Origin of the sequence: Rhizobium sp. AAP43 (assembly GCF_001296045.1) — a bacterium.
GTDB lineage: Bacteria > Pseudomonadota > Alphaproteobacteria > Rhizobiales > Rhizobiaceae > Allorhizobium.
In genome coordinates this window covers 56,125-111,917 of the sequence record NZ_LJHS01000004.1, presented here as the reverse complement: position 1 = coordinate 111,917, position 55,793 = coordinate 56,125, and the positions used below count along the sequence as shown (strand labels likewise).

55 protein-coding genes (1 of these 55 running past the window's edge) are annotated in these 55,793 nt (G+C 60.9%); 32 read left to right on the top strand and 23 right to left on the bottom strand.

Features of this window, described 5'->3' with window-relative positions; genetic code table 11:
* Nucleotides 1-194: the start of a homoserine kinase gene (locus IP76_RS02625; RefSeq protein WP_054156623.1), read on the bottom strand. It extends 772 nt beyond the left edge of the window; the window shows 194 of its 966 coding nt (coding positions 1-194); the start codon lies at nucleotides 192-194; its stop codon lies off the left edge, out of view.
* 283 nt (nucleotides 195-477) lie between these two features.
* Here IP76_RS02625 and IP76_RS02620 point away from each other — a divergent pair, with 283 nt between their 5' ends.
* Nucleotides 478-2,181 (top strand): bifunctional diguanylate cyclase/phosphodiesterase, encoded by a 1,704-nt coding sequence (locus IP76_RS02620; RefSeq protein WP_245281365.1) that lies wholly within the window; start codon nucleotides 478-480, stop codon nucleotides 2,179-2,181.
* 32 nt (nucleotides 2,182-2,213) lie between these two features.
* Here the strand turns inward: IP76_RS02620 and ispH are convergent, their stop codons facing one another.
* The 10 genes from ispH to coxB all read right to left on the bottom strand — a co-directional run bounded on the left by ispH (nucleotide 2,214) and on the right by coxB (nucleotide 10,232).
* Nucleotides 2,214-3,206: a 4-hydroxy-3-methylbut-2-enyl diphosphate reductase gene (ispH, locus tag IP76_RS02615; protein WP_054156622.1), complete on the bottom strand. Its 993-nt coding sequence runs from the start codon at nucleotides 3,204-3,206 to the stop codon at nucleotides 2,214-2,216.
* Between the two features lie 16 nt (nucleotides 3,207-3,222).
* Entirely contained in the window at nucleotides 3,223-3,588 is a 366-nt protein-coding gene (locus IP76_RS02610; protein ID WP_054156621.1) for a DUF1304 domain-containing protein, read from the bottom strand.
* 69 nt (nucleotides 3,589-3,657) lie between these two features.
* The gene (locus IP76_RS02605; RefSeq protein WP_054156805.1) at nucleotides 3,658-4,398 is read right to left on the bottom strand and encodes an SURF1 family protein; all 741 of its coding nucleotides are present in this window, start codon (nucleotides 4,396-4,398) and stop codon (nucleotides 3,658-3,660) included.
* A 4-nt stretch (nucleotides 4,399-4,402) separates the two neighbouring features.
* Nucleotides 4,403-4,789 carry a DUF983 domain-containing protein gene (locus tag IP76_RS02600; protein WP_054156620.1) on the bottom strand — a complete coding sequence of 129 codons (387 nt, stop codon included), beginning with the start codon at nucleotides 4,787-4,789 and terminating at the stop codon, nucleotides 4,403-4,405.
* Between the two features lie 138 nt (nucleotides 4,790-4,927).
* The gene (locus IP76_RS02595) at nucleotides 4,928-5,806 is read right to left on the bottom strand and encodes a cytochrome c oxidase subunit 3 (RefSeq protein ID WP_054156619.1); all 879 of its coding nucleotides are present in this window, start codon (nucleotides 5,804-5,806) and stop codon (nucleotides 4,928-4,930) included.
* A 55-nt stretch (nucleotides 5,807-5,861) separates the two neighbouring features.
* Nucleotides 5,862-6,467, bottom strand: coding sequence for a cytochrome c oxidase assembly protein (locus IP76_RS02590; protein WP_054156804.1), 606 nt, complete (start codon nucleotides 6,465-6,467; stop codon nucleotides 5,862-5,864).
* Nucleotides 6,468-6,485: 18 nt separating this feature from the next.
* Nucleotides 6,486-6,623, bottom strand: a complete 138-nt coding sequence (locus IP76_RS23040; RefSeq protein ID WP_197278302.1) for a hypothetical protein — start codon at nucleotides 6,621-6,623, stop codon at nucleotides 6,486-6,488.
* A complete protein-coding gene (locus IP76_RS02580) occupies nucleotides 6,620-7,576 on the bottom strand; it encodes a heme o synthase (protein ID WP_054156618.1) in 957 nt (318 codons plus the stop codon). The genes IP76_RS23040 and IP76_RS02580 overlap by 4 nt, the downstream gene beginning before the upstream one ends.
* Before the next feature lie 89 nt (nucleotides 7,577-7,665).
* Complete coding sequence (ctaD, locus tag IP76_RS02575) at nucleotides 7,666-9,333, bottom strand: cytochrome c oxidase subunit I (protein ID WP_054156617.1); 1,668 nt, start codon at nucleotides 9,331-9,333, stop codon at nucleotides 7,666-7,668.
* A 14-nt stretch (nucleotides 9,334-9,347) separates the two neighbouring features.
* A complete protein-coding gene (coxB, locus tag IP76_RS02570) occupies nucleotides 9,348-10,232 on the bottom strand; it encodes a cytochrome c oxidase subunit II (RefSeq protein ID WP_054156616.1) in 885 nt (294 codons plus the stop codon).
* A 326-nt stretch (nucleotides 10,233-10,558) separates the two neighbouring features.
* Here coxB and IP76_RS02565 point away from each other — a divergent pair, with 326 nt between their 5' ends.
* From IP76_RS02565 to IP76_RS02555, 3 genes are all read left to right on the top strand, one after another.
* Complete coding sequence (locus IP76_RS02565; protein ID WP_054156615.1) at nucleotides 10,559-11,089, top strand: invasion associated locus B family protein; 531 nt, start codon at nucleotides 10,559-10,561, stop codon at nucleotides 11,087-11,089.
* A 124-nt stretch (nucleotides 11,090-11,213) separates the two neighbouring features.
* Entirely contained in the window at nucleotides 11,214-12,629 is a 1,416-nt protein-coding gene (gene tldD / locus IP76_RS02560; protein WP_054156802.1) for a metalloprotease TldD, read from the top strand.
* Nucleotides 12,626-13,042 (top strand): VOC family protein, encoded by a 417-nt coding sequence (locus tag IP76_RS02555; RefSeq protein WP_054156614.1) that lies wholly within the window; start codon nucleotides 12,626-12,628, stop codon nucleotides 13,040-13,042. The genes tldD and IP76_RS02555 overlap by 4 nt, the downstream gene beginning before the upstream one ends.
* Before the next feature lie 54 nt (nucleotides 13,043-13,096).
* On the opposite strand, the gene IP76_RS02550 is transcribed toward IP76_RS02555, so the two are convergent.
* Nucleotides 13,097-14,383 carry a D-alanyl-D-alanine carboxypeptidase family protein gene (locus IP76_RS02550; RefSeq protein ID WP_054156613.1) on the bottom strand — a complete coding sequence of 429 codons (1,287 nt, stop codon included), beginning with the start codon at nucleotides 14,381-14,383 and terminating at the stop codon, nucleotides 13,097-13,099.
* Between the two features lie 635 nt (nucleotides 14,384-15,018).
* Between IP76_RS02550 and IP76_RS02545 the strand changes: the two genes are divergently transcribed.
* Nucleotides 15,019-16,068: a polysaccharide deacetylase family protein gene (locus tag IP76_RS02545; protein WP_197278296.1), complete on the top strand. Its 1,050-nt coding sequence runs from the start codon at nucleotides 15,019-15,021 to the stop codon at nucleotides 16,066-16,068.
* 46 nt (nucleotides 16,069-16,114) lie between these two features.
* On the opposite strand, the gene pdxH is transcribed toward IP76_RS02545, so the two are convergent.
* Nucleotides 16,115-16,729 (bottom strand): pyridoxamine 5'-phosphate oxidase, encoded by a 615-nt coding sequence (gene pdxH / locus IP76_RS02540; RefSeq protein ID WP_054156612.1) that lies wholly within the window; start codon nucleotides 16,727-16,729, stop codon nucleotides 16,115-16,117.
* 110 nt (nucleotides 16,730-16,839) lie between these two features.
* Between pdxH and IP76_RS02535 the strand changes: the two genes are divergently transcribed.
* The 4 genes from IP76_RS02535 (at nucleotide 16,840) to IP76_RS02520 (ending at nucleotide 20,541) form a co-directional block, all read left to right on the top strand.
* The gene (locus tag IP76_RS02535; RefSeq protein ID WP_156318450.1) at nucleotides 16,840-17,250 is read left to right on the top strand and encodes an RT0821/Lpp0805 family surface protein; all 411 of its coding nucleotides are present in this window, start codon (nucleotides 16,840-16,842) and stop codon (nucleotides 17,248-17,250) included.
* Nucleotides 17,251-17,495: 245 nt separating this feature from the next.
* Nucleotides 17,496-18,797, top strand: a complete 1,302-nt coding sequence (locus tag IP76_RS02530) for a DnaJ domain-containing protein (protein WP_054156611.1) — start codon at nucleotides 17,496-17,498, stop codon at nucleotides 18,795-18,797.
* 315 nt (nucleotides 18,798-19,112) lie between these two features.
* Nucleotides 19,113-19,931, top strand: a complete 819-nt coding sequence (gene fabI, locus IP76_RS02525) for an enoyl-ACP reductase FabI (RefSeq protein WP_054156610.1) — start codon at nucleotides 19,113-19,115, stop codon at nucleotides 19,929-19,931.
* A 19-nt stretch (nucleotides 19,932-19,950) separates the two neighbouring features.
* Nucleotides 19,951-20,541 (top strand): histidine phosphatase family protein, encoded by a 591-nt coding sequence (locus tag IP76_RS02520; RefSeq protein ID WP_054156609.1) that lies wholly within the window; start codon nucleotides 19,951-19,953, stop codon nucleotides 20,539-20,541.
* A 52-nt stretch (nucleotides 20,542-20,593) separates the two neighbouring features.
* On the opposite strand, the gene IP76_RS02515 is transcribed toward IP76_RS02520, so the two are convergent.
* Nucleotides 20,594-20,854, bottom strand: coding sequence for a DUF1344 domain-containing protein (locus IP76_RS02515; RefSeq protein WP_054156799.1), 261 nt, complete (start codon nucleotides 20,852-20,854; stop codon nucleotides 20,594-20,596).
* Nucleotides 20,855-21,160: 306 nt separating this feature from the next.
* Between IP76_RS02515 and IP76_RS02510 the strand changes: the two genes are divergently transcribed.
* The 4 genes from IP76_RS02510 to IP76_RS02495 all read left to right on the top strand — a co-directional run bounded on the left by IP76_RS02510 (nucleotide 21,161) and on the right by IP76_RS02495 (nucleotide 27,613).
* Nucleotides 21,161-24,193 (top strand): GGDEF and EAL domain-containing protein, encoded by a 3,033-nt coding sequence (locus IP76_RS02510; RefSeq protein WP_054156608.1) that lies wholly within the window; start codon nucleotides 21,161-21,163, stop codon nucleotides 24,191-24,193.
* 164 nt (nucleotides 24,194-24,357) lie between these two features.
* Complete coding sequence (aroC, locus tag IP76_RS02505; RefSeq protein WP_054156607.1) at nucleotides 24,358-25,452, top strand: chorismate synthase; 1,095 nt, start codon at nucleotides 24,358-24,360, stop codon at nucleotides 25,450-25,452.
* Nucleotides 25,453-25,462: 10 nt separating this feature from the next.
* A complete protein-coding gene (ribB, locus tag IP76_RS02500) occupies nucleotides 25,463-26,563 on the top strand; it encodes a 3,4-dihydroxy-2-butanone-4-phosphate synthase (RefSeq protein ID WP_054156606.1) in 1,101 nt (366 codons plus the stop codon).
* Between the two features lie 99 nt (nucleotides 26,564-26,662).
* Complete coding sequence (locus IP76_RS02495; protein WP_054156605.1) at nucleotides 26,663-27,613, top strand: flagellin; 951 nt, start codon at nucleotides 26,663-26,665, stop codon at nucleotides 27,611-27,613.
* Nucleotides 27,614-27,642: 29 nt separating this feature from the next.
* Here the strand turns inward: IP76_RS02495 and IP76_RS02490 are convergent, their stop codons facing one another.
* The 4 genes from IP76_RS02490 to IP76_RS02475 form a co-directional block, all read right to left on the bottom strand.
* Nucleotides 27,643-28,350, bottom strand: coding sequence for an RES family NAD+ phosphorylase (locus IP76_RS02490; RefSeq protein WP_054156604.1), 708 nt, complete (start codon nucleotides 28,348-28,350; stop codon nucleotides 27,643-27,645).
* Entirely contained in the window at nucleotides 28,351-28,782 is a 432-nt protein-coding gene (locus tag IP76_RS02485; RefSeq protein WP_054156603.1) for an antitoxin Xre-like helix-turn-helix domain-containing protein, read from the bottom strand.
* Nucleotides 28,783-28,862: 80 nt separating this feature from the next.
* Nucleotides 28,863-29,279: a GNAT family N-acetyltransferase gene (locus IP76_RS02480; RefSeq protein ID WP_054156602.1), complete on the bottom strand. Its 417-nt coding sequence runs from the start codon at nucleotides 29,277-29,279 to the stop codon at nucleotides 28,863-28,865.
* Nucleotides 29,280-29,312: 33 nt separating this feature from the next.
* Complete coding sequence (locus IP76_RS02475) at nucleotides 29,313-30,500, bottom strand: winged helix-turn-helix domain-containing protein (RefSeq protein WP_054156601.1); 1,188 nt, start codon at nucleotides 30,498-30,500, stop codon at nucleotides 29,313-29,315.
* Nucleotides 30,501-30,667: 167 nt separating this feature from the next.
* Here IP76_RS02475 and IP76_RS02470 point away from each other — a divergent pair, with 167 nt between their 5' ends.
* From IP76_RS02470 to IP76_RS02450, 5 genes are all read left to right on the top strand, one after another.
* Nucleotides 30,668-31,594: a manganese catalase family protein gene (locus tag IP76_RS02470; RefSeq protein WP_054156600.1), complete on the top strand. Its 927-nt coding sequence runs from the start codon at nucleotides 30,668-30,670 to the stop codon at nucleotides 31,592-31,594.
* Between the two features lie 147 nt (nucleotides 31,595-31,741).
* Nucleotides 31,742-32,422 carry an energy-coupling factor ABC transporter ATP-binding protein gene (locus IP76_RS02465; RefSeq protein WP_054156599.1) on the top strand — a complete coding sequence of 227 codons (681 nt, stop codon included), beginning with the start codon at nucleotides 31,742-31,744 and terminating at the stop codon, nucleotides 32,420-32,422.
* Nucleotides 32,416-33,021, top strand: coding sequence for an energy-coupling factor transporter transmembrane protein EcfT (locus IP76_RS02460; RefSeq protein WP_082352377.1), 606 nt, complete (start codon nucleotides 32,416-32,418; stop codon nucleotides 33,019-33,021). Before IP76_RS02465 ends, IP76_RS02460 begins: the two co-directional genes overlap by 7 nt.
* Nucleotides 33,022-33,049: 28 nt before the next feature.
* Nucleotides 33,050-33,616, top strand: a complete 567-nt coding sequence (locus IP76_RS02455; protein WP_054156598.1) for a biotin transporter BioY — start codon at nucleotides 33,050-33,052, stop codon at nucleotides 33,614-33,616.
* Between the two features lie 136 nt (nucleotides 33,617-33,752).
* Nucleotides 33,753-35,477: a PAS domain-containing methyl-accepting chemotaxis protein gene (locus IP76_RS02450; protein WP_054156597.1), complete on the top strand. Its 1,725-nt coding sequence runs from the start codon at nucleotides 33,753-33,755 to the stop codon at nucleotides 35,475-35,477.
* A 37-nt stretch (nucleotides 35,478-35,514) separates the two neighbouring features.
* On the opposite strand, the gene IP76_RS02445 is transcribed toward IP76_RS02450, so the two are convergent.
* Nucleotides 35,515-35,916 (bottom strand): thioesterase family protein, encoded by a 402-nt coding sequence (locus IP76_RS02445; RefSeq protein WP_054156797.1) that lies wholly within the window; start codon nucleotides 35,914-35,916, stop codon nucleotides 35,515-35,517.
* A 209-nt stretch (nucleotides 35,917-36,125) separates the two neighbouring features.
* Here IP76_RS02445 and IP76_RS02440 point away from each other — a divergent pair, with 209 nt between their 5' ends.
* The 9 genes from IP76_RS02440 (at nucleotide 36,126) to IP76_RS02400 (ending at nucleotide 47,578) form a co-directional block, all read left to right on the top strand.
* On the top strand, nucleotides 36,126-37,061 hold the full coding sequence (locus IP76_RS02440) for a histone deacetylase family protein (protein WP_054156596.1): 936 nt from the start codon (nucleotides 36,126-36,128) through the stop codon (nucleotides 37,059-37,061).
* Between the two features lie 2 nt (nucleotides 37,062-37,063).
* Nucleotides 37,064-37,318 (top strand): exodeoxyribonuclease VII small subunit, encoded by a 255-nt coding sequence (locus IP76_RS02435; protein WP_054156595.1) that lies wholly within the window; start codon nucleotides 37,064-37,066, stop codon nucleotides 37,316-37,318.
* Between the two features lie 93 nt (nucleotides 37,319-37,411).
* A complete protein-coding gene (locus IP76_RS02430) occupies nucleotides 37,412-38,374 on the top strand; it encodes a TAXI family TRAP transporter solute-binding subunit (RefSeq protein WP_054156594.1) in 963 nt (320 codons plus the stop codon).
* Nucleotides 38,375-38,556: 182 nt separating this feature from the next.
* Nucleotides 38,557-40,668, top strand: coding sequence for a TRAP transporter permease (locus tag IP76_RS02425; protein WP_054156593.1), 2,112 nt, complete (start codon nucleotides 38,557-38,559; stop codon nucleotides 40,666-40,668).
* 32 nt (nucleotides 40,669-40,700) lie between these two features.
* Nucleotides 40,701-41,063: a DUF1850 domain-containing protein gene (locus tag IP76_RS02420; RefSeq protein ID WP_306765457.1), complete on the top strand. Its 363-nt coding sequence runs from the start codon at nucleotides 40,701-40,703 to the stop codon at nucleotides 41,061-41,063.
* 272 nt (nucleotides 41,064-41,335) lie between these two features.
* Nucleotides 41,336-44,083 (top strand): autotransporter domain-containing protein, encoded by a 2,748-nt coding sequence (locus IP76_RS02415; protein ID WP_054156591.1) that lies wholly within the window; start codon nucleotides 41,336-41,338, stop codon nucleotides 44,081-44,083.
* A gap of 181 nt (nucleotides 44,084-44,264) precedes the next feature.
* The gene (locus IP76_RS02410) at nucleotides 44,265-45,191 is read left to right on the top strand and encodes a pirin family protein (protein WP_054156590.1); all 927 of its coding nucleotides are present in this window, start codon (nucleotides 44,265-44,267) and stop codon (nucleotides 45,189-45,191) included.
* 89 nt (nucleotides 45,192-45,280) lie between these two features.
* Complete coding sequence (gene dxs / locus IP76_RS02405; RefSeq protein WP_054156589.1) at nucleotides 45,281-47,200, top strand: 1-deoxy-D-xylulose-5-phosphate synthase; 1,920 nt, start codon at nucleotides 45,281-45,283, stop codon at nucleotides 47,198-47,200.
* A 66-nt stretch (nucleotides 47,201-47,266) separates the two neighbouring features.
* Nucleotides 47,267-47,578: a helix-turn-helix domain-containing protein gene (locus IP76_RS02400; RefSeq protein WP_054156588.1), complete on the top strand. Its 312-nt coding sequence runs from the start codon at nucleotides 47,267-47,269 to the stop codon at nucleotides 47,576-47,578.
* Here IP76_RS02400 and IP76_RS02395 read toward each other — a convergent pair.
* On the bottom strand, nucleotides 47,575-47,916 hold the full coding sequence (locus tag IP76_RS02395; protein ID WP_054156587.1) for a type II toxin-antitoxin system RelE/ParE family toxin: 342 nt from the start codon (nucleotides 47,914-47,916) through the stop codon (nucleotides 47,575-47,577). The two genes, IP76_RS02400 and IP76_RS02395, sit on opposite strands and share 4 nt — an antisense overlap.
* A gap of 155 nt (nucleotides 47,917-48,071) precedes the next feature.
* On the opposite strand from IP76_RS02395, the gene IP76_RS02390 reads away from it, so the two are divergent.
* Nucleotides 48,072-49,256: an MFS transporter gene (locus tag IP76_RS02390; RefSeq protein ID WP_054156586.1), complete on the top strand. Its 1,185-nt coding sequence runs from the start codon at nucleotides 48,072-48,074 to the stop codon at nucleotides 49,254-49,256.
* Nucleotides 49,257-49,261: 5 nt separating this feature from the next.
* Nucleotides 49,262-49,603: a YkgJ family cysteine cluster protein gene (locus tag IP76_RS02385; RefSeq protein ID WP_054156585.1), complete on the top strand. Its 342-nt coding sequence runs from the start codon at nucleotides 49,262-49,264 to the stop codon at nucleotides 49,601-49,603.
* 11 nt (nucleotides 49,604-49,614) lie between these two features.
* Here the strand turns inward: IP76_RS02385 and IP76_RS02380 are convergent, their stop codons facing one another.
* Complete coding sequence (locus IP76_RS02380; protein WP_054156584.1) at nucleotides 49,615-49,950, bottom strand: hypothetical protein; 336 nt, start codon at nucleotides 49,948-49,950, stop codon at nucleotides 49,615-49,617.
* Between the two features lie 195 nt (nucleotides 49,951-50,145).
* Between IP76_RS02380 and IP76_RS02375 the strand changes: the two genes are divergently transcribed.
* The 3 genes from IP76_RS02375 (at nucleotide 50,146) to IP76_RS02365 (ending at nucleotide 51,578) form a co-directional block, all read left to right on the top strand.
* Nucleotides 50,146-50,748, top strand: a complete 603-nt coding sequence (locus IP76_RS02375; protein ID WP_054156583.1) for a superoxide dismutase — start codon at nucleotides 50,146-50,148, stop codon at nucleotides 50,746-50,748.
* Between the two features lie 160 nt (nucleotides 50,749-50,908).
* Nucleotides 50,909-51,313: a hypothetical protein gene (locus tag IP76_RS02370; RefSeq protein ID WP_054156582.1), complete on the top strand. Its 405-nt coding sequence runs from the start codon at nucleotides 50,909-50,911 to the stop codon at nucleotides 51,311-51,313.
* A 7-nt stretch (nucleotides 51,314-51,320) separates the two neighbouring features.
* The gene (locus IP76_RS02365) at nucleotides 51,321-51,578 is read left to right on the top strand and encodes a DUF2188 domain-containing protein (protein WP_054156581.1); all 258 of its coding nucleotides are present in this window, start codon (nucleotides 51,321-51,323) and stop codon (nucleotides 51,576-51,578) included.
* 100 nt (nucleotides 51,579-51,678) lie between these two features.
* Here the strand turns inward: IP76_RS02365 and IP76_RS02360 are convergent, their stop codons facing one another.
* The gene (locus IP76_RS02360; protein ID WP_082352376.1) at nucleotides 51,679-53,520 is read right to left on the bottom strand and encodes a methyl-accepting chemotaxis protein; all 1,842 of its coding nucleotides are present in this window, start codon (nucleotides 53,518-53,520) and stop codon (nucleotides 51,679-51,681) included.
* Between the two features lie 225 nt (nucleotides 53,521-53,745).
* The gene (locus tag IP76_RS02355; RefSeq protein WP_082352375.1) at nucleotides 53,746-55,569 is read right to left on the bottom strand and encodes a methyl-accepting chemotaxis protein; all 1,824 of its coding nucleotides are present in this window, start codon (nucleotides 55,567-55,569) and stop codon (nucleotides 53,746-53,748) included.
* Nucleotides 55,570-55,793: the final 224 nt, after the last annotated feature.

Genomic DNA, 55,793 nt, shown 5'->3' with positions numbered 1-55,793 from the left:
AAGAACGGCAGATCCGATTTCTCGACCCGCTTTTCATACAGCGTCAGGATCAGCGGCGCCTTGGACGTGTGAAGCAGGAAATTGGAATTCTCCACGCCTTCCGCGATGCCCTTGTAGGACAAGAGTTCGCCTGCATCATACTCGGCGAGAAAGGCCTTGAGATCGACTTCATTGATATCGGTGTAAACTGCCACAGCGTGAGGTTCCGTGCCGCTTCGGGGATGGTGAAGGCATATAACGGGTGGGCAGCCGGTGCCAGCCCTTGCTCGACATGGGACACAGGAAATGGGGACACAGCAAACGGAGAACGCGTGGCACACGCATGCAGACGCTGCGCGCGTTCGTCGCACAACCGGTTTAACTTTGCCCCGCATCTCGACAAGTGCATCCGGCCCCGTCTATCTGTAAGAGAATTTTACGCTTCCCTAATTTTAGGCGTATAGAGTGGATCAACATGATCATACTGGATGTGACGGCATGGATAGCCCACGGACCGCTCATATAGCTAAGGACTTCGCTGCAGCGATGCACCTTGCGCTGATCGTGACCGATCGCGATGGCGACATCCGGTTTGCCAATCCGGCCTTCTGCGAAATGTTCGGTTACACGATCGAGCAGCTACTCGGGCGACCGATCACCATGATCATTCCAGAACGCATGCGTGGCGCGCACACCGCCGGCATGGAGAATGTTGCCGGCGGCGCCAAACCCGGCCTCGGCGGCAAGTCCGTAGAAGTCTTCGCACTGAAAAGCGACGGTACGGAGTTTCCGATCGAAATCACGCTGTCGACATGGCAGGATGCCTACGGCTTCTGGGCCGGGGCGACAATCCGGGATATTTCCGAGCGACGCCAGAGGGATACGCGTCTCATGCGGCTTGCCTCGCATGACACGTTGACCGGCCTGCAAAACCGGCATGAATTCATGAGCTGCCTTGCCCAGAAACTCACGGCTGGCATTCCCTGTACGCTCGTCTTGATGGATCTGGACGGTTTCAAGGATGTCAATGACATGCATGGGCACATAGTCGGCGACAGCCTGCTGCAGGCCGTCGGCGTTCGCCTTCCCTATCTGCTTGGCGAACATGCCTTGATCGGACGTCTCGGCGGGGACGAATTCGCGATCCTTTTTGCCGGGACCGGCAATGTCGCCGAGGGGCGCATTGAAGCCACAAAGATCCTCACGGCCTTCAGCAAACCCTTCAGCCTTGGCGGACTGGAACTGGAACTCAGCACAAGTCTTGGCGTCGCGATCGCGCCGCGACATGGGGTCGAGGCTGAGGAATTGCTGGCCTCTGCCGACTTCGCGCTATACCGCGCCAAGGCCGATGGCGGACGCACCTTCCGCCTGTTCGACCAGTCGATGCGCAGGGAAAGCCAGGTCAAGCGGGAGACGCGGGACGAATTGCGGCTGGCCCTTCGCCATGGCGAGCTTGAACTCTACTATCAGCCGCTGGTCGAGTTAGCTTCGCGGCGGATCCTGGGTTTTGAAGCCCTGATCCGCTGGAACCATCCGGATCGCGGTCTTTTGCAGCCGAGCATGTTCCTGCCTTCGCTTGAGCAGAGTTCGCTTTCGGCTGAGATCGGCTGGTGGACGATCGACGAGGCTTGCCGAATGGCCGCGAAGGTCAATGCCAAAGGCGCAAACCTCAAGATTGCGGTCAACCTCTTTCCAACGCAGTTTCGGGCATATAATCTGAGAGACAGGGTGATTGCAGCGGTTCAGCGACATGGAATCGCACCCGAATGGCTGGAACTGGAGGTCACCGAAGAGGTGACCCTCAACAATGACGAAGCCAGCCTGCAGACGCTCAACGCCATGCGCGACGCAGGTGTGGGCGTGGCCTTTGATGACTTCGGCACGGGTTATGCCTCGCTGAGTTCCCTTCAGCGCTATCCCCTGACCACGCTCAAGATCGATCGCGCTTTCATCAGCGATATCCAGACTCGTCCTTCCGATGCCGCCATCACACGAGCGCTGGTCGCCATGAGCCACGAAATGGGGCTCAGCACCGTGGCCGAAGGCATCGAAACGGAGGCCCAGGAGGCGGTTCTCCTGGAAATGGGATGTACGCAAGGTCAAGGCTATCTCTACGGCCGTCCGATGTGCGAGCGGGACGCCATGGCGCTTCTTGCAAAAGCGCAGACCCCGACCGACGACCTCCGCTCAACCGGCACCTGATAAAGGCTCGCAGCCTCGCAAGCAGAAGAACGTCAGCCGTTGACCCAGGCCATGTCGGCGCGCGTCAGTTCCACATCGCGCAGTTCGCGATTGACGAGGAAGTGCTCGTTCTCCTCTGCCGTGATCGCCAGTTCGACCTTGGCGTCGTAGCGCTCGCGGAACGCCTCAATGATCTCGTCGACAATGACTTCCGGGGCTGAGGCCCCGGCGGAGATGCCGAGCGTGGCGATTTCACCGAGATCCGTCCAGTCGATCTCGGAGGCCCGCTGGACCAGCATGGAGCGGGTGGCCCCTGCCCTCAGCGCCACCTCGACGAGGCGCTTGGAGTTCGACGAATTCGGCGCGCCAACGACGATGAAGAGATCACAGCCGGGCGCGGCATGCTTCACCGCTTCCTGGCGATTGGTCGTGGCGTAACAGATGCTGTCGGCCGAGGGTGCGGTGAGATTGGGGAAGCGCTCATTGAGCTTGGCGATGACACCGGCCGTATCATCCACCGAGAGTGTCGTCTGGGTAACGAAGCCAAGATTGTCAGGATCGACGGGCTGATAGGCTTCCGCGTCCTCGACGGTCTCGACCAGCGAGACGGAGCCTTCCGGCAGCTGGCCCATAGTGCCGATCACTTCCGGATGACCGGCATGACCGATCAGGATTACATGGCGGCCGAGGCGCTGGTGACGCATGGCCTGCTTATGGACCTTGGAGACCAGCGGGCAAGTGGCATCGAGATAAAAGAGATTGCGGTTCGTCGCATCTTCCGGCACGGATTTCGGCACGCCATGGGCGGAAAAGACCACCGGTTGCTCGCGGTGTTCGGCCGGGATCTCGTTCAGCTCTTCGACAAAGATCGCGCCCTTGGCCTCCAACCCCTCGACCACATACCTGTTGTGCACGATCTCATGGCGCACATAAACCGGTGCGCCGTAACGCTTCAGCGCCAGAACGACAATCTGGATGGCGCGATCGACGCCGGCGCAAAAGCCGCGCGGGCCGCAGAGGCGGATCGTCAGAGGGGGACGGTTCATATGCAAGGTCATCGGGTCAGCCAGCGATCAGGACAGCGGATAAGGCAAGGGCTGCGGGAAGCGCCTGAATGACGAAGATCTTCCGCGAGGCCGTTGCCCCCCCATATAGGCCGGCGACCAGCACGCAGCCAAGGAAAAACAACTGAATTTGACTGCCGGTGGGAAGATCTGGATGCAGCAGCCCCCAGGTCAGGCCGGCGGCGAGGAAGCCGTTGTAAAGGCCCTGGTTGGCGGCCAGCACCTTGGTTGCCTCGGCCTGTTCCGGCTTCATGCCGAAGGCGCGGCGGCCGGTCGGCGTGGTCCAGAGGAACATTTCGAGCACGAGGATATAGACATGCTCGAGGGCCACGAGTGCCACCAGTGTCGAGGCGAGATAGGACATGCAGTTTTCCCTTGGCGCGGCATATGTGAATGCTGTCCGTGGGTGTTTAGCCGATTATCCCCGTCTCCACTATTGCGATTTGCGGCGAAAAAGTCCCGCCAGCGAAACGGCGACGAGCGCAAAGGCAAGGCCATACCAGGTGATTGCATATTGCAGGTGACTGTTCGGCAAGTCGATTTGGGTGACGCCGCCGACCGGCATTCCTGCAGCATTCGGCGTTGAATCGGCGTCCAGGAAGAAAGGAAGCACACGATCCGGCGCCAGACCGACAGATGCCGCCATGCGATCCAGATCCTTCCAGTAGAAGATATTCGCCTTCTCGTCATTGTCAGGCACCAGAGACGACGGCTTTTCAGCCAGTCGCGCACGCGCAAGGCCGACAATCGTCTGGGGACCCTCCGGCTGGCTGCCGGGGCGCGTTTCCGGTGTCTTGCGGTCATAGGGGACAAAGCCCCGGTTGACGAAGAGGTAGCGGCCATCGGCGAGTTGAAGCGGCGTGTAGATGTAAAAGCCAGACTGTCCCTGGAACGTCGCAAGGAAGTGCCGCTCCTTGTCGTTCAGGAATACACCTTCAGCTGTCGCGTGCCGGTAATCCACATCGGCGCCGGTGGCGAGAAGGCTCTCGATCTCCGCGAGTGCGGCGGGCGGTGCCGAACGCCGCTCTTCGATCTGCGCCAGAAGGCTTTCCTTCCAGTAGAGACGGTTGACCTGCCATGTGCCGAGCGACAGAAGAATGACCAGCGCCACCGGCACGAAGACAAGGGCTGCCCAGAAGCGCCAGCCACGGCTGCGCCGCGTCGGTTTTCTCATGCCATCACCGATCACGGTCGATCACCCCTTGAGAGGCATTGTGCTTGTACTGGAGCGCAATCAACAGCGCCTTCAGAAAGCGCATCAACCACAGGGTAAAGCCCACGCCCAGCGGTGCGAAGACGAGAATGTGGAGCCAGACGGAGGGTTGATAGTTGAGCTCCACCCAGAGGGCGAAACCGACGACGAGCAGGTCGGCAAGGAGAATGACAAAGATCGCCGGTCCGTCGCCGGCGTCGATCCAGGAGAAATCGAAGCCGCAGGATGCGCAACGCGCTTTAGGCTTGGTCAGCCCGTCAAAAAGCTTGCCATGGCCGCATCGTGGGCAGGATGCCGAAAGCGCGGTCTTCACCGGATCGGTGGGCGGAAATTGTGCGCTGTCTTCGGTCATGTCTGATGGATCCTCATACATGGAGAGTGTGGCGAAGCCTTAGAGCAAAGCGCCGCTTGGTCCTAGGGTCGGATCGTCGCAGGCTGCGACGAAAAAGGGCGGCTTTCGCCGCCCTTCAGGATCTTGTTCGTCCGCCGATCAGCCGGCGTGAAGCGGTGCACCCCAATCGCCCCAGATGTAGATGGCGAAGAAGAGAAACAGCCAGACGACGTCAACGAAGTGCCAGTACCAGGCGGCAGCTTCGAAGCCGAAATGCTGCTGCGGGGTGAAGTGGCCGGCAAGCGCCCGGAACAGGCAGACGATCAGGAAGATCGTGCCGACCAGAACGTGGAAGCCGTGGAAGCCGGTCGCCATGAAGAAGGTCGCGCCGTAGATCGAATTCTTGAAGTCGAACGGCGAGTGCATGTACTCGTAAGCCTGGACGAATGAGAACAGGATCCCGAGCAGCACCGTCAGCACGAGGCCGGAAACCAGACCCTTGCGGTCATTGTGCAGCATGGCGTGGTGCGCCCAGGTGACACAGGTGCCCGACAGCAGCAGGATGACGGTGTTGTAGATCGGCAGGTGCCAGGGGTCCACGACCTCGATGCCAACCGGGGGCCACTGACCGCCGGTGAACTCGACACGGCTTGCCTGGATCGCCTCATTGGCAAACAGGCTGGCGTCGAAGAAGGCCCAGAACCAGGCGACGAAGAACATCACTTCAGAGGCGATGAACATGATCATGCCGTAGCGCAGATGCAGCGATACGACGCGGGTGTGGTGACCCTGATGGGCTTCCTTGATCGTATCGGCCCACCAGGCGAACATGGTGAAGAGCACGATTGCGAGGCCGATGAAGAACAGCCACGGATGAGCCATTTCAAGACCGAACAGCTTGAACGAGCCGCCATTCAGGTATCGCATGTAACCCACGCCGCCGAAGGTGAGCACGAAGGCGCCGATCGAGGCCAGAAGCGGCCACGGGCTTGGATCGATGATGTGGTAGTCGTGGTTTTTCTGGTGCGCTTCGGCCATTTCAGCAATCCCCGAATGTCAATTTCATTACGAGTTCCGGCGAACCGGAACCCTCTCACAGTTTCGGCTGTACTTTGTCTTTCTCGACCGCAAGGGCTGCCACCGGGGCTTCGTCCTCGCGGGGATAGAATGTATAGGACAGGGTGATCGTCCCGATGTCCTTGGTTTCATCCGCATCGACGATCGCAGGGTCGACGAAGAAAACAACCGGCATTTCCAGCGTTTCGCCCGGCTGCAACGTGGTCTTGGTGAAGCAGAAGCACTGGACCTTGTTGAAATAGGCCCCGGCTTCGCCCGGCGTGACGTTGAAAATCGCCTCGCCCGTAACCGGCACGGAGGAATTGTTCTTCGCCTCGTAGCGGATCTGGACTGTTTCGCCAATCTTTGGCGTTACGTCCTTGTCGATCGCCTTGAAGTCCCAGTTCAGCCCGGAAGACACGTTTGCGTCAAAGGTGACGTTGATCGTCCGATCGAGAACCACATCGGACATCTGCTCGACGCGCTGCGTGGTGCCGCCATAACCGGTGACCTGGCAGAACAGACGATAGAGCGGCACGGCAGCATAGCTCATGCCGACCATGCCGCCGACAAAAAAGACGCAGGCAGCTGCAACGCCGATATTTCGGCGGCTTGCGCTGCGGTCACTGTCCTTTGATTGGATCACGATCCGGTCTCCTTCTCAGCCGACACTGCCGATCTTGATGATCGTCACGACGTAGAAAATGACGACAAGAGCGGCGAGCACGACACCGAGCGCGATGTTGCGACCACGGCGCGACTTACGCTGCTTGTCGGTCAGTTGCACAGTATCCATCATGCAGCACCTCCGATCGGGCCGATGAACGGCGCGAGGTAAAAGTCGACCATCAAGGCCGAGAAGATCGCGAAGAGATAGAAGATCGAATAGGCAAACAGCTTCTTGGCCGGCACCATCTTCTCGTCGCCGTCGGCCATGCGCCAGACGGCGATGGAACAGTGGACAAAGACCGCGCCGAGCAGGCCCGCGACAACGCCATAACCGATCGAGGCCAGACCTGTGAACGTCGGCAGAACGCCGGTCACGGCGGTCAGGACGGCATAGACGGCAATCTGGCGTTTGGTCGACGGAATACCCGCAACATTCGGCATCATCGGCACACCGACCGAGCCGTAATCCTTCATCTTGAACAGAGCCAGCGCCCAGAAATGCGCCGGCGTCCAGAGGAAGATGATCATGAAGAGAATGACGCTGTCGAGCGACACGCCACCCGTCACGCAGGCCCAGCCAACCATGGGCGGGAAAGCGCCGGCCGCACCGCCGATGACGATGTTCTGCGGGGTCGAGCGCTTCAGCCACATCGTGTAGACGACGGCGTAGAAGAAGATCGTGAATGCGAGCAGGCCTGCGGCAAACCAGTTGACTGCAAGGCCGAGAATGACAACGGAAAAGACCGACAGGATGAGACCGAAGGCAAGCGCCTCGGTGGGCGTGATACGGCCGGCGGGCACAGGGCGGGTTGCCGTGCGGGTCATGATTGCATCGATATCGGCGTCATACCACATGTTCAGCGCACCGGATGCGCCAGCGCCGACGGCGATGCAAAGAATGGCAATCGCGCCGAGAAACGGGTTGATTGTGCCTGGAGCCAAGATGAGACCGGCAAAGGCGGTGAAGACGACGAGCGACATGACGCGCGGCTTCAGGAGCGCGAAGAAATCGCGCGGGCCGGCTTCGGACAGGCGCACATCGCCCTCGATGCCGAAAACGTCGCGATTATCAATGACCGTCATGCTGTTGTTTTCCGTCTTCCGTTTGGTCTTTCGGGCACCGCGATCACAAGGACCGCGGTGCCCGCATAGCTTGGTGGTCTGGCCTCAGATCACTTGATCTTCGGCAGCTGTTCCCACTGGTGGTACGGCGGCGGCGAAGACAGCTGCCATTCCAGCGTGGTTGCACCTTCACCCCAGGGGTTGTCGCCAGCGACGCGCTTCTTGGCGAAGGCTTCGAAGACGCCGAAGAGGAAGACGAGAACCGCGAAGGCCGAGATGTAGGAACCGATCGACGAGACATAGTTCCAGCCGGCATAGGCATCCGGATAGTCGATGTAACGGCGCGGCATGCCGGCGAGGCCGAGGAAGTGCTGCGGGAAGAACACCAGGTTGACGCCGATGAACATGACCCAGAAGTGCAGCTTGCCGACGAATTCCGAGTACATGTAACCGGTGATCTTCGGGAACCAGTAGTACCAACCGGCGAAGATCGCGAAGACGGCGCCGAGCGACAGAACGTAGTGGAAGTGGGCCACGACGTAATAGGTGTCATGCAGCGAGCGGTCGAGGCCGGCATTGGCGAGCTGTACGCCCGTCACGCCACCGACGGTGAACAGGAAGATGAAGCCGATCGCCCAGACCATTGGGGTCTTGAAGGTCAGCGAACCACCCCACATCGTCGCGATCCAGGAGAAGATCTTGATGCCGGTCGGCACCGCGATGACCATGGTTGCGAAGAGGAAGTAACGCTGGGCCGAAAGCGACAGGCCAACCGTGTACATGTGGTGAGCCCAGACGACGAAGCCGACGGCGCCGATGCCGACCATGGCATAGGCCATGCCGAGGTAGCCGAAGACCGGCTTCTTGGAGAAGGTCGACACGATGTGGCTGACGATGCCGAAGCCGGGCAGGATCAGGATGTAGACTTCCGGGTGACCGAAGAACCAGAACAGGTGCTGGTAGAGAACCGGGTCACCACCGCCTTCAGGCGAGAAGAAGGTAGTGCCGAAGTTGCGGTCGGTGAGCAGCATGGTGATGCCGCCGGCGAGAACCGGGAGCGACAGCAGAAGCAGGAAGGCAGTGACCAGAACGGCCCAGGCGAAGAGCGGCATCTTGTGCAGCGTCATGCCAGGCGCGCGCATGTTCAGGATCGTGGTGATGAAGTTGATCGCACCCAGGATCGAGGACGCACCGGAAACGTGGAGCGCAAAGATCGCAAGGTCAACCGCCGGACCAGGCTGGCCCGAGGTTGCGAGCGGCGGATAGAGCGTCCAGCCACCACCGACACCGTAAGCCCCTGCCGGACCTTCGACGAACATCGAGAGGATCAGAAGCAGGAAGGCCGGGACGATCAGCCAGAAGGAGATGTTGTTGAGGCGCGGGAAAGCCATGTCCGGAGCGCCGATCATGATCGGGATCATCCAGTTGGCAAAACCGCCGATCAGCGCGGGCATGACCATGAAGAAGATCATGACGAGCGCGTGCGCCGTGGTGAACACGTTGTACATGTGCTTGCCGCCATCGATGGCAGCATCGCCTTCAAAGCCGTAAACCATCTGGGCCAGACCGTGGAAGATCTGGATGCCCGGATCCTGCAGTTCGGCGCGCATGGCGACCGACAGAGCAGCACCGATGATACCGGCGATGATCGCGAAGATCAGGTAAAGCGTGCCGATATCCTTGTGGTTGGTCGACAGGAACCAGCGCGCAAAGAAACCAGGCTTATGATCGTGATGCGCGTCGTGCGCATGGTCGTCGTGGGCAACAGAACCAGCCATTGTCCTCACTCCTCTCAGTTCGTGATGTTTTCGGCCGTCTGGACGGTCGCAGGTGCGCCGTCGACAGCAGCCATCAGAGCGCGGTTGGCGCCAGGAAGGTCAGACGTCGCCGCCTGGACCCAGGCAGTGTACTGCGCTTCCGAGACAACGCGGATGGCGATCGGCATGAACGCATGGTCCTTGCCGCACAACTCCGAACACTGTCCGTAGTAGAGACCTTCACGGTCTGCGCGGAACCACGTTTCGTTCAGACGACCCGGGATCGCATCGATCTTGACACCGAAGGCCGGCATGGCGAAGGCGTGGATGACGTCGGTCGGAGCGGCGGTAACCAGCATGCGGACATTCTTGCCAACCGGCACGACCACTTCGTTATCGACGGCCAGCAGGCGCGGATAACGGGCGACATCTTCCTTGCCAGCGGCTGCACGGTCGGCATCCTTCAGCATGTAGCTGTCGAAGGACACGGCCTGCTCGCCCTCATATTCATAAGACCAGAGCCACTGGGTTGCCGTTGCCTTGATCGTCAGATCAGGATTTTCCGGCAGCTTCAGCTGGTAGGTCAGCAGGTTGAAGGACGGAATGGCGATGGCAAACAGCATAAGGACCGGGATAACCGTCCATGCGATCTCGATCGCCGTGTTGTGGCTGGTCTTCGATGGCACCGGATTGGCGCTGGCGCGGAACTTCACAACGACAAGAATCAACAGAATCAGGACGAAAATGGTGATCGGAACGATGAACCAGAGCGTGTACTGCTCAAACCAACGGTTCATCTCCATGACCGGAGTTGCGGCTTCCTGCAAACCCATCTGCCACGGCTTCGGCTGATCGGCGAAGCTGACAGAAGCGAAAAGCAGACAGGCCAGCGCGGCCAGGGCTGCATAGGTTCTCTTCATCACGGTTGGTCTCCCACAAGCGCTTGATCCACATCAAACCATAGCGCATAAATCATGCTAGTGTCGCCGTTTCAAATCATAGATTGGCCGCATTCGCAATACGCCCGAACGAAAGCTGGTGCGGCATTTTTGCGCTTGATCAAATGCCTGTGGGAACCGCTGTGGTTTTCAGCGCCCAGATGACAGCAGCCGTGCCGGATCGCGGCCTTGCGTTGGAAATCCAGTCCCAATTATGCCGTAGTCACTCTTAATACAGGCCCGGGGCTTCCCAATTCCCTACCCCGACGCCAAGAATGCGCGGGATGATTCGTTTTCCAGAGGTATACATGGGTCTTCCACGACTTGCCTGGACCACCCTGACCGCAGGTGCCGTCCTGATCGGTGGGCTGTCCGTGGCCGCACAGGCGCAGCAAACACCACAGCAGCCGGGCTCCGTCCGCTCCAACCATGGGGCATGGTCCGTCATCTGCGACCAGCCGGCCGGGGCATCGACCGAGCAGTGCGCGCTGATGCAGAACGTCATCGCCGACGACCGGCCGGAAGTCGGCCTCTCTGTCGTCGTGCTGAAGACCGCCGACCGGAAGGCCCGCATCCTGCGTATCCTCGCGCCGCTCGGCGTGCTTTTGAAGGATGGCATGGAACTGTTCGTCGACGGCAACAATATCGGCCGGGCCTATTTCACCCGCTGCTTCTCCGAGGGCTGTTATGTTGAGGTCGAGATCGACGACGAGTTGATGAAGATCCTGCGCGCCGGCAAGGCTGCGGTCTTTGCGCTGCGCGAATCGGCCGACCAGGACCGCGTCGGCATTCCGATCGAGCTCGCAGGCTTTGCCGAAGGCTACGACAAACTGCCGTGAGGCGGCCAGGACTCATCGATACTCGCCGCATCGTGAAGCGACAGATCAACAGGGGCAGGTCCATCGGACTTGCCCCTTTTTCGTTGGAAGCCTACATGCGTTGGCAACGCCCAAGGAGATCAGCATGACCCAGGACCTTCTCTCCCTCTTCGATTGCGATGAAGCGACGCTGACGAAGCGTGTCGCGGATGCGCTGAAAGGAGCAGACGACGGCGAACTTTATATCGAGCACGCCCAGGCGGAATCGCTTACCTTCGACAATGGCCGGCTGAAGGGCGGATCCTTCAACACCGACCAGGGTTTCGGCTTGCGTGCGGTGGCCGGTGAAGCGGTCGGTTATGCCCATGCCGGTGAGCTTTCGCTCTCCGCCCTCTCCCGCGCGGCCGATGCAGTCGGTGCCGTCACGCATGGCCATTCCGGCTCCTATGCGGCTGCACCGCAGCGGACCAACGCAAAACTCTACGGCGACGGCAACCCGATCGGCTCTCCGAGCTTCGAAGAGAAGGTGAAGCTGCTCGCCGAAATCGACGCCTATCTGCGCGACAAGGATGCGAAGGTGCGCCAGGTGACCGCCTCGATCGCCGCCAGCTGGCAGGTCGTCGAGATCCTGCGCGCCGACGGACACCGGGTGCGCGACATCCGACCGATGACCCGGATCAATGTCTCCGTCGTCACCGGTGAAGGCGACCGCCAGGAAAGCGGTTCCTTTGGCATTGGCGGCCGCCAGGGGTTTGACGATTTCCTCACGACGGAAAGCTGGCAGCGCGGAGCGGACGAGGCACTGCGCCAGGCGCTGGTCAATCTCGAGGCGCAGGAAGCGCCTGCTGGCACCATGGATATCGTGCTTGGCAATGGCTGGCCGGGCGTCATGCTGCACGAAGCCGTCGGCCACGGGCTGGAAGGCGACTTCAACCGCAAGAAGACCTCCGCCTTTGCAGGCCTGATGGGCGAGATTGTGGCAGCACCCGGCGTCACCGTTGTGGATGACGGTACGATCGACAATCGGCGCGGCTCGATCACCGTCGACGACGAAGGTACGCCTTCGGCTTACAATGTGCTGATCGAAAACGGCCGGCTCGTCGGCTATATGCAGGACCGGCAGAATGCCCGTCTGATGGGCATGAAGCCGACCGGCAACGGCCGTCGTCAGGGCTATGCGCATCAGCCCATGCCGCGCATGACCAATACCTACATGCTCTCGGGCGACAAGACGCCGGAAGAGATCATCGCGTCCGTCAAAAAGGGCATTTATGCCGTTTCCTTCGGCGGCGGTCAGGTGGACATCACCTCCGGCAAGTTCGTTTTCGGCTGCACCGAGGCTTACCTCATCGAAAACGGCAGGATCGGCGCGCCCGTGAAGGGGGCCATGCTGATCGGCAATGGCCCTGACGCGATGAAGCGCATCTCGATGATCGGCAATGACTCCAAGCTCGATACCGGGATTGGCAATTGCGGCAAGGCCGGCCAGTGGGTGCCCGTCGGCGTCGGTCAGCCGCATTTGCGGATGGACCAGATTACCGTGGGCGGCACCAAGGCTTGAGGTCAAACGCGCTCGTCCCCGAACTCGCGGTCAGCGACTGGCGGACGAGCCGCGCCTTCTATTGCGATCTTGTTGGATTCGAGGTCGCCTATGAGCGTCCCGAAGAAGGCTTCAGCTTTCTGACGCTGGGCGATGCACAGCTGATGATCGACCAGATCGGGATTGGGCGCACATTCGAGATTGAAGGCGCACCACTGGAGCGCCCCTTGGGCCGTGGCCTCAACCTGCAGATCCGGGTCCCCGATGTCGGGGCCATCCTCTCACGCCTGGAAACGGCCAAGATCGATCTTTGCTTGCCGCTCGAAGAGAAATGGTATCGGCGGGATGACCATGAAGTCGGCAATCGGCAGTTCCTCGTCGCCGATCCCGATGGCTACCTGCTGCGGTGTTTTGAGGATCTCGGCAGGCGCTAGGCTCCCGTCCTCACCTTGTGCAGCGGCCCGACCTCTACGGCCGGGCGTTCTCCCTCAGCCCCGTGCGGGCATCAGGACGCAGTCGTAACGCTGGCGGATCAGGTGGGCGCAGACGGCGCGGGCCTTGTCCTTGGTTTCAAAGCCGGTAAAGCGGGCGCGGTAGACAGGCACACCGTTGAGCTCGCGCATCTCGGTATAGGTGTCGAGGTTTTCGAGCGGTGCGCCAATCTTGGCGCGGGCTTCAGAGAGGATTTTCATGGCGCCCTGTGCGCTGTCGGAGGCGGCGATCTGGACCTGCCACTTGTTCATCGCGGCGATCTGCGGCTGCGGCTTGGGGGCGACTGGTGCCTCAGCCTCAACGGTTTCAGCAGGCGCTTCCGTCGGCGCATAGGCGGCCGCCACGTTTGGCTGAACACTGCCAGTGATGCCAGCAAGCTGCTGCAGGGCGGACAGGGCATTGCCGCTCTCGGGGGCCGGCGTATCGCCGCCGAGGCGCGCCAGATCGACCTGCACATTGGTGTTGCGGCTGGCGATCAGCTCCTCGCCAGCGGTTGCCTTGGCAAGGTTGGCGTCGATCATCTTTTCCATCAGCCTGTCGCGGCTTGCAGCCGAACGACCGCCCATGACGACGCCGATCACGCGGCGGCCCTTGTCCTCGACAGCGCTGACAAGGTTGTAACCGGACGCATTGGTGTAGCCTGTCTTGATCCCGTCCATGCCCTTGTAGCGGTACATGAGATTGTTGTGGCCGTTGATGGTGCGGCCGCGAAAGGCGAAGCTCTTGGTGGAAAAGAGATCGTAGTCCTTGGGGAAGTCCCGGATCAGCGAAACGCCGAGGGTCGACATGTCACGCGCGGTGGTGAACTGGTCATCATGCGGCAGGCCCGATGCATTGTAGAATGTGGTGTTCGTCATGCCGAGCGCACGCGCCTTGCGGGTCATCATGTTGGCGAAGTTGCGCTCGTTTCCGCCGAGCTTCTCGCCGACAGCCGTTGCCACGTCATTGGCCGAGAGCACGATCATGGCCAGCACCGCTTCCTTGACCGTGATGCTGTCGCCTTCCTTGACGCGAAGCTTGGTCGGCGGACGGGACGAGGCGTATTTCGAAAAAGGAACCGGGCTGTCCCAGCTCAGTGTACCCGCCTTGATCGCATCGAGAACCATGTAGACGGTCATCATCTTGGTGAGCGAGGCGGGGTGATTGAGTTCGTCGGGATTTTCGGAGGCGAGGACTTCACCGGTGCGGGCATCGAGGAGAAGCTGGGCGCTGCCGGCGTGGGCGGAAGTCGAAAGAGACAGGATCGTCACGCAAAACGACAGTACGACCAGAAACTTGCTCATTACGACTCCAGAATTCTCTTCATGTCGGCAGGGGCGAGGACCAGCCGATTCTCGGCCTCATGTCCACGTCGGGAATGCGCTTAGGTCAAGAATGGGGCGACAATCGGCCGACCGACATGGTTCATGACATTTTGTCCACAAAGGCTGACGCAGCCATGGTTAGCAAAGGATTAACGCCGCCACCCGAGATCTGCCCTTTGTGCACTGCAAGAGCGATTTTCGACGTCGCCCACGGTCTTTTGCCCGTGTGGCGTGAAGAAAATCGTCTTTTCGCCCTTTACCTCAACCGAACTTGAGCTTGCAGTGTGCTTTCTCCGACCACCACCGTATTTTTCGGAGACAGACCTTGTTCGAGCCAGACCTCACCCGCGACATCATTCCCGACAGCTTCCCCGACCTCGACATGGCAGCGCGTGACGTCCTCGCACGCAGAAGGCACCCGATCCGCCAGATGATTGGAGTGACGTGGCGACCTCTGCGGCGCCTCTGCGGGGTAATTTTCCCCGATAAGCACGCCGGCGATGAAGCCCGACCGCGAACCGAGCAAGGATCAAGACTTGGCACTCGCCATTGAGTATCGCTTAAGACCTTCCCCGTTAGGTTGCCCGTCAGCAATCATGCAGGGTACGAGGCTTATGGCAGCGGGATTGAAGACCGGACTGAGACGAGCCGCCATTGTTGGCGGGCTCGAATTCTCGTTTTTCCTGTCTCGGCTCGGAGCCCTGCCGGGCCTGCGCGGTCGCGGCGTCATCTTCACGTTGCATCATGTGCGGCCGTTCCAACCCGCAGCCTTCGCCCCGAACCGGCATCTGGAAATCACGCCCGAGTTTCTCGACGCTGCCATTCTCGCCTTGAAGGCCGAGGGTTATCGCTTCATTCCGGTTGAGGCGGTCAAGGACGAATTGTCGGCTCCGAGTGCGCCCACCTCTCCATTTGCCGCTTTCACGCTGGATGACGGGTTTCGCGACAATGCCGTTTATGCAGCACCTGTCTTCCAGCGCCACGGCGTTCCGTTCACGATCTTCGTCTGCAAGGGCTTTTCTGAGCGCAGCCACACCATGTGGTGGGAAACGGCAGCGGCGATGCTGGAAAGCGGGGAGCCTGTAACGATCGAGACAGGCGATGGATCGAGACGCCTCCCCTGCCAGACCTATACGGAAAAGCGCGCCGCAATAGCCGCATTGTCGCGGCTCGTCTTCGAGGGAGACGAAGCCACCGGCATCGGCCGTTTGAACATGGCGGCCTACAATGCCGGTATCGATCCGCATGCGATCGTTGCAGAGAGCATCATGGATTCAGAGGAGCTGCGCCAGATTGCCCGCCACCCGCTGGTCACGCTCGGGGCACACACCGTCAGCCATCGCGGGCTGGCGGCGCTTGACGACAACACCCTGCTTGCCGAGTTCAACCAGAGCGCCGACTATGTCGCCGCCCTGACCGGGAAGCGGCCGAACGTCTTTGCCTATCCCTATGGTGACGAGCGCAGCGCGACCGAGAGAACCGCTGCCTATGCGGAATGGGCAGGCTTCGAGCTCTCCGTCACGACGCGGGCCGGCACGCTATCCCCGGCCGACCTCGACCGGCGGCATCTCGTGCCACGGATCTCGCTCAACGGCTTTTATCAGCAGAGCCGCTATGTCCGGGCGCTCGCCTCCGGCATTCCCTCGCGACTTGCCGCAGGCTGACACGACTGTACCGTGATCTCCGTCACTGATCGTGCAGTGACAGGCGTCACGGATACATTCTCACCTTCTCCCAGCCATCCCCCTCACGACGGAATTCGACGCGGTCATGCAAACGGAATTTGCGGTCGTGCCAGAACTCGATCGAGCGCGGGATGATGCGGAAACCAGACCAGTGTTCAGGCCGAGGCACCGTACCGAGCGCATATTTTGCCGTGTATTCGGCCACGGCTTTTTCGAGCGCAAAGCGGCCTTCAAGTGGCCGCGATTGCTTTGATGCCCAGGCGCCAATGCGGCTGCCAAGTGGCCGGGAGTTGAAATATTCATCCGCTTCTTCGTCGGAAACGACCTCAACTTCGCCCCTTAACCGCACTTGGCGGCGAAGGCTTTTCCAATGAAAACACATTGCTGCCTTTTTCTGGCCTCGAAGTTCCTGTCCTTTCTGGCTTTCGAAATTCGTGTAGAAAACGAAGCCGCGGGCATCATATCCCTTGAGCAAGACCATACGCACATTCGGCAGTCCATCCGCGTCCACGGTGGCCAATGCAACGGCATTGGGATCGTTGATCTCGGATGCCTGCGCGTCGTTCAGCCAGGATGCGAAGAGTGCGAAGGGTTCGTTCTCCTCGGTAAAGTCACCACTTGTTAACCCGAGTTCTGACATATTGTCTCAATTGCTCCCGATCTGCATATTGGCCATGCGTGGCGAAGCACCAGATGGATGGCCCCTTGAAAGACATAGCAAAGTCGTTCGTGCGTACAATGGGTAGGTGCATGCGGAAATCCACGTTGATCCTCTCTCTTGCCGCGACACTTCCGCTCAGCGGCTGCTTTGGCGGCAGCATGGATCTGTTCGGGTCAGACAAGGTGGACAGCTCGATCTCGACCAATACCGTCAATCGCAAAAGCAATCCGCTAAGCCGTTCGGACGAGCTGACGGTTCAAAGTGCCGTCTCATCCGCGGATCTTGGCAAGACCGGGGACCATCCCCTGCCCTGGGCCAATGCCTCGACCGGCAGCGCTGGCGTGGTGACGGCCATCCAGGAAGAAAAGGGCAACGGCTTCATCTGCCGCAACTTCTCGACCACCCGGCACTCGTATGAAGGCATTGCCTATTTCTCCGGCAAGACCTGCACCGCCGGTGGCGGCAGCTGGGAACTGATGAGCTTTGACAAGCAGTCCTGATTGACCGGTTTTTCCCCTATTCAGGGACGATCCTGCCGAATTTGATCGCATTCGAAAGAATTGCTTAAGCAAGTCTCAAGAAACACCGCCTTGCACCCCCTCTGGGTGTAACCTTCGATTAGCGAATTCCGTGCGACGCTCCTCGCCAGTTAACCCGCGGCCGCGATGTTATGCGGTACGGTATTGAGTATTCGCGGGCGAGGCATGATCACCAGCCTCCGCCGCCCTTGTTGGTTTGGTGTTCAATGCGCGATTTTTATTCCATTCTTGGCGTAAAGCGAGATGCGGGTGCGGACGAGATCAAGGCTGCCTGGCGCAGACAGGCGAAATCGGCCCATCCCGACCAGAATCCAGACGATCCGCTGGCGCACAGCCGCTTTGCCGAAATCGGACATGCCTATGACATTCTCAAGGATCCGGCCAAGCGGCGGCGCTACGACCAGAGCCGCGTGAAGCCCGATGCCCTGGACCGCGACAATACGATCATGAAGCAGCGGGAGGCAGCAAGGGCCGCCGCTGAACGGGCGCAGCAGGCGAAAGCGAACGCGGAGCGCGTGATGGCCGAGCTTGCCGAGGCGGAGGCAGAAAAGGCAAGAGCCGACGCCGCAGCAGCCCAAGCCGCCCAAAACGCCCGCAATGCCCAGGCCGCGGCCAATGCCTCGCGCGCCGCACAATCGGCAGCACAGGCGGCAGCCCAAGCTGCTGCCCAGACGGCAAGCGCTTCGCAGGCTGGCCCGCAGGCCGCAGCGGCCGACAGAGCGAAAACAACCCGGACCGCCGAAGACGTGAAAACGGCCGGAGGCGGTGCACAAAAGGAATCGTCCGACAAGGCGGAAAGCCCCGAAGAAATGGTCTCGCGCATCTTCGGCGAGGGTCCTGAGGCGGCGGCGGCGGCCGACAGCATCAAACGGGAACGCGAGGCAGCGGATGCGGCGGCGGCCAACGGCTCCAACCGGCAGGCTATCCCTTCCCTTCTGTCTCCGATCGAGCTCTTCACGTCACTCGTCCGTCGCCTACGCGGCGTGCCGGATACCGTGCCGGAAAAAGCGCCTGACGTGTTTGCCGAAGCGATCGTCGCGATTGGCGATCTGCTTGAGCAGAAATCCGTCCCGCTCACCCTCAATGATGGACGCGATGTACGCGTGCCGTTGAAAGGCGTGACCGATGGACATGTGGTGCGCCTGCGCGAACAGGGCCTTCGCCTGCCCGGCATGAATCGCGGCGATGTTGCCGTGACGGTGCGGGTTGCCCGCAGCGAACGCTTTGTCGTCGACGGCTTCGACCTTCGCACCGTCTTGCCGATCACGCTGGAAAATGCGGTCCTCGGGTGTGAAACGGAGGTCGAGGGACCGGAAGGCAAGGTTCCGCTCACCGTTCCGGCCTGGTCGAATTCGGATCAGGTCATCCGCATCGAAGACCTTGGCCTGCCGAACGGCGAAGGCGGGCGTGGCGGGCTGGTCGTCGAAGTGCGCGTGATGCTCTGGGAAAAGCCGGACGAGAAGGTCACCGATCTCATGCGGCTGATGCGCGAAGGCCTTTACATCTGACAGGTGCCTGGCGACGTCGGTTGAACGCGATGCGCCAATACAGGCCCGGCTGAGCGTGGTGGGGCAGCGGGTGGCGGAACCGTCACCCCTCCCCCGTCCTCCAGTGCCCTCCCTCTCGGCGAGATATCTGCGCGACTGCAAGCCCGAAAGGTTTGCAAGCCATTGGTAAATTAGGAGGAACGAGGCGATTGTGACCCCGTTTCGACCGGCAAACGCAATGTTACGCGGCCTTACAGGAGATGATCCTCTTCAATCTTGAACGCTTGAACGGCCTATGCCATAGGCACTTCATCGAAAGTATCAGGGGATCACATCATGGCTCAAGTTTCCGGCCTTATGGCAGGCAAGCGCGGCGTCATCATGGGCGTTGCAAACAATCGCTCCATAGCATGGGGCATTGCCAAGGCCTGCCACGACCAGGGTGCCGAGATCGCCTTCACCTGGCAGGGTGACGCGCTGAAAAAGCGTGTCGAGCCGCTCGCGCAGGAACTGGGCGCCTTCATGGCCGGTGACTGCGATGTGACCAGCCTCGAAAGCATCGACGCGGTCTTCTCCAATCTCGAAGCCCATTGGGGCAAGATCGACTTCGTCGTGCATGCCATCGCTTTCTCCGACAAGGACGAGCTCACCGGCCGCTACATCGAGACGAGCCACCAGAACTTTACCCGGACGATGGACATTTCCGTCTATTCGTTCACGGCTGTTGCCGCGCGCGCCGAAAAGATCATGAATGACGGCGGGTCGCTGCTGACGCTCACCTACTATGGTGCGGAAAAGGTGATGCCGCATTACAATGTCATGGGCGTTGCAAAGGCGGCGCTTGAGGCCTCCGTACGCTATCTCGCCGTCGACATGGGTGGCCGCGGCATCCGCGTCAACGCGATCTCGGCCGGCCCGATCAAGACGCTTGCCGCCTCCGGCATCGGCGACTTCCGCTATATCCTCAAGTGGAACGAATTGAATTCGCCGCTGAAGCGCAATGTGACCACGGACGAGGTCGGCAATTCGGGCATGTATCTGCTCTCCGACCTCTCCTCGGGCGTCTCCGGCGAAGTGCATCACGTTGACTGTGGTTATCACACGGTCGGCATGAAGGCCGTCGATGCACCCGATATCTCGGTTGCCAAAGACTGAGGTTCGGGGGTCTGACGCCATGCTCATCTACATGATCCGCCATGGACAGACCGACTGGAACGCCGAAGGCCGCATGCAGGGCCAGAAGGATATTGGCCTGAACGACAAGGGTCGCAGTCAGGCCCATGGAAACGGGCTGAAGCTCGCACAGATCCTCGGCACACAAGCCGAGGATTTCGATTATGTCAGCTCCCCTCTCGGACGCACGCGCGACACGATGGAGCGGTTGCGCAGTGCGATGGGGCTGGAGCCTCAGAACTACCGCACCGACGACCGCCTGAAGGAGGTCTCGTTCGGCGACTGGGAAGGCTCAACCTTGCCCGAACTGGCGCTTAAGACGCCAGAGCGGGTCGAGGAGCGCGCCCAGCACAAATGGGATTTCATACCGCCCGGCGAAGATGCCGAAAGCTACGAGATCCTCTCCTGGAGGATCGGCGCCTGGATGAATTCGGTGGAGCGGCCGACGGTCTGCGTCAGCCATGGGGGCGTGATCCGCTGTTGCTTCCGCCTCGTGGGGGGCATGTGCAAGGATAAGGCCTGCGACATCAATATCCCGCAGGATCGTATTTTGAAGATCGAGCGCGACGAGGGTCGCATCGACTGGCTCTGACATAAGCCCACCTGCCTCGCAATCTGCAAAAGCAGGCGCTAAAACTGACCGATTACTGGATCAGCTCGAGATCTTCCACGACGCGCTTGCCATCGACTTCCGTGTAGAAGACGATGACTTTCTGACCGGATTCCAGACCATCGAAATTGAATTCGGCCGGGACGTCATAAGTTTTGCCGTCGTCCAGCTGCAGGGTCATGCCCTCGACATTGACAGAGCGGATCGTGCCTTCGACGTCGCCACTGCCGGCAAATGCGCTGAGCGGGGACAGCAGGCTTGCCGTGGCAAGCAGGACCGAAATCATGAGGCGCATGCGAACCACCTTCGAATAAATCATAGAATTCAATTGCGTCACAATACGCTCCCCAAATGTGGCAAAATTTGCCCGACACCATGTCCAGATCTGTGGAATTCTGGTCCGAAACCAAGGCGCGGATCAAGCCGTGCCCGGCGATTTTCAGTGAACAGTTTTTGTTCACCTCCGAGCCTGCATCCGAGCCCGGGCTTCAGGACCTCGTAACCATGCAAGACCATGACTGTACCCACGAAATGCTAAATTAACCCGTCGCGTTTTAACTGACCTCATCAGGAATGGGGTGGCAGCACTTTGCGTGACGGAATGAAGGATCGGGTTCGATCCGAATACAAATTGGGCGGCAGCACGTTCTGGCTGATCGCCGGCGCCTCGCTGGGCGCACTGATCCTGACTGCCGGCTTCCTGATCGACCGCAACACGGCGCTGCAGGAGAGACTGCGGGTGGAGCAGGCCGTACGCCACGCTCTGCAGCTGGCAGAAAGAGCGCTCGATACCCAACTGGTGCAGGACATAGACATCGTCAGCTCGATTGCCGACGACATTGCAGACGACGCGATGCTGGCGCCGCGGGAGCTCAACCGCACGCTAGAAAGCGTTCTGAAGCGCAATCCGCATCTGCGTTCCATTACATTCGGTCCGCTGGACGACGACAGCCGCATGGCCTTCACGCCCAGGGTGACCAGCGATCCGACATCGATCTCCATCGACATTCCAATCCCCCCAATGCCCTGGCAGACGGCAACACGCTGGCAATCCCTGAGAGCGGAGATCGATAAGGTCGGTTTCCTGCAGGCGGCCGGGGTTTCGGATGTCGGCCAGCAGGAAGAAGGCTCGCTGTTCCGATACCTCGATTTGGTGATCGCTCAGGACGGCAAGATCCTCTATGGCGATTCAAAGGTTCTGTCCGAAGAGCCGGTCAGCATTCGCGTTACGCTTGCCGGCGCTGCACTCGACCTTTACGGCGTTCCGAGCGACACCTGGGAGGCGGCTGAACTCCGAAGCCTGCCAGCCCGGCTGCTGCTGCTCGCAGGTATTGTGACGATGATGATCGCCGCCTTTGGCGCGATCTATCTGTTGCGCGAGCGCAACCAGAATCTTGTCCGGCTTGCCATTCGCGAGGCTCGCCTGGCGGATCTCTCCAAGCGCCTGCAAATTGCTCTGGAGACGTCGAATACCGGCATCTGGGAGATCGACGAGGCGACCCGCCACATGGTCTGGGACGCGCGCACGGCCGAGCTGCACGAGAGACACGCCGATGGCAGCGGCTGCCACGATCGCCTTGAGGACTGGTACAACGCCATTCACGTCGACGACCTACCGCTGGCCGAAAAGCTGTTCTTCGATTGCGTCGTGGCCCGCTCCCAGGACACATGGGATCTGAGCTACCGGGTGATGCAACAAGATGGCGTCGTCCGCCACCTGCGCTCGGTCGGCGCACGTTCGCAGGACGGACAGCTGACCGGCATTGTCTGCGACATCACCAATGATGCCCTGCTCAACCAGTCGCTGAGCAGGGCCAAGGAAACCAGCGATATCAAGAATGCAGAGCTGGAACTGGCGCTTGAGGAACTCTCGGCACGCGAACACCAGCTGGTCGAGCTTTCACAACGCCTCGACATCGCGCTCGGCTCCTATAATTGCGGCACGTGGGAGGGCGATCCGGTCACCAAGACCGCCGTGTGGGACGAGCGCATGCATCAGCTTTACGGCATGCCCTATTCCGACAAGCCGGTGACCGAGCATCAATGGCTGGCCAGCCTGCATGCAGACGACCGCAGCCTTGTCGTGCTCTCGGCCAAGCGCGCCGCCAATCTCGGCCAACCGTTGAACACGACACAGCGCGTCGTGCTGCCGAACAATGAGACGCGTTTCATCCGCTCCGTCGGCCAGGCCCATATCGACCGCGACGGCAAGAAGAAGCTGATCGGCATCGCCTTCGACGTGACCGCCGACGTGCTGCTTGCCGAACAGCTGCGCGCCGCCAAGGCCGAGACGGACACGCGCAATATCGAGCTCGAGCTTGCCAAGAACCGGATCGAATACAATTCGCTGCATGATCCGCTCACCTCGCTTGCCAATCGCCGCAAGCTGGACATGGAGCTCGACGCAATCGGCCGCGCCGCCCCAGGGGAGCGGCAGAAATTCGCCATCCTCCACCTCGATCTCGACCGGTTCAAGGAAATCAACGATACGCTTGGCCATGCCGCGGGCGATACGATGCTGGTGCATGCCTCGCGCATTCTGACCAAGATCGTGCCGCGCGGAGACCTTGTGGCGCGCATCGGCGGCGATGAGTTCGTCATTCTCTCGCGACAGGCGACGACGACGGAAGAACTGTCCAAACTGTCCTCCCGCATTCTCGAGGAAATGCGTCAGCCTATCGACTTTGAGGGTTTTGACTGCCGTTGCGGCGTCTCGATCGGTATTGCGCAGTCTATCGGCTTCGTGCCCGATCCGCGCAAGCTTCTGATCAATGCCGACATTGCGCTCTATCAGGCCAAGGAAAAGGGCCGTAACGGCTTCGAATTCTTCACGCCAGACCTGCAAGCCAATATCGTCGCCCGCAAGCGGATGGCGGACGACATTCTGGCGGGCATCGAACGCGACGAGTTCATCGTCCACTACCAGCCGCAGTTCCACGCCAATTCGATGCAGCTCTGCGGTGCCGAGGCGCTGGTGCGCTGGCGCCATCCGGACCGGGGGATCGTTGCCACCAACCACTTCCTCAGGATCGCCGAAGACCTGAACGTCATGGCGCGGATCGACGAGATCGTGCTGCAGACGGCATTGAAGGACCAGATGCGCTGGACAGCGCTCGGCGTGCCGATCCCACGGATCTCGGTCAATGTCTCGTCGCGCCGCCTGCATGACGTGACCCTGGTCGATCAGTTGCAGAAGCTGAACCTGACGCCTGGCACGATCTGTTTCGAACTGGTGGAATCGATCTTTCTGGACGACGGCGACAGCGTGTCGGCCGAGAACATCGAGCGCATCAAGGCGCTGGGCATCGATATCGAGATCGACGACTTCGGCACCGGCCACACCTCGATCGTCAGCCTGCTAAAGCTCAAGCCCAAGCGCCTGAAGATCGATCGCCAGCTTGTCATGCCAATCACCAGCCAGCCGCAGGAGCGCAGCCTCGTGCGCTCGATTGTCGAAATCGCGCGCTCGCTGGGCGTCGAGACGGTGGCAGAAGGCGTCGAGACGCAGGAACATGCAACCATGCTGCGGCAGATCGGCTGCGACTATCTGCAGGGCTTTGCCTTCGCCAAGCCCCTGTCATTTGAAGATTTCACCCGCTTTGTCGACAAGCTGCCGCAGAAAAAGGCGTCCTGAGATCTTGCTCCTGCCGGTTGCGGGCCGCCTGGCCCGCCCGGCAATCGCCCGGGATTGCGCAAAACCGCTTCACAGGTTTCGCCGATTTGCTTTAAGAGTGTCGGCATCCAAGGCCCGCGCTGGCCATCAGAGTGTCGCCAGCCAGAATGTAGTGGTTCGTCTTCATGTCGCATAACAGTTTCGGTCATCTCTTCCGCGTCACCACCTGGGGCGAAAGCCATGGTCCGGCGCTTGGCGCGGTCGTCGATGGCTGCCCTCCCGGCATTCGCTTCGTCCAGGAGGACCTGCAGGCCTTCATGGACAAGCGCAAACCTGGCCAGTCGCGTTTCGTTACCCAGCGGCGCGAGGACGATATCGTCAAGGTGCTGTCCGGCGTGATGCCGCAGGATGACGGCTCGATGATCACGACGGGCACGCCCGTTTCGCTCTTCATCGAGAACACGGATCAGCGGTCGAAGGACTATGGCGAGATCGCCAAGCGTTTCCGTCCGGGCCATGCCGACTTCACCTATGACCTGAAATACGGCATTCGCGACTATCGCGGCGGCGGACGCTCGTCTGCCCGCGAGACGGCGGCACGCGTGGCCGCCGGTGCGCTGGCGCGATTGGCCATGCCTGATGTCACCATTCGCGGCGCACTGGTGCAGATCGGCAAACACAAGATCAACCGCGACAACTGGGACTGGGCGCAGGTCGACCAGAACCCGTTCTTCGCGCCGGATGCCGAGATCGTTCCGGTCTGGGAACGCTATCTCGACGAGATCCGCAAGGCAGGCTCATCCGTCGGCGCCGTCATCGAAGTCGTGGCCGAGGGTGTGCCGGCCGGGATCGGGGCTCCGGTCTATGGCAAGCTCGATCAGGAGATCGCGGCCGGCCTGATGTCGATCAACGCCGTCAAGGGCGTGGAGATCGGCAATGGCTTTGGGGCGGCCGAAATCACCGGTGAGGAAAATGCCGACGAAATGCGGATCGGCCCGGATGGCAAGCCGGTTTTCCTGTCCAACCATGCCGGCGGCGTGCTGGGCGGAATTGCGACCGGCGAGCCGCTGGTCGCCCGTTTTGCCATCAAGCCGACCTCGTCGATCCTGACCGAACGCCGCTCAATCGATTCCGACGGGCAGGAAGTGGATGTGCGCACCAAGGGTCGTCACGACCCCTGCGTCGGAATTCGTGCCGTGCCTGTCGGTGAGGCGATGCTCGCCTGCACCATTCTCGACCATATTCTGAGGGATCGCGGCCAGACCGGCCGCCTGAAGTGAGGCCTGACGCATGAGCTATGACCAGAAGCGCGTCGTGGACGCCATCCGTGCCTTCGAAGCGGGCGAGATCGTCGTCGTCATGGACGATGACGGCCGCGAGAACGAAGGTGACCTGATCGTCGCAGCCGTGCATTGCACGCCGGAAAAGATGGCCTTTATCGTGCGCCACACATCGGGCATCGTCTGCGCGCCGATGCCGAAGGAAGAGGCCAAGCGGCTGAACCTCTCGGCCATGGTTGCCGACAATGACAGTGCCCATACAACCGCCTTCACCGTTTCGGTCGACTTCAAGCATGGCACAACGACCGGCATCTCGGCCGACGACCGGACGCTGACGGTGCGCAACCTCGCCAATCCGAATGTCGGCGCGGCCGATTTCGTTCGTCCCGGACACATCTTCCCGCTGGTGGCCCGCGAAGGCGGCGTGCTGATGCGCTCCGGCCATACGGAAGCGGCCGTCGATCTCTGCCGACTGGCATCGCTGCCGCTGATCGGGGTGATCTCCGAACTGGTCAATGACGACGGCACCGTGATGCGTGGGCCGCAGGTCGCCTCCTTTGCCGAGCAGCATGGGTTGAAGCAGGTGTCGGTCGCCGATCTCATCGCCTATCGCCAGCGCAAGGAAACGCTGATCCAGCTGCATTCGAGCTTCGACATCCAGACGCCTTACGGGACCGCCAAGGGCCACAGCTATTCCCTGCCCTGGGATCCGATGCAGCATCTGGCCGTGGTGTTCGGCGATATCCGTGATGGCGAGGACATTCCGGTGCGCTTGCATCTCGAACATGTCGGCGCTGACGTCTTCGGCAACAACCGGCAGATCGAAGGCATCATGAAGAAGATCGCAGAAAAAGGCCGCGGCATCATCGTCTATCTGCGCGAAGGCTCGGTGGGCGTCGGTGCATCGACCACGGCGCGCACTGGCAAACACGACCGGGAAGGCCATCAGGAAGCCCAGGCGCGCGAAAGCGAATGGCTGGAAATCGGACTGGGTGCGCAGATCCTGAAAGATCTCGGCGTCACCTCGATCAAGCTGATGTCCTCGCGCGAGCGCCACTATGTCGGCCTCGAAGGCTTTGGCATCAAGATCTCGCAGACAGAGATCGTTTGAAGGCAAAAATCCCTTAAATTTAGCAGGGTAAAACACCCTTCTTTAACCATCTTATACGAAGGTATCGAATGTAACCATAGAAGTGCGTTCGATACCTGTATGACGAGTATACTGACAAACCGCAGTGCATTTGCGGCCTTATCTAATTTGCGACTTGTTTCGACCGAAATATTGAAATCCGAGGCGGAGACATCTTCCGGCCTCAGAGTTCGGGATGCGTCCGACAATGCTGCCTACTGGTCGATCAGCACGACGCTGAGATCCGACCAGCAGGCACTCGGTGCCGTGGAAGACGCGCTTGGCCTTGGCGCCGCCGCCGTCGACACCGCTTATGCCGGCATGAGCTCGGTCATCGACATCGTCGACCAGATCAAGGCAAAACTGGTTGCGTCCAGAGAAACCAGCGTCGACAAGCTGAAAGTGAACACCGAGCTGGACCAGCTGAAAGAGCAGATCTATGCGGTGGTGGAATCCTCCAGCTTCTCCGGCCAGAATTGGCTGCATCGGATGGATGCGTCCGACGACGCCGACAGACTTGTCGTGTCGTCCTTCAACCGTGTCGACAGCGGCGTATCTCTCAAGACCATCTCCTACGGCATGACCAATCAGTGGGGCACCAATCATCTGATCGATGAAAGCTTCCACAATGGCATTCTCACCAATGTCGAGTTCGCCCGCGATCTGGGCACGGCGACCGAATGGGTACTTCTGAACGGCAAAAACCACGCCATCCACCCGGAGATTGCCCTGACCGACGCGACCACCGGCGAGGAGATTGACGAGATGGTCAGCGTGATCGACATGATGCTGGGCGCCATGGCCGACGCGGCTGCAAGCCTCGGCGCGCTTTCGGTGCGCATCGATATGCAAACGGAATTCGTTGCCACGATGAAGAGCGCCGTCGACGATGGTGTGGGCCGGCTTGTCGATGCCGACATGGAAGAGACGGCCGCGCGGCTCAAGGCGCTACAGACCCAGCAGCAACTGGCAACACAATCGCTTTCGATTGCGAATTCCCAACCGGAAATCCTGCTCCGGCTGTTCCAGTAAGACGTAACAGTCAGCCTTGACGGCTTTTCTTAAACGACAGGCGCGTTGACGGGCCCTTCGATCACAGGTGTCGGCTTGCCTGACCAGACGAGGCGGTAGACGTCTCCCTGACGGACCGACTGGACAGCGGCAGGGCGGAGCACGGCGAGACAGGTGCCGCCCGAATGCCGAACGGAGGGGTAGATGATGCCGTTCGCCCCTGCCCTTCGTGTGTCGTCAGCCAGCGCATTGCCGAGCGGATAGCCACGCGCCTTGTCGGGATCGAGCGCCGGATGGTCTGGCACGGCGCGCAGATCGACGAAATCACCGGAGACGCTTGAGAACATTTCCGCATATTCGACCACCGCCTCGAATACCCCGGTATGGCTCAGAAAATTGGTCATGTGGAAGCTGATTTCCGCAAGGCAGGTTTCGACCACCAGTGCCGAATACCAGGCACCGCGATTGGCGCCGTTGAACCGGTTCGGCTCACGCGGCTTTGCGTAGGCGAAGCAGGCATTGATGAAATGCGCATGCGGCACGTCGTAGACGAGTTCGTTGGCGGCGAGCCCGGAAATGCCGGTGGCCTGCGCCTGCAGACGGCTCGACGTTGCCGCTTCGATCTCGGCCAGTTCCGCCAGTTCATCGGATGTGTCGACAAGGCTTGCCAGAACCGCCTCACGCAGCCGCGCCGTCGAGACGAGCCGGACGGTTTTCGGAAAGGCGAGCGTGGCAACCGGAATGCCGGCGACCTGCACTCAGAGACCTCCCCGCACCGCGTCGAGATAGCGGCGCACTTCCAGCATATGCGGAATGCCGCCCTCGATCATGGCGGCCACCGGCGTCAGCCGATCAAAGAGCGGACCGGTGTTTTCCAGCTGCAGCCAGCGATCAGCCATCTGATCGGCAAAGAGCAGATGCAGCGCCTTGTAGATGCCGGTGAGTGCCGAGATGCGGGTCATCTGGTCCTGGGTCAGTGTCTTTTCAACCGTCTCAGGCTTCAGCCTTTCCCAGGTGCTCATCGAGACACCGAGCAAGGCTGCTGCCTGCTGGCCTGTCAGGCCCCACTGCTCGGCCAGTCGCCGATAGGCCTTGAGCGCCGTTCTCGACAGACGCGTGCGGTCGGTTTCTGCACTGAAGCCCTGAAGACGGGCGGGGCGATCGTCTTGCATCACAGATGGGTTCAACATTCGAGTCTCCTTCAAATGACGACTAGAATATACGTCATATGATGGAATTTTCAAGACGGGGCCGATGAAACCCATAGACCTCAGCGGACCTTCCGCGCCATGCCGATGGAACGGGGCGCGGTTTCCGCGAAACCGAACTGCGCATAGAGCCGGTTGGCCGGCACGTCGGCGATCAGGCTGACATAGGCGGTCTTGGGCAGGGTAGCGATGAAGTCCGACAGGGCCGTCATGATCCACTTGGCGAGCCCTTTGCCCTGATGGGCCGGCAGGATGGCGATATCGGTCACCTGAAAAAAGCAGCCGCCATCGCCAATGATCCGGCCCATGCCGATGGTCTCGTCACCCAGCATCAGCGAGACACCAAAGATCGAATTGGGCAGACCCTTTTCCGCCGCCTCCCGCGAAAAGGGTGTGAGGCCAGACTCGAGGCGCAGGCGCATGTAGTCGTCGATGGAAGGCATGCGGGTTTCGATGTGGTAGGCGCTGTTGTCGGTCATGCCTTAAGTCTTTCTGATTGATTTTTCCGTTGCTCAGCCGAGCCAGCCATCAAGGTGCTGCACGCTGTCCATGCCGACGAAGCGGGCCATGCGCTGCAATTCGGCATCGAGCCGATCAAGCCGGCCGGCCGTTGGTTTGACGCCCGGTTCGAGCCAGAGACGGCGCACGGCCAGCACGCCGGCCTTGCGCTCCGCCTTCATGTCGATGCGGCCGATCAGGCGATCCCCCTCCAGAAGCGGGAAGACGTAATAGCCGTATTGCCGCTTTGGCTCCGGCACGTAGATCTCGATGCGATAGAAGAAGCCGAACAGGCGTTCGCTGCGGTTGCGGTCACGGATCAGCGGATCGAAGGGCGAGAGCACGCGGATGCGGGCTGGTGGTTCGGGCGCCTCGATGAGGCTGCCGAGCTGATCGACAAAGGCGAAGGAGATGCGGGACTTGCCGTCTACGGTGCCGAGCGTCACCTCCTCCAGCTCGTCGCGATGGGCGGCGACCCAGAGCTTCGCCTCGTCCGGGGTGATCAGGTCGAAGAAGGCGGCAATCTCGCCTGATGTCGCGAAGCCGAGGCGGGTCAGTGCCGACCGGCAGGCCCAGTCGACAAAACTGTCATGGTCGACCTCGCCTGCGTGATGTTCGGCCGGGATGATCCGCTCCGACAGGTCATACACTTTCTGGAACCCGTCGCGCCGGGCAATCGATAGCTTGCCCGTATGCCAGAGATATTCGAGCGCGGTCTTCGACGGATGCCAGTTCCACCAGCCGCCGGACTTGTGGTCCTCATCCTTGACGTCGCGGGCCATGACGGGCCCATGATCGCGGATGCGGGCATAGGTTTCCTCGAAAGCCCGATCAAACCCCTCCCCTTGCCACTTCGCCCAGTTCTCCATGATCTTCGCCTCCCGGCGAATGAAGCGATGTTTCCAATAGGGAAAGAAGGCCGAGGGGATGACCGAGGCATCATGCGTCCAGTGTTCGAAAAGCGATCGGTCCTTTTCCAGGAGATGAGCGAGGTCCTTGGGACGGTAGGTCTGGTTGCGCGAGAACAGGATCTGGTGATGCGCCCGCTCGACCCACTGGATGCTGTCGATCTGCACGAAGCCGAGATCATGGATCAGCGCGTACAAGCCATCACGGCCCAGTGCCTTTGTCGGCGAGCGCGACAGGCCCTGCCGTTCAAGGAAGATTTTGCGCGCCAGTACATTCGGAAGATGAATCGCCATGAGGAAGGAGGCTAGCGAATGTTCTGCATTCGTTCAATCACTCTGACGGTCTTACAACCGTGATTGCACCAAGAATTTCGCCTTTGACGCGAACACTCGTGAGTTTTCAGAGGAACAAGCCCTGTATCCGAAGGTTGTGTCCATGCCTCCAACCAAAGGACATCACCATGTTCATGAGAGTCGACAAGCTGCAGGCAAACCTGCCAGCACCCAAGCGTGCAGATCCAAACGCCGCCGCTGCCCTGCAGGAACTGCTCGGTGGGAAATACGGCGAAATGTCCACACTCGGGAACTATATGTTTCAGAGCTTCAACTTTCGCAGCAAGGAAAAACTCAGACCCTTCTATTCCTTGGTCGCCAGCATTACCGCCGAGGAGCTCGGTCATGTCGAGCTCGTCAGCAACGGCGTCGTGATGCTGAACAACGGCCCGGATGTTCCTGATGGCGACGAAGGGGATGGCGGGGATATTTCCGATGCGCCCTATGAGGGCATGAAGGATATCCGGCTGGCTGCCGCCTTCCTCTCTGGCGGCGGCGGCGCGATGCCGGTCAACAGCAATGGCGTCTCGTGGAACAACGACTTCATCACCACGACGGGCAATGTCGTGGTCGACCTCTTGCACAACTTCCACCTGGAATGCGGTGCCCGCCTGCATAAGCTCAGGGTCTATGAAACCCTGTCTGATCCCACCGGACGGGAAGTCTGCGGCTATCTGCTCGTGCGCGGCTCGGTCCATGCCCATGCCTATGCGCTGGCTCTCGAGAAGATCACCGGCGTCGACGTGAAGAAGTTCCTGCCCACGCCGAACATCCCGCTCGACAAGATCCCCGAGTGCCAGAAATATCTCGACGAAGGCTCGCATCGCCGGCTCTATACGTTCAGCCCGAACGATTACAAGGAGATGTCCGGGATCTGGGGCAATGGCGAAGTCGCCTTGCCGAATGATCCGCCAGGCGAACTCGAAGTGGTGGACGGCATGCCGGAAGGTGGCAAGATCCACCAGTTTGTCGGCGTCCCCTCAGCCTTCACGCCGGACTACTCGCCGGAAGAAATGTTCGAGATCGCAGAGAAGCTCTACAAAAAGTCCAGATAACAAAAAGAGCACATCCACGGCCGGGGCTGGAAAAGCCCCGGCTTGCGCCAGCCCCAAGTCAAGCGGATTCGGCAAATCGTCAACCCTGCGCTTCCCCCTTGCGGCCTCCCCGGTCTATAGAAGCCTCGACACCGGACGGGGCCGCCCTTGCAGATCACCTTCGACCAGACCGAACTCCGCTATGGCGCGCATGTCGCGCTTCAGCAGCTGACGCTGTCGCTCAATGAGCCACGGATCGGGGTGATCGGGCTCAATGGCTCGGGCAAGACCAGTTTTGCACGCCTTCTGGCCGGGCTCGTCAAACCCAGCGCGGGCCGGGTGACGCTTGACGGTTTCGATACCGTCACGGACGAAAAGGCGGTTCGCGGAAAGACGGGCTTCATTTTCCAGAACCCCGGTAACCAGATCATCCTGCCGATCATTCGCGACGATGTTGGGCTTGGCCCAAAAACGCGGGGGCTGACGGGGGCGGCGCTGGAGACGGCCGTCACTGCAGCCCTTAACCGCTTCGGCATCGGCCATCTCGCCGGTCGCCGGCCGCATGAGCTTTCGGGTGGAGAGTTGCAGCTTGCAGCCCTTGCCGCCGTCGTCATCAACCAGCCGGACCTGATCCTGTTCGACGAGCCGACCAACCAGCTTGACCTGAGAAACCGGGCGCTGGTCAAGGCGGCCATCGAGGGGCTTCCCGAACAGGCTGTCGTTATCAGCCACGATCTCGATCTGGTTGCCGATTTCCCCCGCGTGCTGGTGTTTGATCAGGGCGCGCTTGCCTGCGATGCACCGGGGATCGAGGCCATCGCGCGCTACCGGGAGATTGCCGGATGCTGACGAGCCTTCACATCGAAGGGACGAGCCTTCTGCACCGTATCCCGGTCAAGCCCAAGCTCGCGGTTCTGATGGGTTTCGGCCTTGCGCTCTATCTCGTCTCAAACCCATTCGCGCTTGTCCTTGCCACGGCCTTGACCGGCGGCCTTTACCTCTCGACCGGCATCCGGCCTGCCCAAGCCTTTCAGCGCATCCGCCCGGTATTGTTCACCATCGCCTTTCTCAGCCTCGTCAACCTGGTCCTGCTGACGCCCGTCGAGACGCTGGTTCTGACGCTGCGGCTTCTCGCCATCCTGTTCCTCGCGGCAGCGGTGACGGCATCGACGGCAATCGGCGACTTCATCGCGGCGATCACCGACCTTGCCCGCCCGCTTGAAAGGCTCGGCCTCATCAAGGCTGCCGATATCGGGCTTGCCTTCGGACTCGTTCTGCGTTTCGTACCGGAGATTGCCGCACGGCATGAGGCCCTGAAGGAGGCGCATGCGGCGCGCGGCCTCCCCGTCAAGATGCATCGCATGCTTGGCGCCCTGTTGATCGCCACGCTGAAGGACGCGGACAGGATCGCCGAAGCGATTGACGCGCGGGGCATTCGGCGGCACTAACCGTTCCCAGTCTATCCGGAGGAAAATCATGACGACCAAAGATCTCGTCCTCGCCGCTCTGTTTACGGCGATCATCATCGTGCTCGGCTTCATTCCGGCCGTGCCGATCCCGCTGATCCCCGTGCCGATCACGGCACAGTCGATGGGCGTGATGCTCGCTGGCTGCATCATTGGCGCCAAGCGCGGCGCGCTGGCCTATGCCCTGCTCGTGGTTCTGGTGGCCGTCGGCCTGCCGGTGCTGTCGGGCGGCCGTGGTGGCCTCAACGTGCTGATGGGGCCAACCGGCGGCTATATCTTTGGCTGGATCATCGGCACCTTCGTCACCGGCCTGGTTGCCGAAAAGCTCGTCAGCGAGAGCCAGAGTGCTGCGCGCCAAATGGCCGGCTTCTTCGCGGCCAGCGTGATCGGCGGCATCGGCGTTGTCTACGCCTGCGGCATGCCCTGGCTCTCCGTCGTCGCCGGCACGCCATTTGACAAGGTGCTTCTCGGCTCGCTCGCCTTCATCCCGGGCGATCTGGTCAAGGCCGCCATTGCGACGCTTGCCGCACGTGCCGTGATCGTCGGCTATCCGCTGCTGCCCGTTCGCGCGCACTGATCAGATAATGGCTGCGACACCATAGGGTCGCAGCCATTCCACCACCCGCTCTGGTTGGAACCTTCTTACCTTAGTAACACATTATATAGGATGTGCTCTTACACTTTTGGGGATACGTCACCTCAGAGGTTCAACCATGTCCATCCTTTCCCTGTTTGGCAGTGATTCGCGTGCAGTCCTCTCGGCGCTGGAGAGATCGCAGGCGGTGATCGAATTCGACCCGACCGGCAAAATCCTCACGGTGAACGAAAATTTCTGCAAAACCCTTGGGTATTCGCTGGAAGAAATCGTGGGAAAGCACCACAGCCTGTTTGTGGCACCTGATTACGCGAAGTCCACTGACTACAGGGAATTCTGGGCTAGGCTTGCGCGGGGTGAGTTCTTCAGCGCCCAGTACAAGCGGTTCGGCAAGGGCGGCAAGGTCATCTGGATCGAGGCATCCTACAATCCGGTCCTGAGAAACGGCAAGGTCCACAAGATCGTCAAATTCGCGACCGATATCACCGATCGCAAACTCACCGAGCTCGATTCACGCGGCAAGCTCACTGCCGTGTCGCGTGTGCAGGCCTCCATCGAGTTCACGCCCGATGGCACGATCCTCACCGCGAATGACAATTTCCTGAACGCCATGGGCTACACGCTGGAGGAGATCGTCGGCAAACATCATCAGATGTTCTGCGACAAGGCGTATATCAATTCAGCGGAGTATCGACAGTTCTGGCAGGATTTACGATCGGGCACCTTCCAAACGAGTGAATTTACCCGCTTTACGAAGTCCGGAGACAGGATCGTCGTCCAGGCATCCTACAGCCCTGTTTTCGACGAGGAAGGGCGTGTCATCAAGGTGGTCAAGTTCGCCACCGACGTGACGGGCCGCGTCAAAGCCGTCGAGGCGATTGCCGCCGGTCTGCAGCGACTGTCGGAATGCAATATCCGCATCACGCTCGACGAACCCTTTATTCCGGAATTGGAGCGACTGCGAACGGACTTCAACAAGGCCATCACCGAGTTTCAGCGGACACTCGAAAGCGTGCTGGGTGAAACTGGCGGCCTGGCCGAGACCAGTGCCGACCTGAAGAGCGATGCGGAGGTGCTGGGACGCCGGACGGAACAGCAGGCGGCAGCCCTTGAACAGGCATCGGCGGCCCTTGAGCAGATCACCGCCACGGTCAAGGAAGCCTCGGTCAGAACTCGCGAGACGCGCGAAATCGTCAAGCAGGCACGCTCGGCCACCAATGACTCGGTCGAGGTGGTGCGCTCCACGGTGGACGCGATCTCGCGGATCGAAACAGCGTCGAACGAAATTGGCAGCATCATTGATGTGATCGACCAGATTGCCTTCCAGACCAATCTTCTGGCGCTCAATGCGGGCGTTGAAGCGGCGCGCGCCGGCGAGGCTGGCAAAGGGTTTGCCGTGGTGGCGCAGGAGGTCCGCGAGCTCGCGCAGCGATCCGCCGCGGCCGCCCGCCAAATCTCAGCGCTTATCCTCAATTCGACAACGCAGGTTGCCGAAGGGGTGCGCCTGGTGAATGAAACGGGCGTGACGCTGTCGCGGATCGAGAAATTCGTCAACGAAATCGACGGCAATGTCGATGCCATCTCAATCGGGGCGAACGAGCAGGCGTCCAGCCTTGGCGAAATCAACACCGCCATCAACCAGCTCGATCAGGCGACCCAGCAGAACGCCAGCCTGGTATCCAGTATTGGCGTTGCAGGGGACGTGATGGCAGCCGGGGCCGGGAAGATGAAAACGCTGGTCGACATGTTCAAGCTCAATCGACGCAAGGCACCCCGCGAGCCCGGTTCCGCCGCAGCCAATGCCGGCACGGCGCAGCGAAGCCCGCAGTCGCGCGTGGCCTGATGACTTGCCCTGCCGAGACCAGCCGTAAAGGCTTCCTTCAGGGCAGATACCGATAGAGCCAGTCGCGAATGTCTTCGGGCAGCGCGACCGGCTCTCCCGTTTCACGGCTGCGGGTGGTCCAGGTGATTTCAAGCGAGGCAGCGGTCTCGCCGTCCTTGTCCATCTCGACCTCAAAGCCGATCGACTTGCCACCGATCTTGTCGACACGCACCCTGAGCTGCACGACGTCTCCCTCGCGTAGCGGCGTGTTCAGCCGCAATTCCAGCTTCGAGACGGCATAGACCGGCTCGTCTTCCAGCGGCGGGCGGTAGCGGAAGAAGTGCTGTAGGGCAGCTTCCGCGTGGGTGACATAGGCCGCCGTCTGCATCTCGCCAGTCGTGGCAATGTCACGATATGGCACGATCAGCTCACTCGTCTCGACGCGGTCGATCTCATCCATGGTATCGGTGGTCCCGGTTTTGCAAAGTTCTGCCTTCATCTAGCGGATTTGGGGTTGCGATCACAAGCAGTCGCCTGAAAAGGCGCAGACTGTGTCGAATGACCTGCCCGTGCGCGAATTTCCCGGATACGGTAGCGGCCATTCCCCCATACGGTGGAAGACCCGGACGTGCCGCATTATGTTCTGCCGGACACAAGGAATTTCAATCGATGACCACACGCCTTTACGAGAACCCGATTTTCCTCGAGCACAACACGCCGCCCGGCCATCCCGAGCGTGCCGACCGGCTGCGCTCGCTTAACATTGCACTGGAGCACCCCAATTTTGCAGCACTGGAGCGCATTGAGGCAAAGCAGGCCAATGAGGATGCGGTGACGCTTGCGCATCCAGAGGAGCATCTCTTCGCCGTGATGCGGCAGATCCCGGAAGAGGATGACCGGATCGTCCAGATCGAGGCCGACACCTATGCCTCGCAGAAGAGCCTGCAGATCGCCTTGACGGCGATTGGCGGCGCGCTTGCGGCAGTCGACGACGTGATGACCGGCAAGGCCGACAATGCTTTCGTCGCGGGGCGCCCGCCTGGCCACCATGCGGAAAAGTCAAAGGCGATGGGCTTTTGCCTTTTCAACACGATCGCGATTGCCGCCCGGCATGCTCAGAAGGTTCATGGCGTGGAGCGGGTCGCGATCGTCGACTGGGATGTGCATCACGGCAATGGCACGCAGGACATCTTCTGGGATGATCCCTCCGTTCTCTTCTGCTCCACCCACCAGATGCCGCTCTATCCCGGCAGCGGCGCCAAGGATGAGACCGGCGCGCATCGCAATGTGGTCAATGCGCCACTCTCCCCCAATGTCGGCTCGGACCATTTCCGCGAGGCCTTCAAGAGCCGGGTCTTGCCGGCCCTTGTCGATTTTTCGCCGGATCTCATCCTGATCTCGGCCGGTTTCGACGCGCATCACCGCGATCCGCTGGCGCAGATCAACCTTGTTGGCGAAGATTTCGACTGGGCGACAGGGCGGTTGATGGAGCTCGCCGATCGTTTTGCCCACAACCGGGTCGTCAGCCTGCTCGAAGGCGGTTATGATCTTGAAGGGCTCGCCGAATCGGCCGGGCTGCATATTGCGAGACTGATGAAGGGTTGAGTATGTCCGACGCCGCCGTTACCACCGACCTCAGCGCTTATTCGTTCGAGAAGGCCGTGGCCGAGCTCGAAAGCATCGTTGCGCGGCTCGAACGTGGCGACGTGGCACTGGACGAATCCATCGCCATATATGAGCGTGGCGAGCTTCTGAAAAAGCATTGCGAAACCCTGCTCAACGCCGCCGAAAACCGCATTGAGAAGATCCGCCTCGACCGTGCAGGAACACCTGTCGGAACGGAACCGCTCGACCGGTCATAAGTCACAGCGCGATCACGCCAGCGTGTTCGCAAGGTTGACGCTCATAACCCTCCCTCGCATTATCCGCGTGCCAACCACGCAAGGGAGGACAAAATGACTTTGTCTCGTACTAAAAACATTCTTTTCATCGGTGCACTGCTTGCATCCAGCGCCTTTACTTCGACCGCAGCCCGCTCGGAAGAATTCATCAACATTCTGACCGGCGGCACTTCGGGGGTTTACTATCCTCTCGGCGTCGCGCTTTCGAAAATCTACAGCGACAAGATCCCGGGCGTGCGCACGCAGGTTCAGGCGACCAAGGCTTCTGTCGAAAACCTCAACCTTCTGCAGCAGGGCAAGGGTGAACTCGGCTTTTCGCTCGGCGACAGCGTCAAGATGGCGGCTGAAGGCAATGCGGAAGCCGGCTTCCGCGGTCCGCTCGACAAGCTGCGCGGCATTGCCGCCATCTATCCGAATTACATCCAGATCATCGCCACCCAGGAATCGGGCGTTAAGACCGTTGCCGACCTGAAGGGCAAGAGCCTGTCGGTTGGTGCGGCAAAGTCCGGCACAGAACTGAATGCACGCGCCATCCTCGGCGCGACCGACATGGCTTACGAAGATCTCGGCAAGCTGGAATATCTGCCCTTCGCGGAATCGGTCGAACTGATCAAGAACCGCCAGCTGGACGCAACACTGCAGTCTTCGGGCCTCGGCAATGCCTCGCTGAAGGACCTGTCGACCTCGCAGCCGATCACGGTCGTCGCCGTTCCAGCCGAAGTCGCGACAAAGCTCGGATCGCCCTATGCTGCCGCGACGATCCCGGCCGGCACCTATGATGGCCAGACAGCAGACGTTCCGACGGTGACCGTCGGCAACTTCCTCATCACCCATGAAGGCGTGTCAGAGGAAACCGCCTACCAGATGACAAAGCTGCTGTTCGAGAATGTGCCGGCGCTCACCGCTGCCCATTCGGCTGCCAAGGACATCGACGTCAAAAAGGCCATAGAAGGCATGCCCGTACCACTGCATCCGGGCGCCGAGCGCTACTACAAGGAAATCGGCATTCTGAAATAAGACCGATCCGCGATCATCCATACCAGATGCTCGCAATCTTCTCCCCGCATGCGGGGGGAAGATCCTTTTTAAGACACCCGCATTCTTTAGATTATTTGTCGTGAATCTGGCAGGCGTAACCTCGATCTCTCGTGATGTTCGAGGTGAGCGAGACAGCGGCACATCCTGCCCCAGGAGATCCCATGAGCGAGACCCTCACTTCATCGAGCCAGAGCGCTCCCCAATCGGCCGAAGAAGCGATCGAAGGGCTTCCGTCCGGCTTCGGTACCGGTCTGGCAGGGCAAATTGCGTTCGGCATCGCGCTGGCATTCGCGCTCTTCCAACTCTGGTCTGCCGCCTATGGCACACTGCCGAGCCAGGTCGTGCGCGCCATGCATGTGGGCTTCCTGCTGCTTCTCGGTTTCTCCCTGTTTGCCAATCTCATCGCCACAAGCATGGCCGGCAAGGTCTGGTTCTGGTCGCTCGGCATCCTCGGCTTCCTCACCGGCATTTACAACTGGGTGTTCTACGAGGACCTGCTGTTCCGCTCGGGCTTTCTTACCCATGTCGATCTCGCAGTCGGCTGCGTCATGGTCGTCCTGGTGTTTGAAGCCGCGCGGCGGCTGATGGGCCTGCCGCTCACCATCATCGCCGGCATCTTTCTCGCCTACTGCTTCTTCGGACAGTATCTGCCGTCGCCGCTGTCGCATCGCGGTTATGATTTCGAGCTGATCGTCGAGCACTTCGCCTTCGGCACCGAAGGCATCTACGGCACGCCGATCTATGTCTCGGCTGCCTATATCTTCATCTTCGTCGTCTTTGCCGCCTTCCTAGAGCGGGCCGGCATGTTGAACCTGTTCAACGATTTCGCCCTTGGCCTTGTCGGCACCTGGAAGGGTGGCCCGGCCCAGGTCTGCATTCTTTCCTCGGCCCTCATGGGCACGATCTCCGGCTCGGGCGTTGCCAATGTCGTTGCAAGCGGACAGTTCACCATTCCGCTGATGAAACGCTTCGGCTTCCGCTCCGCTTTTGCCGGCGGTGTCGAGGCGACCTCTTCCATGGGCGGGCAGATCATGCCGCCGGTCATGGGTGCCGTCGCCTTCATCATGGCCGAAACGCTGAACGTGCCCTACGCTGAAGTGGTGAAGGCCGCGCTGATTCCTGCCTTCCTCTACTTCGCCGTCTGCTTCTGGATGGTCTATCTCGAAGCCGGCAAGGCCGGTTTGAAGGGTCTTTCCAAGGCCGAACTGCCGAACCCCTGGGCCGCCGTCAAGGAACACTGGCCGCTCGTCCTGCCGCTGGGCGCCCTCGTCTACCTCCTGTTCGCCGGCTTTACACCGATCTTCGCCGGCACGATGGGCCTCGCACTCGTTGTCGTCTTGATCCTCGGCACACCGCTTGCTGCCCTTATCGGCCCGCTTGCCTTCCGCATCGTGTTCTGGCTGGTGCTCGGTCTTGCCTCGGCCGCCTTCCTGAAATTCGGCGTCAATGTGCTGGCCATCGTGATCATCGCGCTTGTCATCGCCTGCGCGCTGTTCAAGGGCGGGCGCGAGACGATTGCCATCTGCCGGGATTCGCTGGCGGAAGGGGCCAAGAACGCGCTTCCTGTCGGCATTGCCTGCGCCATCGTCGGCATCGTCATCGGCACGCTGACGCTCACCGGCATTGCCTCCACCTTCATCGGTGCTGTGATCGATATCGGTCGTGACAACCTCTTCCTGTCGCTGATCCTCACCATGATCACCTGCCTGGTGCTCGGCATGGGCATTCCGACAATCCCGAACTACATCATCACCTCGTCGCTGGCCGGTCCGGCCCTTCTGGAACTCGGCGTGCCGCTGCTGGTCAGCCACATGTTCGTCTTCTACTTCGGCATTATGGCGGACCTGACGCCGCCGGTCGCGCTGGCCGCCTTTGCGGCAGCACCGATGGCCAAGACCTCTGGCCTCAAGATCTCGCTGCAGGCGACCAAGCTTGCGACCGCCGGCTTCGTCGTGCCCTTCATGGCCGTCTATACGCCGGCGCTTATGCTGCAGGATGCCGGTCCGATGGCGGCTGCCTGGGGGTATCCGGTCGAGGTCATCTACGTCGTGTTCAAGGCCTGCTTCGGCATCGCGCTCTGGGGCATGGCCGTGGTCGGCTTCCTGTTCGGTCGCCTCTCCATCATTGAACGGCTCATCGCCTTCGTCGCTGGTGTCGCGGTTGTGGTCGCCCTGCCGTGGACCGACGAAGTCGGATTTGCCCTCGGCTTCGCGCTGATTGGCTTCCATTGGTGGAAAACCCGGACGGCAAGCACAGCTGTTCCCGGTCAATGAGCCTCTGCATTACACTCGCAGCAAAGGTCGTGATGGTTCCCATCACGGCCTTTTCCCTGTCCTGGGTGCATTCGGTGGAGAAGATCGAATGGCGCGAGGACTGGGCGGTGACGCCGGCTGGTCTCGAACTCAAGATCGCCCGGGTCAAGGGCTCCGGCTCCGGCATGGAGCCCGGCGAAGGCGCCGTCTTTGAAGGCGGCTGGTGGCGCTGGACACCAAGGGTGCCGCCCCTGCCCGCGATCAGGCTTGCGGCATCGGGCATGACACCGAGCGGCTGGACGCTTTGCCATGACGGCGGCTGCATGACGCTTGGCGAAACCGCTGGAAGCGATGCAACCCTTTACTCCTGCGTGACACCAGATACAGGTCGGACAACGGGCCACACTACGCCCTGACGGGACCCGCTCGGCATTGCCGGGCCGCGGCCATGCTTGCGTGTGAGCGAGCTGAGCAGCCTTCGCGCCGCTTTTTCTAGCGGGGTTTCCGAGCTTAATTCGCCGACCCGCCATTTCTGCGGAAACGCAGCGACACGCCCAAAGATGGCAGATTCGACTTTTCCACGACGGTACTAGGTTGCTCAACAAACCGGATCGTTTGATTCATTCCATTGAGATCGCGCGCACAGACCGAAGTTTCTTCGGCTTGCCGGAATATTTTACAGGGCGACATGGCTCACTGCACCTCCTTGAAGCATTTGCGAAATCTTCTTCTTGCAACGACTTTCGTCACGTCCGCGACAGGCCATTATGCGCTGGCGCTGGACGCAGCCGATATCGACACCGCCGTGACGGTCGACGCGACGAATCCTCAACCCTGGGCCGCATCAGACGAACTGGAAGTCGGTGTCAATGGTACGGGCACGCTGACAATCGAGAATGGCGGCACGGCCAGCAATGGTAATGCCTATATCGGCTCTTCCAGCACCAGCATCGGCACCGTGACCGTGACGGGCACCGGCTCGTCTTGGACCACATACCCCTTCCTTGTTATCGGCGACGAGGGGACCGGGACCTTGAACATCGAGAATGGCGGCTTCGCTAGCAGCGGGTTTGCGCATATCGGCTCCGCCAGTGGCAGTATCGGCACCGCGACTGTCACGGGTAGTGGCTCGTCATGGGCCAGCGGCGATGGCCTAATCATCGGCTATTCCGGCAATGGCATGCTGACCATAGCCGATGGCGGGACCGTCAGCGCGGTCGCGACCTATGTGGGACACGAGATTGGCGGTGCCGGTAGCGCCCTGATCACGGGTGAAGGCTCGTCATTGAGCAATAGCGAGGATCTCCACGTTGGATATTACGGCAATGGCACCGTGACAGTCGCCGATGGCGGTGACCTCAGCAGCCGGTTTGGCTATATCGGACTCTTTGGCGGCAGTGTCGGCACCATGCTGGTGACAGGAGAGAGTTCCTCATGGACGATCCGTGGGCCGGCCTATGTTGGCCTGATGGGTAACGGCACCCTGACGATCGCCGATGGAGCAACCACTACGGTCATGACCGATCCGGTTTATGACGGCATGGAAGGATTCATCCTGGCGTCTGGCAATAACGCGACCGGCACGCTGAACATCGGTGCTGCAGAGGGAGAAACGGCGGTGGCCGCGGGCACGCTTGTTGCGCCATCGATCGCCTTCGGCTCTGGCACAGGGACGCTGGTGTTCAACCACACCAACACAGATTACGACTTCACAGCTGCCCTCAAGACCACGAATGGCAACAGTTCGATCAAGCAACTGGCGGGGTTCACAGGGCTTTCGGGGGACAGCTCCGCGTTCCACGGGACTACAGATGTCACCGGCGGCACGCTGGATGTCACGGGCAGCCTCGGCGGGACCATTGCCGTATCCGGGACCGGCACGCTGAGCGGGACGGGAAGCATCGGCACAACAACCGTCGAGAGCGGCGGCACGCTTTCGCCCGGTGGGGCTGGCACGACCGCCACCCTCAGCGTGAACGGTGACCTGACCTTTGAGACCGGCTCGACCTATGCGGTCGATCTGGCTGCCGGGGCGGGCGATCTGACTAACGCGACAGGCAGCATCACGATCAACGGCGGTACTGTCAGCGTCAGCGCCCTGGATTCCCGCACCAGCTATACCGACGGACAGACCTACAGCATTCTCAGCGCATCCGGCCCCCTGACCGGCACGTTTGACGATGTGACCACACAGTCGGCGTTTCTGACGACGACGGCGAGCTATGATGCGAATCATGCCTATCTGACAGTCGACATCGCCAGCGACTTTACCTCCGTGGCAACAACACCCGATCAGCTTTCCGTCGCGCGCGCGCTCAACAGCCTCTCGCAGTCCGGCCCGTCGCTTTCGCTCTACAATGCCATGCTGGCTCTCAGCGCCGATGAAGCACGCACCGCCTACCAGCAGCTCTCCGGTGACACCTATGCGACGGCACAGGCTTCGGTCCAGCAGACCGGGCGTGGCATCAACAACACGTTGAACAGCCATCTGCGTGGCATGACCTCTGGTGTGTCGACACCCACTCCCGTCCAGCCACTGGGCTATGCCGAGGACATGACGGGCAAGACTGCAAAAGACGCGCGTTTTGCCTCCTTCGAAGAAAAAGCGGAAAGCTTCGATGCACAACGCTTCTCCGGCTGGACAACCGGCTTCGGCTCCTGGGGCCGCGTTGACGGTATCGATGGCGACCTGGACACCAGAATCGGCAATGGCGGCGTCCTGATCGGTCTCGACGGACTGGTCACTGACGCCTGGCGCATTGGCGTGATGGGCGGCTACAGCCATTCGACTTTCGATACCGAAACCAGCGACGGCGGCAGCAACAACTACCATGTCGGCCTCTACGGCACCGGCGAATGGGGCGCATTGGCCCTGCGTTCCGGCGTCAACTACACCTGGAGCAATGTCGATACCGCCCGCCAGGTCACCGCGCTCGGCCAGACATTGAATGGCAGCTACAATGCCGACAGCATCAATGCCTTCAGCGAACTCGGCTATACGGTCAAAACCGGTCTTGCCACTTTCGAGCCCTTTGCCGGACTGGCCTACAGCCACGCGACAACCGATCGTTTCAGCGAAACCGGCGGGTCGGCAGCGCTCGATGTCGAGAGCACGACGACCAACACCAGCTACACGACACTGGGGCTCAGGGCATCGAAGGAATTGACCTTGCTCGGGACCGACGCGGTGATCCGCAGCACCGCAGGCTGGATGCACGCTTTCGGCGATGTCGACCCCACTTCGACAGCGCGCTTTTCGACCGGCGACAGTTTCACCGTATCGGGCACGCCCATCGATCAGAATACTGCCCTGCTGGAAGCGGGGCTCGACCTGAACTTTACCACCTCTTCCACCCTCAGCCTCACCTATACCGGCCAGATCGGGAAGAATGCCCGTGAAAACAGCGTGAGCGCAAAGTTGAAGATGCAATTCTGATGATATCCGGCAGGATCCGCCCGTGGTCCTGGCCGGCTTCGGCCTGCCAGATCTGAAGCAGAGGTGACGATGGCTCTGCGCAAAGACTGAACGCAGTGTCCATCCTCTCGACCGAGGTTGCGACTGGCCTCCCGAACCCTTGCAGCCTACAGTCTCCGCACCGAACATGCGGAGATTTTTCATGTCCTTCTTTCCCGGAAACGATCCGATCCCCGGCGACGCCTTTGCTTGCGACGCCGTTGAACAGCTGATCATTCCGCGCTCCAGCGATATCGGCGGCTTTGCCGTGCGCCGGGCGCTGCCGACCGTGCGCAGACGCCTGGTCGGTCCGTTCATCTTCTTCGATCGCATGGGGCCTGCCGTTCTGAAGGCCGGCGAAGCGCTGGATGTGAAGCCGCATCCGCATATCGGGCTATCCACCGTCACCTATCTCTTCGATGGCGAGATAAAGCATCGCGACAGCCTCGGCACGGAACTGGTGATCGCGCCCGGCGACATCAATCTGATGACGGCGGGGCGCGGCATCGTGCATTCGGAACGCACGCCGGAGAACCTACGCGGCCATCCACTGTCGATGTCGGGCCTGCAAACCTGGATCGCGCTGCCGGACCAGATGGAGGAGATCGACCCTGCCTTTGGCCACACAGCCAAATCCGAGCTGCCAATCTTCAACGATGGCGGTGCTTCGGGCCGTCTGGTCATCGGGGCGATGGGCGGGCTGCGCTCGCCGGTCAAAACCTATTCCGATACGCTTTATGTGGATCTGACACTTCAACCCGGTGCCAGCTTTCCCTTCGATGCCTCGGCAGAAGAGCGCGCGCTCTATGTGCTCTCCGGCGAAATCGAGATTGCCGGCGACCGGTTTGCCGCCGACCAGCTCCTGGTTTTCCGGCCCGGCGATGCAATCACGCTGATCGGCGGTGCGACTGGGTGTCACGCCATGCTGTTCGGCGGCGCGGCCATGGAAACCAAGAAACACATCTGGTGGAACTTCGTTTCTTCGTCGAAGGAGCGCATCGAACAGGCCAAAGAGGAGTGGAGAACCGGCCGTTTCGACATCGTGCCGGGGGATGAAGAGGAATTCGTGCCTTTGCCGGAAGGGCGATGACGACTATATAGTTTTCCGGTGCCGAATATTTGCCCAGTTCGCGTGGGGATGCTATCGCGCACCCGAACGAATGGAAAAGGCAACCGCCCGTGACATCCCTGCCCGATACGCCGCTTTTGGACAAGGTCGCTGTTCCAGCAGACCTGAAGAGCATCGAGGACCGCGATCTGCCGCAGCTCGCCCGCGAGTTGCGCGACGAGATGATCGATGCCGTGTCGAAAACAGGCGGGCATCTGGGCGCAGGTCTCGGCGTGGTGGAGCTGACGATTGCCATCCACAAGGTGTTCAACACGCCGGATGACCGGCTGATCTTCGACGTCGGACACCAGTGCTATCCGCACAAGATCCTGACCGGCCGCCGCGACCGCATCCGCACACTGCGTCAGGAAGAGGGTCTGTCCGGCTTCACCAAGCGGGCCGAGAGCGAATACGACCCGTTCGGTGCCGCACACTCCTCCACCTCGATTTCTGCCGGCCTCGGCATGGCAGTGGCAGCTGAGCTCTCCAAGACCGATCGCAAGGTGATTGCCGTGATCGGCGATGGCGCGATGTCGGCTGGCATGGCCTATGAGGCACTCAACAATGCGGGCGCGCTCGACGCCCGTCTGATCGTGATCCTCAATGACAACGACATGTCGATCGCACCGCCAACGGGCGCGATGAGCGCCTATCTGGCGCGCCTTGCCTCCGGCCGCACCTATATGGGCATTCGCGATATCGGCAAAAAGCTGACCGCCTATCTCGGCAAGAGCGTCGACCGGGCGATCACGCGCGCCGTTGAACATGCGCGCGGTTATGTAACCGGCGGCACCATGTTCGAGGAGCTCGGTTTCTACCATATCGGCCCGATTGACGGCCATTCCTTCGAGCATCTTCTGCCCGTGCTGCGCAATGTGCGCGACAACCAGAAGGGCCCCGTGCTGATCCATGTCGTGACGCAGAAGGGCAAGGGCTACGCCCCGGCGGAAGCGGCTGCCGACAAGTATCACGGCGTCAACAAGTTCGACGTCATCACCGGCACGCAGGCGAAGGCCAAGCCGAATGCGCCCTCTTATACCGCCGTCTTCGGCGATGCGCTGGTGGAAGAGGCACGCCATGACGAGAAGATCGTCGGCATCACCGCGGCCATGCCCTCCGGCACCGGGCTGGACAAGCTGCAAAGCATCTTCCCTGAGCGCACCTTCGATGTCGGCATTGCCGAACAGCATGCCGTGACCTTTGCCGCCGGTCTCGCTGCCGAAGGCTACAAGCCCTTCTGCGCGCTCTATTCGACCTTCCTGCAGCGTGGTTATGACCAGGTGGTGCATGATGTCGGCATCCAGGGCCTGCCCGTCCGTTTTCCCATTGACCGCGCCGGCTTCGTCGGCGCCGACGGTCCGACCCATGCCGGCTCCTTCGACACCGGCTTCCTGGCCGCCCTGCCCGGCTTCGTGGTGATGGCAGCGGCTGACGAGGCAGAGCTGAAGCATATGGTTCGCACGGCCGCCGCCTATGACGAAGGCCCGATCTCCTTCCGTTACCCGCGAGGCGAAGGCGTGGGCGTGCCCCTGCCGGAGCGCGGCGAAATCCTCCAGATCGGTAAGGGCCGCATCGTCAAGCAGGGCTCGAAGGTCGCACTCCTCTCCTTCGGTACGCGCCTCGCCGACTGTCTGCTGGCCGCCGAAGACCTCGATGCCGCAGGCCTCTCGACCACCGTCGCCGACGCCCGTTTCGCCAAGCCACTCGACCACGACCTGATCCGCCAGCTGGCGCGCCACCACGCCGTGGTGGTCACAGTCGAAGAAGGCGCTGTTGGCGGCTTCGGCAGCCATGTGATGCATTTCCTCGTCAACGAGGGTCTGCTCGACAACGGTCTGAAGGTCCGCTCGCTCGTGCTGCCCGATGTCTGGATGGACCAGGCCAAGCCCGAAACCATGTACGCCAAGGCAGGGCTCGATGCCGCCGGCATTCTGAAGACGGTGTTTGCGGCGCTCGGACAGGACGCGCCGGGTGTGATTGCGGCGGGGTGAGGCACATTGACATTCGTGCAGCGAGCGCTAATTATACGAAATCCCGTATAATTAGCGGAGCTCACTGTGCCACGCCTCGACTACGACAATATCTTCGATGTGATTGCCGACAACCCGGTTGAGGCTGCGGACCTGCAGTTCCGGACCGACCTCATGTTGACGCTTCGCAGACTGTTTGAGGAGCGTAAATGGAGGCAGTCCCAAATTGCGGACGCGCTTGGCGTGTCACAACCCCGCGTCAGCGAACTGATGCGCGGAAAGATCGATCTGTTTTCCGCTGACAAACTGATCGGCTTTCTGGCTCGACTTGGCGTACGGCTGAGGCCCTCGGTGGATTCAACAGGTCAGGTTGTTTGCGAGGTTATTCAGGCGGCCTAACGCTTGGCAGACAGTGCCGATATCATGAGCTTGTAGCGGTCTTTGGCCGTCTTCATCGCGTGCCGGTCCACCCCGTTCGTCGTCTTGGTGAAGGCGTGCAGGATATAGACCGTGTCTGCAAACTTGGCGCAATATATTGTCCGGTACGCATTGGGCGCATTTTCGATGAGCTCGATGGCTCCGGGCCCCACGCTTTCGGTGAGATGCTTCCAGCGGGAAAACGGAGCATCGCCTCGCTGGACCGCCTGTAGATCCGCACCGAACTGACGCTGGATCTCTCTCGGCAGATCCAGAAAGGCTCGCTTGGCGGCTTCGTTGACGAAGACAAACTTCTTCATGCACCTTCCCCAGCCTACAAGCTCGCGATTACTCCCGGTTGCATCTCCGCACATCCTCGCTTGAGCTGCAAGTGTGGTCCCGGCTGGACATAGCCCTCCCGCCTCGCTAGACCTCGCTCAGATCAGCGGGGGCTTGCACACGCCTCGGAGGCTCCATGCACACCGCACACACCACAGATATCGCACCAGACTTCGCGCCTGATTGGGCCGCGATTGCGGTGGTCATCCTTGGCGTCACAGCCTTTGCCGTCGGCCAGGGGCTAACTTATCCGCTGATCGCCCTGATCCTGGAAAGCCGGGGCGTGTCCTCGAGCATGGCCGGGCTCAATGCCGCCGTCTTTGCCTTTGGCCTTGCCTCCTCCACGCTGATGATCGGGCCGCTGACGCAGGCCCTGCGCGGCGACCGGCTGATCGTTGCCTCGCTTCTCGGGGTCTCGGTGGCGCTTGCCACCTTCTCCGCCTTCGACAGTCTCGCCGTCTGGTTCGTCGCCCGCTTTCTCCTCGGTTTCTGCACCAGCATCATCTACACGGTCTCGGAAGCCTGGCTGAACACGGCCTGTCCGGACCGGCTGCGCGGCCGGGTGTCGGGTGCCTATAGTGCCGGCATGTGCGGTGGCTTTGCCGCCGGGCCGCTTGCCATTCCGCTGGTCGGCATCGAAGACGGTTTCGCCTTTGCGCTGACGGCTGCCTATGTGGCGCTCGTGGCCTTTGCCTCGGTCATGCTCGGGCGCTATGCGAAGACCAAGCCGGAGGCCTCGGAAGCCGGTGGGCTTCTCACCTTCGTCAAGCTTGCGCCGATCCTGACGCTGATGGTCGTCGCCTTCGGCTTTTCGGATATCGCGGCGATTTCGATGATCCCGCTTTACTTCGTGGAGCGTGGCTACGGCCAGAATTTTGCAGCCTTTGTTGTGACCATGGTCGCCTTGCCGACGGCGCTGGCGCAGCCCTTTGTCGGCTGGCTGCTCGACCGGGTGTCGCGGCCTGTCATCGCGGTCTCCGCCTCGCTGACGGCTGCCATCGCCTTCCTTGTGCTGCCGCTGATGACCTCGCAGGCGGGCTTGCTCATCACCATCTCGATCCTCGGGGCGGCCAGCTTCTCGCTTTACACGGCAGCGCTGACGCTTCTCGGCGAGCGTTTCCGTGGCAGCCTTCTTGTATCCGGCAGCGCCGTCTTTGCGCTTGCCTATGCCATCGGCAGTGCGGCGGGCTCCGGCGCCACGGGCGTGACCATGGATCTCGTATCGGTTGATGCAGGACCGATATCCGTCGGGCTCGTCATGCTCCTCGTCACCGGCCTGTTCGGCGTCAATCTCCTGCGCATCCGCGCCGCGAAGGGCTGAGGACCATGCTGGAAACATCGCCGCCCGACATCTTCGACTGCCAGACCTGCGGTGCGTGCTGTGCCTATTCCGCCGACTGGCCGCGTTTCTCCATGGAAAGCGACGAGGAAATCGCTGCCATTCCGGACGCGATGATCGCCAAGGATGAGAGCGGGATGAAATTCGAGGCCGGGCGTTGTGCGGCCCTCACCGGCGAGGTTGGCAAACATGTTGGCTGTGCCGTCTATCTGGTGCGCCCGCATGTCTGTCGCACCTGCATGCCCGGCGACGAGGAGTGCAAGATCGCGCGCGCCGAATTCGGTTTTCCCATCGAAGGCCTGCCAGAGCCTGAGATTTACGAGGCCTGAGAACCTGGGGTTCAAGGCTTGGGAACGGTGATCGTGACCATGTCGGAGGTCAGCTCCCCGCCAATCTCGGCCGTCTTCGCCTTCTTGTCGTAGACGCAGATCGAACTCACCATAGCATCGGCCCCGAAGGCCTTGCCGGTCAGAATGGCGACGCCATAGTTTTCCGTGCCGAAGGGATCGACCACGACCTGGGGTGTCTCGATCCGCCCCTCTGCAAGGGTGGTGCATTTGGCGGCGACGTCCTTGGCGAAGTCGTCCCAGGCGTCTGATGAGGCGGCCAATACCGGCATCGAAGCCCCGGACAAGAGGCAGATCGCGGTGATGAAGATGCGGATCGCGCTGGTCATCGGGCACCCTTGGCTAAGAGGTCGGTCCGTTCGAAGATTATGCGGAAACCCGCCCTCTTCAAGTGTTAAAACGCAGGACAATTCTTTCGCATGCGGGTCTGATTTTGGAACTGTAGCGGTTGCCTCCTCCCGCTTCCGCACCTATGTTCCCGTCACCTGCCAAAACGCAATCTATTGCCAAGAGGAGATCTTACCATGGCCTTCGAATTGCCCGAACTGCCTTACGCCTATGACTCGCTTTCGCCGTTCATGTCGGCTGAAACCCTTGAGTTTCACCATGACAAGCATCACCAGGCCTATGTCACGAACGGCAACAATCTCCTGAAGGATTCCGGCCTCGAAGGCCTGTCGCTGGAAGAGATCGTCAAGCAGTCCTATGGCAAGAATGCCGGCCTGTTCAACAATGCCGGCCAGCACTACAACCACATCCACTTCTGGAACTGGATGAAGAAGGACGGCGGCGGAAACAAGCTGCCGGGCAAGCTCGCGGCTGCCATCGACAGCGATCTGGGCGGTTACGACAAGTTTAAGGCTGATTTCATCGCCGCCGGCACCACGCAGTTCGGCTCCGGCTGGGCCTGGCTCTCCGCCAAGGACGGCAAGCTTGAAATCTCCAAGACCCCGAACGGCGAAAGCCCGCTGATCCACGGTGCATCGCCGATCCTCGGCGTCGATGTCTGGGAACACTCCTACTACATCGATTACCGCAATGCCCGTCCGAAGTACCTCGAAGCCTTCGTCGACAGCCTGATCAACTGGGACTATGTCGCAGACATGTACGAGGCGGCAACGAAGTAAGACTTCGACGCAGATCCAACAACATTCGAAACGCCCGGCGCTTCCTCGCCGGGCGTTTTGTTTTTGGGTTTCATCCGCGATGATGCGAGGCGATGGAACCATAGCCAGTCCGCCACGTTTGTTCCGCAACACTCAAGGACACAACGAAAGGATACGGATCATGGCGACTTCGAACCTGCAGGCCGAACTGCGCGAGCTTCGCGAACAGATGAACGATTTGAAGGACACGCTTGCCCGTGAAGCTGGCCGTGGAGGCCGTAACCTTCGCAACCGCGCATCGGAAGCGATGGATGATGCCGCCCGCACCGCACGGTCCGCAACCGGCTATACCAGCGAAGACGTGCGCCATGGGGCGGCCGTAGCACTGGATGGTGCCGCCCGCACCGCCAACGCCGTTGCCGAATATGCCCGTGAGGGCGCAGGAACTGTCGCGGGCGTGGTGCGCCGCAATCCAGGCGCAACCTCTGCCGGCCTGATTACCCTTGGCATTCTTGGCGGTGTGATCGGTTATCTTCTGGCGAACTCAACCCCGCCGGCACGCAGCAATCGCTGGCATTGGAATTGAGATCGGCATGGTGACGATCACCTATCATGTCGTCGCCCATGATGAAGGCTATGCCTATCGACTGGGCGACGTCTATTCAGAGCCCTATTCGACGCATGAAGAGGCACTGGATGCGGCGCGCAGGGCAGCCGCTGCGCAGCAGTTGACCGATGGCGACACCGAGATCAGCTGGCAGAACGAAGACGGCGACTGGATCCACGAACATGCGGACGGTGCGGACCGGCCCATGGCGGGCGTGGTCGATGATGTCGACGACGTCCGATAGCCTGTACCTCCAGGCAGGGAAAAGCCCGTGGCTCGCGCCACGGGCTTTTTTCGTTGCATCATCGGGGGCCGGGGCATTCACGCCCGCGTGAGTTCATGCATCACGCCGCGCGGCGCAGACTCGTCGTGCCCGGCAACCGGAACCGCTCGATCATCACGCGAAGCTGTGCGGCCTCCTCGGCCAGTCTGTTTGCTTCTAGGCTGGATTGGTCCGACACCTGGGCGTTCTGCTGGGTCACGATGTCGAGATTGTCGACAGCACCGCCGATGTCGCGCAGATTGCTGGCCTGGTCACGGGTGAAATCGGCAATCGCATCCATATGTTCGTTGATCTTCTGGATCAGGTCACCGATCTCCAGCAGCGTCTCGCCGGTGCCGTGAACGAGCTTCACCCCGTTTTCGACCTGCGCTGTCGACGTCTTGATCAGACCGTCAATCTGCTTGGCGGCATTGGCCGAGCGCTGGGCAAGCTCGCGCACTTCCTGGGCAACGACCGCAAATCCCTTGCCCGCTTCGCCCGCGCGGGCGGCTTCGACACCGGCATTGAGAGCCAGAAGATTGGTCTGGAAGGCAATCTCGTCGATGACCCCAACGATCGAGGAGATCTGCTGCGAGCTTTCCTCGATGCGATGCATCGCCTGTTCGGCCTCCGTCACCACCTTGCCCGAGGTCACCGCGCTCTGGTTCGCCTTCTTGGCCACATCGCGGGCTTCGGCGACACGCAGATTGGCGGCAACGACTGTGGTGTTGATCTCTTTCAGCGAGGCGGCTGTCTGCTCAAGCGATGCCGCCTGGCTTTCGGTGCGGCGAGCAAGCTCGCGTGAGCCATCCGCGATGTTCGCGCTGCCACCATCGATAGCCGCCGCCGTCTGGCGGATCGTTCCCATCGTGCCGGCCAGTTCGCGGATCGACCCGTTGAAATCGTGACGCAGGGTTTCGAAGTTCTCGGCGAAAGGCGCATCGATCTGGAAATCGAGGTCGCCCTGAGCGAGGCGGCGCAGGCCCTGAGCCAGACCCGATGTGGCAAAGCGCAGCTTTTCGGCGGCCTCTTCCTCGGCGCGGCGCTCGATTTCAAGACGGTGCGCCTCCGCCTTTTGCCGCGTCTGCTCAGCCTCAATTTCCAGCTGACGCGTCCGGCGCAGGCCATCCCGGAATACATCCAGTGCGCGGGCCATGATGCCCAGTTCGTCGCGACGATCCGTATTGCCAACGTCGACATCGAGGTTTCCGTCGGCGAGGCTCTTGGTCGCCTTGGTCAACGAGCGCAGGGGCGTGATCGCGGTGACGCGCAGCATCAAGACGACCAGCACGATCATCAGGGCAATGGCGCCGGCACCCATGGCGATGCGCTTCCAGACATTGGCCCGCCAGGCGGCCAGTTCCGGTGCCAGATCGACTTCCGCGCTGTAGAGACCAACGATCTCCCCCGGCTGGATGTTCATCTGGGCGGTGTGACAGGTGGCGCATTTCTCATCGGAAGCACTGCCCTGCCCGAGAATGACGGGGCGGGTCATGCGGAACGTCTCGCCTTCGAGCCGGTTCAGCTTCTGCAGGGCCGTGATCGCCTGCTGGTCGATGGCATCGCGTGGTGCCTCGAATTCGGTTTCGCCCTGGGCGCGCTGGAAGTCGATGACCTTCGGTCCCATGACCAGCCAGATCTTCACGGAGCCGCCGGCGTTGGAGAACTGCTCCATGGTGCCATCCAGCGTTTCGATCGCCGGATCGTCTTCGCCGACTTCCTTGCGATTGAGCATGGCCTGGGTGTGGACGGACTCGAGCATGTCGAGGGCCGCATCGCCGCGCATGGCAGCCTTGTCTGTCAGGCTCAGTCTTTCCGAGGAAATTTCATAGGCGGCGGTTGCTGCCTGGATGGCGGCGACGGCAAGTCCAATGCCGAGCACCATTTGCATCGACAGCGGTATTTTCTTTAAACTATTCAACATGATGCTTCCGTCCCCAAGGTCGCGGGCGCGACCTGTCTCAACGGTAGAATGATTAGAATATCGTGGTTAATAATTTGAGATAGCGATAACATTTGGAAAGCGAATTTTGGCTCCTTCCCTTTCCGATTGAGCAAATAGCGTCTGCAACGGGATCGCTCAGCGGTCAAAACAAGCCATGACATCCGGTGCGGCTTCTGTCGCACCGGATGTCAAATCCCTCTGTGATCACGCCGCGCGGTAAGCCAGAGTTGCACCAGACTGCCGGCCGTCGAGCCGGAACTGGGCGAGCAGTCGGTTCAGCGAATCAGCCTCGCCGGCCAGGGTATGGGAGGCCGCCGTCTGCTGCTCGACCATGGCTGCATTCTGCTGCGTGCCCTGGTCCATGGCCGTTACGGCGAGATTGATGTCCTGAAGCCCGGTCGACTGTTCCCGTGCGGCGGTGACGATGGCCTGCACGTGATGGCTGATCTCCTGCACGGCGCTGACGATCTTTTCCAGCTCACTTCCGGTCTCGCCGACAAGGGCCACGCCGGAGCCGACTTCGGCGGTGGAGCGTGAGATCAGGGCCTTGATTTCCTGGGCGGCATTGGCGGAGCGCTGGGCGAGCTGACGGACTTCCTGGGCAACGACCGCAAAGCCCTTACCGGCTTCACCCGCACGAGCGGCCTCGACACCAGCGTTCAGCGCCAGAAGATTTGTCTGAAAGGCGATGTCTTCGATGACGCCGATGATCGAGGATATCGACTGCGACGACTGCTCGATCTCGTTCATGGCAGCCACCGCATTGCGGACGACATCCCCCGAGCGTTCGGCACCGGCCCGTGTGCGCTCGACGAGCTGGCCAACATCTTCGGCGCGTTTCGTCGTGTCGCGAACAGTGACCGTGACTTCCTCGATTGCAGCTGCGGTCTCCTCGACGGAGGCCGCCTGCTGCTCGGTGCGTTTGGCAAGATCGTCAGCGGCGGCACGGATCTCGGCGGCACCGGCATTGATCGCCTGGGCATTGGCACCAACCGAGCGCAGCGCTGCCTGAAGCTTGTCGAGCGACTCGTTGAAATTTCCGCGCAGGCTATCGAGATGCGAGGCGAAGGGGCGCGTGAGACGGAAGACGACATCGCCGTTCGAGAGTGCGGCCAGGCCTTCAGCGAGTTCGCTCATGGCGAAACGAACCTCTTCGGCCTCCCTCGCCTTTTCCGCCTCAGCCTCACGCCGTTCAGCCTCGACCTGCTCGCGCATCGCGCGGCGCTCGTCAGACATCCGGGCACTCTCGATGGCCGCGTCCTTGAATACAAGAACTGCCTTGGCCATGCGACCAACTTCATCGCCGCGGTTGATTGCTGGAACTTCGACCTGGTGATTGCCGCCGGCAAGGCGGGCCATGGCATCGGTCATGCCGATGATCGGTGTGACGATGGATCGCGCGAGCAGCCAGATCAGACCGACGGCGAAGACGCCGGCAACGGCCGCACCAAGGATCAGGGCCATTTCCAGCGACCAATGCGCTGTCTGCAATTTTTCCTGTGCCGAGGTGACCTCTGCCGATAGCACCGATTTTGCTTCGGAGGCTGCACGGCGGAAAGCGTCGAGCGCGCGGCCGCCATCGGCACCCCCCATCGCAACGATCGCATCGAGCGGCATCTGACCAGCCTTGGCAGCGGCGATCTGTGGAGCGACGACGGTCTCTTGATAGGTGCTTGCTGCCGAGCGCATGGCGGCAAGCGAAGCGGCAAGGCCCGGCTCGCCATCGGCCAGCCGGACCGCTTCGTCGAGTGCTGCCTTCACGTTATCATGGTCCGAAGTCAGTGACGCCAGCGTGCTCTCGCTCGCGGCCAGAAGATAGCCGCGATGGCTCGCTACACCATCTGCCATCGCAGTCGCCGCCCTGTCGACGAGATTGACGATGTCCTGGGCGCGGTCCTGCTCGACCAGCAATCCCCGGGCATTCTGGGCCTGAAGGAAGACGACGACGGAGGCCATGAAGCATCCCGCCATGATGGTGCAGAAGGTGAGGATGAGCTTGTGGCTGAGGGAAAGGTTGTTGAGGGACATGGCCAATACTTTCGGGAGGCACGGGCACGCAACGGCCGAGGCCTTCAGCCACGCCGCACATGGCAAAGCAGGTGCATGATCCATTCCGGCATTTGCGAAGCCATCATGGCCCGTTCAGGGGGAAGCCGGAATCCGCCGATCGACCGCAACGTGTCTCAAACGCATTGACAACCCGTTACCGTGGCGAGGCCACTTGGCGCGTGTTCAACTTATGCCGTTTGGCA

What these genes read in the sequence shown, in the direction of transcription:
- IP76_RS02545 (WP_197278296.1), top strand. Translation starts at nt 15,019, where the DNA reads ATGGCAGCGGGATTGAAGACCGGACTGAGACGAGCCGCCATTGTTGGC.
- IP76_RS02595 (WP_054156619.1), bottom strand. Translation starts at nt 5,806, where the DNA reads ATGGCCGAAGCGCACCAGAAAAACCACGACTACCACATCATCGATCCA.
- ctaD (WP_054156617.1), bottom strand. Translation starts at nt 9,333, where the DNA reads ATGGCTGGTTCTGTTGCCCACGACGACCATGCGCACGACGCGCATCAC.
- IP76_RS02355 (WP_082352375.1), bottom strand. Translation starts at nt 55,569, where the DNA reads ATGTCCCTCAACAACCTTTCCCTCAGCCACAAGCTCATCCTCACCTTC.
- IP76_RS02530 (WP_054156611.1), top strand. Translation starts at nt 17,496, where the DNA reads ATGCGCGATTTTTATTCCATTCTTGGCGTAAAGCGAGATGCGGGTGCG.
- tldD (WP_054156802.1), top strand. Translation starts at nt 11,214, where the DNA reads ATGACCCAGGACCTTCTCTCCCTCTTCGATTGCGATGAAGCGACGCTG.
- IP76_RS02390 (WP_054156586.1), top strand. Translation starts at nt 48,072, where the DNA reads ATGCACACCGCACACACCACAGATATCGCACCAGACTTCGCGCCTGAT.
- coxB (WP_054156616.1), bottom strand. Translation starts at nt 10,232, where the DNA reads ATGAAGAGAACCTATGCAGCCCTGGCCGCGCTGGCCTGTCTGCTTTTC.
- IP76_RS02370 (WP_054156582.1), top strand. Translation starts at nt 50,909, where the DNA reads ATGGCGACTTCGAACCTGCAGGCCGAACTGCGCGAGCTTCGCGAACAG.
- IP76_RS02425 (WP_054156593.1), top strand. Translation starts at nt 38,557, where the DNA reads ATGAGCGAGACCCTCACTTCATCGAGCCAGAGCGCTCCCCAATCGGCC.
- IP76_RS02450 (WP_054156597.1), top strand. Translation starts at nt 33,753, where the DNA reads ATGTCCATCCTTTCCCTGTTTGGCAGTGATTCGCGTGCAGTCCTCTCG.
- IP76_RS02565 (WP_054156615.1), top strand. Translation starts at nt 10,559, where the DNA reads ATGGGTCTTCCACGACTTGCCTGGACCACCCTGACCGCAGGTGCCGTC.
- IP76_RS02475 (WP_054156601.1), bottom strand. Translation starts at nt 30,500, where the DNA reads ATGGCGATTCATCTTCCGAATGTACTGGCGCGCAAAATCTTCCTTGAA.
- IP76_RS02535 (WP_156318450.1), top strand. Translation starts at nt 16,840, where the DNA reads ATGCGGAAATCCACGTTGATCCTCTCTCTTGCCGCGACACTTCCGCTC.
- IP76_RS02410 (WP_054156590.1), top strand. Translation starts at nt 44,265, where the DNA reads ATGTCCTTCTTTCCCGGAAACGATCCGATCCCCGGCGACGCCTTTGCT.
- IP76_RS02610 (WP_054156621.1), bottom strand. Translation starts at nt 3,588, where the DNA reads ATGTCCTATCTCGCCTCGACACTGGTGGCACTCGTGGCCCTCGAGCAT.
- IP76_RS02605 (WP_054156805.1), bottom strand. Translation starts at nt 4,398, where the DNA reads ATGAGAAAACCGACGCGGCGCAGCCGTGGCTGGCGCTTCTGGGCAGCC.
- IP76_RS02440 (WP_054156596.1), top strand. Translation starts at nt 36,126, where the DNA reads ATGACCACACGCCTTTACGAGAACCCGATTTTCCTCGAGCACAACACG.
- IP76_RS02445 (WP_054156797.1), bottom strand. Translation starts at nt 35,916, where the DNA reads ATGGATGAGATCGACCGCGTCGAGACGAGTGAGCTGATCGTGCCATAT.
- IP76_RS02430 (WP_054156594.1), top strand. Translation starts at nt 37,412, where the DNA reads ATGACTTTGTCTCGTACTAAAAACATTCTTTTCATCGGTGCACTGCTT.
- fabI (WP_054156610.1), top strand. Translation starts at nt 19,113, where the DNA reads ATGGCTCAAGTTTCCGGCCTTATGGCAGGCAAGCGCGGCGTCATCATG.
- IP76_RS02360 (WP_082352376.1), bottom strand. Translation starts at nt 53,520, where the DNA reads ATGTTGAATAGTTTAAAGAAAATACCGCTGTCGATGCAAATGGTGCTC.
- IP76_RS02365 (WP_054156581.1), top strand. Translation starts at nt 51,321, where the DNA reads ATGGTGACGATCACCTATCATGTCGTCGCCCATGATGAAGGCTATGCC.
- IP76_RS02470 (WP_054156600.1), top strand. Translation starts at nt 30,668, where the DNA reads ATGTTCATGAGAGTCGACAAGCTGCAGGCAAACCTGCCAGCACCCAAG.
- ribB (WP_054156606.1), top strand. Translation starts at nt 25,463, where the DNA reads ATGAGCTATGACCAGAAGCGCGTCGTGGACGCCATCCGTGCCTTCGAA.
- IP76_RS02495 (WP_054156605.1), top strand. Translation starts at nt 26,663, where the DNA reads ATGACGAGTATACTGACAAACCGCAGTGCATTTGCGGCCTTATCTAAT.
- IP76_RS02550 (WP_054156613.1), bottom strand. Translation starts at nt 14,383, where the DNA reads ATGAGCAAGTTTCTGGTCGTACTGTCGTTTTGCGTGACGATCCTGTCT.
- ispH (WP_054156622.1), bottom strand. Translation starts at nt 3,206, where the DNA reads ATGAACCGTCCCCCTCTGACGATCCGCCTCTGCGGCCCGCGCGGCTTT.
- IP76_RS02395 (WP_054156587.1), bottom strand. Translation starts at nt 47,916, where the DNA reads ATGAAGAAGTTTGTCTTCGTCAACGAAGCCGCCAAGCGAGCCTTTCTG.
- IP76_RS02580 (WP_054156618.1), bottom strand. Translation starts at nt 7,576, where the DNA reads ATGACGGTCATTGATAATCGCGACGTTTTCGGCATCGAGGGCGATGTG.
- IP76_RS02415 (WP_054156591.1), top strand. Translation starts at nt 41,336, where the DNA reads ATGGCTCACTGCACCTCCTTGAAGCATTTGCGAAATCTTCTTCTTGCA.
- IP76_RS02515 (WP_054156799.1), bottom strand. Translation starts at nt 20,854, where the DNA reads ATGCGCCTCATGATTTCGGTCCTGCTTGCCACGGCAAGCCTGCTGTCC.
- IP76_RS02520 (WP_054156609.1), top strand. Translation starts at nt 19,951, where the DNA reads ATGCTCATCTACATGATCCGCCATGGACAGACCGACTGGAACGCCGAA.
- IP76_RS02455 (WP_054156598.1), top strand. Translation starts at nt 33,050, where the DNA reads ATGACGACCAAAGATCTCGTCCTCGCCGCTCTGTTTACGGCGATCATC.
- IP76_RS02480 (WP_054156602.1), bottom strand. Translation starts at nt 29,279, where the DNA reads ATGACCGACAACAGCGCCTACCACATCGAAACCCGCATGCCTTCCATC.
- IP76_RS02510 (WP_054156608.1), top strand. Translation starts at nt 21,161, where the DNA reads ATGAAGGATCGGGTTCGATCCGAATACAAATTGGGCGGCAGCACGTTC.
- IP76_RS02460 (WP_082352377.1), top strand. Translation starts at nt 32,416, where the DNA reads ATGCTGACGAGCCTTCACATCGAAGGGACGAGCCTTCTGCACCGTATC.
- IP76_RS02485 (WP_054156603.1), bottom strand. Translation starts at nt 28,782, where the DNA reads ATGTTGAACCCATCTGTGATGCAAGACGATCGCCCCGCCCGTCTTCAG.
- IP76_RS23040 (WP_197278302.1), bottom strand. Translation starts at nt 6,623, where the DNA reads ATGATGGATACTGTGCAACTGACCGACAAGCAGCGTAAGTCGCGCCGT.
- IP76_RS02380 (WP_054156584.1), bottom strand. Translation starts at nt 49,950, where the DNA reads ATGACCAGCGCGATCCGCATCTTCATCACCGCGATCTGCCTCTTGTCC.
- IP76_RS02385 (WP_054156585.1), top strand. Translation starts at nt 49,262, where the DNA reads ATGCTGGAAACATCGCCGCCCGACATCTTCGACTGCCAGACCTGCGGT.
- IP76_RS02375 (WP_054156583.1), top strand. Translation starts at nt 50,146, where the DNA reads ATGGCCTTCGAATTGCCCGAACTGCCTTACGCCTATGACTCGCTTTCG.
- IP76_RS02620 (WP_245281365.1), top strand. Translation starts at nt 478, where the DNA reads ATGGATAGCCCACGGACCGCTCATATAGCTAAGGACTTCGCTGCAGCG.
- pdxH (WP_054156612.1), bottom strand. Translation starts at nt 16,729, where the DNA reads ATGTCAGAACTCGGGTTAACAAGTGGTGACTTTACCGAGGAGAACGAA.
- aroC (WP_054156607.1), top strand. Translation starts at nt 24,358, where the DNA reads ATGTCGCATAACAGTTTCGGTCATCTCTTCCGCGTCACCACCTGGGGC.
- IP76_RS02420 (WP_306765457.1), top strand. Translation starts at nt 40,701, where the DNA reads ATGGTTCCCATCACGGCCTTTTCCCTGTCCTGGGTGCATTCGGTGGAG.
- IP76_RS02435 (WP_054156595.1), top strand. Translation starts at nt 37,064, where the DNA reads ATGTCCGACGCCGCCGTTACCACCGACCTCAGCGCTTATTCGTTCGAG.
- IP76_RS02600 (WP_054156620.1), bottom strand. Translation starts at nt 4,789, where the DNA reads ATGACCGAAGACAGCGCACAATTTCCGCCCACCGATCCGGTGAAGACC.